General features: G+C 71.1%; 51 protein-coding genes and 2 tRNA genes (2 of these 53 cut by a window edge). 26 read left to right on the forward strand and 27 right to left on the reverse strand.

Going from position 1 to position 57,671, the window contains the following annotated elements; translation table 11 throughout:
- The 6 genes from FRCN3DRAFT_RS0206090 to rpmH all read right to left on the reverse strand — a co-directional run.
- Positions 1–688, reverse strand: the beginning of a protein-coding gene (locus FRCN3DRAFT_RS0206090) for a hypothetical protein (protein ID WP_007511675.1). It extends 1,304 nt beyond the left edge of the window; the window shows 688 of its 1,992 coding nt (coding positions 1–688); the start codon lies at positions 686–688; its stop codon lies off the left edge, out of view.
- 132 nt (positions 689–820) lie between these two features.
- Positions 821–1,357 (reverse strand): Jag family protein, encoded by a 537-nt coding sequence (locus FRCN3DRAFT_RS0206095; protein WP_007511677.1) that lies wholly within the window; start codon positions 1,355–1,357, stop codon positions 821–823.
- Positions 1,358–1,454: 97 nt separating this feature from the next.
- Positions 1,455–2,765 carry a membrane protein insertase YidC gene (gene yidC, locus FRCN3DRAFT_RS0206100; protein WP_007511679.1) on the reverse strand — a complete coding sequence of 437 codons (1,311 nt, stop codon included), beginning with the start codon at positions 2,763–2,765 and terminating at the stop codon, positions 1,455–1,457.
- Between the two features lie 4 nt (positions 2,766–2,769).
- On the reverse strand, positions 2,770–3,141 hold the full coding sequence (gene yidD / locus FRCN3DRAFT_RS0206105; RefSeq protein WP_007511680.1) for a membrane protein insertion efficiency factor YidD: 372 nt from the start codon (positions 3,139–3,141) through the stop codon (positions 2,770–2,772).
- On the reverse strand, positions 3,138–3,683 hold the full coding sequence (rnpA, locus tag FRCN3DRAFT_RS57320; RefSeq protein ID WP_007511682.1) for a ribonuclease P protein component: 546 nt from the start codon (positions 3,681–3,683) through the stop codon (positions 3,138–3,140). The genes yidD and rnpA overlap by 4 nt, the downstream gene beginning before the upstream one ends.
- Before the next feature lie 34 nt (positions 3,684–3,717).
- A complete protein-coding gene (gene rpmH / locus FRCN3DRAFT_RS0206115; protein WP_007511684.1) occupies positions 3,718–3,855 on the reverse strand; it encodes a 50S ribosomal protein L34 in 138 nt (45 codons plus the stop codon).
- Between the two features lie 508 nt (positions 3,856–4,363).
- Between rpmH and dnaA the strand changes: the two genes are divergently transcribed.
- The 11 genes from dnaA to FRCN3DRAFT_RS42930 all read left to right on the forward strand — a co-directional run bounded on the left by dnaA (position 4,364) and on the right by FRCN3DRAFT_RS42930 (position 20,850).
- Complete coding sequence (gene dnaA, locus FRCN3DRAFT_RS0206120) at positions 4,364–5,908, forward strand: chromosomal replication initiator protein DnaA (RefSeq protein ID WP_007511686.1); 1,545 nt, start codon at positions 4,364–4,366, stop codon at positions 5,906–5,908.
- A 994-nt stretch (positions 5,909–6,902) separates the two neighbouring features.
- Entirely contained in the window at positions 6,903–8,069 is a 1,167-nt protein-coding gene (gene dnaN / locus FRCN3DRAFT_RS0206130; protein WP_007511690.1) for a DNA polymerase III subunit beta, read from the forward strand.
- Positions 8,070–8,078: 9 nt separating this feature from the next.
- A complete protein-coding gene (gene recF / locus FRCN3DRAFT_RS0206135) occupies positions 8,079–9,182 on the forward strand; it encodes a DNA replication/repair protein RecF (protein ID WP_007511692.1) in 1,104 nt (367 codons plus the stop codon).
- Positions 9,172–9,855 (forward strand): DciA family protein, encoded by a 684-nt coding sequence (locus FRCN3DRAFT_RS0206140; RefSeq protein WP_007511694.1) that lies wholly within the window; start codon positions 9,172–9,174, stop codon positions 9,853–9,855. The genes recF and FRCN3DRAFT_RS0206140 overlap by 11 nt, the downstream gene beginning before the upstream one ends.
- 336 nt (positions 9,856–10,191) lie before the next feature.
- A complete protein-coding gene (gene gyrB, locus FRCN3DRAFT_RS0206145; protein WP_007511696.1) occupies positions 10,192–12,132 on the forward strand; it encodes a DNA topoisomerase (ATP-hydrolyzing) subunit B in 1,941 nt (646 codons plus the stop codon).
- 304 nt (positions 12,133–12,436) lie between these two features.
- Positions 12,437–14,929: a DNA gyrase subunit A gene (gyrA, locus tag FRCN3DRAFT_RS0206155; RefSeq protein ID WP_007511698.1), complete on the forward strand. Its 2,493-nt coding sequence runs from the start codon at positions 12,437–12,439 to the stop codon at positions 14,927–14,929.
- 33 nt (positions 14,930–14,962) lie between these two features.
- A complete protein-coding gene (locus tag FRCN3DRAFT_RS57045; protein ID WP_007511700.1) occupies positions 14,963–16,372 on the forward strand; it encodes a DUF3566 domain-containing protein in 1,410 nt (469 codons plus the stop codon).
- Positions 16,373–16,491: 119 nt separating this feature from the next.
- Positions 16,492–16,565, forward strand: a tRNA-Ile gene (locus tag FRCN3DRAFT_RS0206165).
- A gap of 858 nt (positions 16,566–17,423) precedes the next feature.
- Positions 17,424–18,683 carry a glycosyltransferase family 4 protein gene (locus tag FRCN3DRAFT_RS0206170; RefSeq protein ID WP_007511702.1) on the forward strand — a complete coding sequence of 420 codons (1,260 nt, stop codon included), beginning with the start codon at positions 17,424–17,426 and terminating at the stop codon, positions 18,681–18,683.
- Between the two features lie 3 nt (positions 18,684–18,686).
- The gene (locus FRCN3DRAFT_RS0206175; RefSeq protein WP_007511704.1) at positions 18,687–19,490 is read left to right on the forward strand and encodes a class I SAM-dependent methyltransferase; all 804 of its coding nucleotides are present in this window, start codon (positions 18,687–18,689) and stop codon (positions 19,488–19,490) included.
- Positions 19,477–20,850, forward strand: a complete 1,374-nt coding sequence (locus FRCN3DRAFT_RS42930) for a prenyltransferase/squalene oxidase repeat-containing protein (RefSeq protein WP_007511705.1) — start codon at positions 19,477–19,479, stop codon at positions 20,848–20,850. Before FRCN3DRAFT_RS0206175 ends, FRCN3DRAFT_RS42930 begins: the two co-directional genes overlap by 14 nt.
- A gap of 43 nt (positions 20,851–20,893) precedes the next feature.
- Here the strand turns inward: FRCN3DRAFT_RS42930 and FRCN3DRAFT_RS0206185 are convergent, their stop codons facing one another.
- Positions 20,894–21,511, reverse strand: a complete 618-nt coding sequence (locus FRCN3DRAFT_RS0206185) for a class I SAM-dependent methyltransferase (protein WP_007511707.1) — start codon at positions 21,509–21,511, stop codon at positions 20,894–20,896.
- Between the two features lie 55 nt (positions 21,512–21,566).
- The gene (locus FRCN3DRAFT_RS0206190) at positions 21,567–22,112 is read right to left on the reverse strand and encodes a PadR family transcriptional regulator (RefSeq protein ID WP_007511709.1); all 546 of its coding nucleotides are present in this window, start codon (positions 22,110–22,112) and stop codon (positions 21,567–21,569) included.
- A 111-nt stretch (positions 22,113–22,223) separates the two neighbouring features.
- Here FRCN3DRAFT_RS0206190 and FRCN3DRAFT_RS0206195 point away from each other — a divergent pair, with 111 nt between their 5' ends.
- Positions 22,224–23,087, forward strand: coding sequence for an SDR family NAD(P)-dependent oxidoreductase (locus tag FRCN3DRAFT_RS0206195; RefSeq protein WP_007511711.1), 864 nt, complete (start codon positions 22,224–22,226; stop codon positions 23,085–23,087).
- A 91-nt stretch (positions 23,088–23,178) separates the two neighbouring features.
- Positions 23,179–23,862: a class I SAM-dependent methyltransferase family protein gene (locus FRCN3DRAFT_RS0206200; protein ID WP_027140308.1), complete on the forward strand. Its 684-nt coding sequence runs from the start codon at positions 23,179–23,181 to the stop codon at positions 23,860–23,862.
- A gap of 14 nt (positions 23,863–23,876) precedes the next feature.
- Here the strand turns inward: FRCN3DRAFT_RS0206200 and FRCN3DRAFT_RS0206205 are convergent, their stop codons facing one another.
- From FRCN3DRAFT_RS0206205 to FRCN3DRAFT_RS0206220, 4 genes are all read right to left on the reverse strand, one after another.
- The gene (locus FRCN3DRAFT_RS0206205; RefSeq protein ID WP_007511716.1) at positions 23,877–24,623 is read right to left on the reverse strand and encodes a metallophosphoesterase family protein; all 747 of its coding nucleotides are present in this window, start codon (positions 24,621–24,623) and stop codon (positions 23,877–23,879) included.
- A 140-nt stretch (positions 24,624–24,763) separates the two neighbouring features.
- Positions 24,764–26,209, reverse strand: coding sequence for an NAD(P)/FAD-dependent oxidoreductase (locus FRCN3DRAFT_RS0206210; RefSeq protein ID WP_007511717.1), 1,446 nt, complete (start codon positions 26,207–26,209; stop codon positions 24,764–24,766).
- 29 nt (positions 26,210–26,238) lie between these two features.
- On the reverse strand, positions 26,239–27,018 hold the full coding sequence (locus FRCN3DRAFT_RS0206215) for a class I SAM-dependent methyltransferase (protein ID WP_007511719.1): 780 nt from the start codon (positions 27,016–27,018) through the stop codon (positions 26,239–26,241).
- Between the two features lie 545 nt (positions 27,019–27,563).
- Positions 27,564–28,046 carry a hypothetical protein gene (locus FRCN3DRAFT_RS0206220; RefSeq protein WP_157845177.1) on the reverse strand — a complete coding sequence of 161 codons (483 nt, stop codon included), beginning with the start codon at positions 28,044–28,046 and terminating at the stop codon, positions 27,564–27,566.
- 178 nt (positions 28,047–28,224) lie between these two features.
- On the opposite strand from FRCN3DRAFT_RS0206220, the gene FRCN3DRAFT_RS49220 reads away from it, so the two are divergent.
- The 3 genes from FRCN3DRAFT_RS49220 to FRCN3DRAFT_RS0206235 are packed head-to-tail and all read left to right on the forward strand — an operon-like array spanning position 28,225 to position 30,792.
- The gene (locus tag FRCN3DRAFT_RS49220; RefSeq protein WP_198535942.1) at positions 28,225–29,541 is read left to right on the forward strand and encodes a hypothetical protein; all 1,317 of its coding nucleotides are present in this window, start codon (positions 28,225–28,227) and stop codon (positions 29,539–29,541) included.
- Positions 29,471–30,145, forward strand: coding sequence for a sensor histidine kinase (locus tag FRCN3DRAFT_RS0206230; protein ID WP_027140310.1), 675 nt, complete (start codon positions 29,471–29,473; stop codon positions 30,143–30,145). Before FRCN3DRAFT_RS49220 ends, FRCN3DRAFT_RS0206230 begins: the two co-directional genes overlap by 71 nt.
- A complete protein-coding gene (locus FRCN3DRAFT_RS0206235) occupies positions 30,142–30,792 on the forward strand; it encodes a response regulator transcription factor (protein ID WP_007511727.1) in 651 nt (216 codons plus the stop codon). Before FRCN3DRAFT_RS0206230 ends, FRCN3DRAFT_RS0206235 begins: the two co-directional genes overlap by 4 nt.
- A gap of 260 nt (positions 30,793–31,052) precedes the next feature.
- Here FRCN3DRAFT_RS0206235 and FRCN3DRAFT_RS0206240 read toward each other — a convergent pair.
- From FRCN3DRAFT_RS0206240 to FRCN3DRAFT_RS55945, 4 genes are all read right to left on the reverse strand, one after another.
- Positions 31,053–31,125 (reverse strand) — tRNA-Ala (locus FRCN3DRAFT_RS0206240).
- 134 nt (positions 31,126–31,259) lie between these two features.
- Positions 31,260–32,597 (reverse strand): hypothetical protein, encoded by a 1,338-nt coding sequence (locus FRCN3DRAFT_RS0206245; RefSeq protein WP_157845178.1) that lies wholly within the window; start codon positions 32,595–32,597, stop codon positions 31,260–31,262.
- Positions 32,598–32,944: 347 nt separating this feature from the next.
- Positions 32,945–34,072 (reverse strand): AAA family ATPase, encoded by a 1,128-nt coding sequence (locus FRCN3DRAFT_RS0206250; protein ID WP_027140311.1) that lies wholly within the window; start codon positions 34,070–34,072, stop codon positions 32,945–32,947.
- Between the two features lie 359 nt (positions 34,073–34,431).
- The gene (locus tag FRCN3DRAFT_RS55945) at positions 34,432–35,250 is read right to left on the reverse strand and encodes a maleylpyruvate isomerase N-terminal domain-containing protein (RefSeq protein WP_035926567.1); all 819 of its coding nucleotides are present in this window, start codon (positions 35,248–35,250) and stop codon (positions 34,432–34,434) included.
- Between the two features lie 748 nt (positions 35,251–35,998).
- On the opposite strand from FRCN3DRAFT_RS55945, the gene FRCN3DRAFT_RS0206260 reads away from it, so the two are divergent.
- The 4 genes from FRCN3DRAFT_RS0206260 (at position 35,999) to FRCN3DRAFT_RS42935 (ending at position 40,491) form a co-directional block, all read left to right on the forward strand.
- On the forward strand, positions 35,999–37,249 hold the full coding sequence (locus tag FRCN3DRAFT_RS0206260) for an ABC transporter ATP-binding protein (RefSeq protein ID WP_007511738.1): 1,251 nt from the start codon (positions 35,999–36,001) through the stop codon (positions 37,247–37,249).
- Between the two features lie 64 nt (positions 37,250–37,313).
- Complete coding sequence (locus tag FRCN3DRAFT_RS0206265) at positions 37,314–38,630, forward strand: polyamine ABC transporter substrate-binding protein (protein WP_007511740.1); 1,317 nt, start codon at positions 37,314–37,316, stop codon at positions 38,628–38,630.
- Positions 38,627–39,559, forward strand: coding sequence for an ABC transporter permease (locus FRCN3DRAFT_RS0206270; protein WP_007511743.1), 933 nt, complete (start codon positions 38,627–38,629; stop codon positions 39,557–39,559). Before FRCN3DRAFT_RS0206265 ends, FRCN3DRAFT_RS0206270 begins: the two co-directional genes overlap by 4 nt.
- On the forward strand, positions 39,556–40,491 hold the full coding sequence (locus FRCN3DRAFT_RS42935) for an ABC transporter permease (RefSeq protein ID WP_007511745.1): 936 nt from the start codon (positions 39,556–39,558) through the stop codon (positions 40,489–40,491). The genes FRCN3DRAFT_RS0206270 and FRCN3DRAFT_RS42935 overlap by 4 nt, the downstream gene beginning before the upstream one ends.
- 79 nt (positions 40,492–40,570) lie before the next feature.
- Here the strand turns inward: FRCN3DRAFT_RS42935 and FRCN3DRAFT_RS54860 are convergent, their stop codons facing one another.
- Both FRCN3DRAFT_RS54860 and FRCN3DRAFT_RS0206285 read right to left on the reverse strand, forming a co-directional pair.
- On the reverse strand, positions 40,571–40,702 hold the full coding sequence (locus FRCN3DRAFT_RS54860) for a DLW-39 family protein (protein WP_007511748.1): 132 nt from the start codon (positions 40,700–40,702) through the stop codon (positions 40,571–40,573).
- 141 nt (positions 40,703–40,843) lie between these two features.
- On the reverse strand, positions 40,844–41,386 hold the full coding sequence (locus tag FRCN3DRAFT_RS0206285; protein WP_007511750.1) for a YbhB/YbcL family Raf kinase inhibitor-like protein: 543 nt from the start codon (positions 41,384–41,386) through the stop codon (positions 40,844–40,846).
- Between the two features lie 110 nt (positions 41,387–41,496).
- Between FRCN3DRAFT_RS0206285 and FRCN3DRAFT_RS0206290 the strand changes: the two genes are divergently transcribed.
- Positions 41,497–41,835 (forward strand): P-II family nitrogen regulator, encoded by a 339-nt coding sequence (locus FRCN3DRAFT_RS0206290; RefSeq protein WP_007511752.1) that lies wholly within the window; start codon positions 41,497–41,499, stop codon positions 41,833–41,835.
- A 401-nt stretch (positions 41,836–42,236) separates the two neighbouring features.
- On the opposite strand, the gene FRCN3DRAFT_RS42940 is transcribed toward FRCN3DRAFT_RS0206290, so the two are convergent.
- Positions 42,237–43,067 carry a DedA family protein gene (locus FRCN3DRAFT_RS42940; protein WP_007511754.1) on the reverse strand — a complete coding sequence of 277 codons (831 nt, stop codon included), beginning with the start codon at positions 43,065–43,067 and terminating at the stop codon, positions 42,237–42,239.
- Between the two features lie 445 nt (positions 43,068–43,512).
- Between FRCN3DRAFT_RS42940 and FRCN3DRAFT_RS42945 the strand changes: the two genes are divergently transcribed.
- Entirely contained in the window at positions 43,513–44,697 is a 1,185-nt protein-coding gene (locus FRCN3DRAFT_RS42945; RefSeq protein ID WP_232793941.1) for a lipase family protein, read from the forward strand.
- A gap of 215 nt (positions 44,698–44,912) precedes the next feature.
- Positions 44,913–45,911 (forward strand): ROK family protein, encoded by a 999-nt coding sequence (locus tag FRCN3DRAFT_RS42950; RefSeq protein WP_007511756.1) that lies wholly within the window; start codon positions 44,913–44,915, stop codon positions 45,909–45,911.
- Positions 45,912–45,921: 10 nt separating this feature from the next.
- On the opposite strand, the gene FRCN3DRAFT_RS0206310 is transcribed toward FRCN3DRAFT_RS42950, so the two are convergent.
- The 5 genes from FRCN3DRAFT_RS0206310 to FRCN3DRAFT_RS0206330 all read right to left on the reverse strand — a co-directional run bounded on the left by FRCN3DRAFT_RS0206310 (position 45,922) and on the right by FRCN3DRAFT_RS0206330 (position 51,557).
- Positions 45,922–47,154, reverse strand: a complete 1,233-nt coding sequence (locus tag FRCN3DRAFT_RS0206310) for an RNA polymerase sigma factor (RefSeq protein WP_007511757.1) — start codon at positions 47,152–47,154, stop codon at positions 45,922–45,924.
- Positions 47,151–47,474, reverse strand: a complete 324-nt coding sequence (locus tag FRCN3DRAFT_RS0206315; RefSeq protein ID WP_007511758.1) for a YciI family protein — start codon at positions 47,472–47,474, stop codon at positions 47,151–47,153. The genes FRCN3DRAFT_RS0206310 and FRCN3DRAFT_RS0206315 overlap by 4 nt, the downstream gene beginning before the upstream one ends.
- A 578-nt stretch (positions 47,475–48,052) precedes the next feature.
- Positions 48,053–49,513 (reverse strand): alpha/beta hydrolase family protein, encoded by a 1,461-nt coding sequence (locus tag FRCN3DRAFT_RS0206320; protein WP_007511759.1) that lies wholly within the window; start codon positions 49,511–49,513, stop codon positions 48,053–48,055.
- A gap of 111 nt (positions 49,514–49,624) precedes the next feature.
- Positions 49,625–49,870 (reverse strand): TnsA endonuclease N-terminal domain-containing protein, encoded by a 246-nt coding sequence (locus FRCN3DRAFT_RS53890; RefSeq protein ID WP_157845179.1) that lies wholly within the window; start codon positions 49,868–49,870, stop codon positions 49,625–49,627.
- Between the two features lie 154 nt (positions 49,871–50,024).
- A complete protein-coding gene (locus FRCN3DRAFT_RS0206330) occupies positions 50,025–51,557 on the reverse strand; it encodes an MFS transporter (RefSeq protein ID WP_007511761.1) in 1,533 nt (510 codons plus the stop codon).
- Between the two features lie 151 nt (positions 51,558–51,708).
- On the opposite strand from FRCN3DRAFT_RS0206330, the gene FRCN3DRAFT_RS0206335 reads away from it, so the two are divergent.
- Positions 51,709–52,320: a TetR/AcrR family transcriptional regulator gene (locus FRCN3DRAFT_RS0206335; RefSeq protein ID WP_007511762.1), complete on the forward strand. Its 612-nt coding sequence runs from the start codon at positions 51,709–51,711 to the stop codon at positions 52,318–52,320.
- A 289-nt stretch (positions 52,321–52,609) separates the two neighbouring features.
- Here FRCN3DRAFT_RS0206335 and FRCN3DRAFT_RS0206340 read toward each other — a convergent pair whose 3' ends face one another.
- Positions 52,610–53,569 carry an NADP-dependent oxidoreductase gene (locus FRCN3DRAFT_RS0206340; protein ID WP_007511764.1) on the reverse strand — a complete coding sequence of 320 codons (960 nt, stop codon included), beginning with the start codon at positions 53,567–53,569 and terminating at the stop codon, positions 52,610–52,612.
- Positions 53,570–53,665: 96 nt separating this feature from the next.
- On the opposite strand from FRCN3DRAFT_RS0206340, the gene FRCN3DRAFT_RS0206345 reads away from it, so the two are divergent.
- Together FRCN3DRAFT_RS0206345 and FRCN3DRAFT_RS0206350 are read left to right on the forward strand one after the other, a co-directional pair.
- Positions 53,666–54,238, forward strand: coding sequence for a TetR/AcrR family transcriptional regulator (locus FRCN3DRAFT_RS0206345; protein ID WP_007511765.1), 573 nt, complete (start codon positions 53,666–53,668; stop codon positions 54,236–54,238).
- Positions 54,239–54,525: 287 nt separating this feature from the next.
- On the forward strand, positions 54,526–55,305 hold the full coding sequence (locus tag FRCN3DRAFT_RS0206350; protein WP_007511766.1) for a hypothetical protein: 780 nt from the start codon (positions 54,526–54,528) through the stop codon (positions 55,303–55,305).
- Positions 55,306–55,358: 53 nt separating this feature from the next.
- Here the strand turns inward: FRCN3DRAFT_RS0206350 and FRCN3DRAFT_RS0206355 are convergent, their stop codons facing one another.
- Together FRCN3DRAFT_RS0206355 and FRCN3DRAFT_RS0206360 are read right to left on the reverse strand one after the other, a co-directional pair.
- Positions 55,359–57,092, reverse strand: a complete 1,734-nt coding sequence (locus FRCN3DRAFT_RS0206355; protein WP_007511767.1) for a serine/threonine-protein kinase — start codon at positions 57,090–57,092, stop codon at positions 55,359–55,361.
- Between the two features lie 88 nt (positions 57,093–57,180).
- Positions 57,181–57,671, reverse strand: the 3' portion of a protein-coding gene (locus FRCN3DRAFT_RS0206360) for an alpha/beta fold hydrolase (RefSeq protein WP_007511768.1). 178 nt of this gene lie beyond the right edge of the window; 491 of the gene's 669 nt are visible here — the last part of the coding sequence; its start codon lies beyond the right edge, outside the window; the stop codon is at positions 57,181–57,183.

The raw sequence follows: 57,671 nt of genomic DNA on the forward strand, positions 1-57,671 counted from the left end.
CCGTACGCCGGGCCAGTCGCCCGCGGTCCAGGCCACTGTCAGGGCGCTCCGTGCCGCTGTCGGGGATGCTGTCGGGACTGGCGGCAGGGTGAGCATCGCTGGCACGGGTGTTCCCGCGCTCGTCGCCCGTCCAGAGCAGGACCGCGACGACGGCGGCGAGCGTCTCGACGGTGTACGGCTTGAGCTGGGTGCCGAGGTCGAGAAACGAGCTGTTCAGGCAGGTCCACAGCGCGGCGAACGCCGCCGGTACCGGTCCGACGAAACGGGCCGTCAGCAGCACGATCCCGACGCCAAGCAGGGGCAGGGCGACGAACCCGGGGAGGCGCAGGACCCACGTGTGCCAGCCGAGCAGGTCGCCGCCCAGCCGCTCCATGACCACCCAGCCGGCGGCGGAGGGGGTGTTCGCCCGTGCCAGCTCCGACCAGAACGAGCCAAGCGGTTCACTGACGAAATGGCCCCGCCAGATCTCGTCGTACCAGAACGGTCGCCGCAGGTAGGCCCGCAGCACGACGTCCAGCGCGACCAGCGCCAGGCCGACCCCGCCGGCCCACCAGAGGTCGCTTCCGCCGAGGCGGGCGAGGCGGGCCGGCGGGCGACGGCGCGCGCCGCCCGAGGTACGGACGGCGCGCGCGGACTCGCCGGGCTCGGCCCGCGTCCCCGCCGCGTCGGCCAGGGGAGCGGGCGCCATTTCAGTAATCCCCTAACAACGGCCGCCGGGCGCGCGAAGGAAGATCCTTATCGCGCGCCCTTGGCCCTCTGATCCCCAAACAACGGCCAAAGGGCACGCGATAAAAGATCATTATCGCGCGCCCTTGGCCTTCTAGACCGGCATGACGACGACGCAGCGGTTGGGCTCCTCGCCCTCGGACTCGCTGCGCACACCCTCGACGTCCGCGATGACGTCGTGGACGACCTTGCGCTCGAACGGGGTCATCGGCGCGAGCTTCTCCTTCTTGGAACCGCCGGCGACCCGCTTGGCCACATCGGCGGCGAGCTCGCGCAGCTCGGCGCGACGGCGGGCACGATGGCCGCCGACGTCGAGCATCAGCCGGCTGCGCTCGCCGGTCTTCTGCAGCACGGCGAGCCGGGTCAGCTCCTGCAGGGCCTCCAGCGTCTCCCCGCTCGGGCCGATCAGCTTCTCGAGGCCGTCACCGACGACCGCGACGACCGCCCGGCTGCCCTCGACGTCCAGGTCCAGGTCGCCGTCCATGTCGACGATGTCGAGCAGGCCCTCGATGTAGTCGGCGGCGATCTCGCCTTCCTGCTCCAGGGCAGTCAGCCGCTCCTGCGGGCTCGTCGACGCTTCTGCCCCCGACAAGTCCTCGTCGATGGGGGCGGCGAGGTCGGAACTGCTCATCAGCGCAACTCCATGGGTAGGTGGGCCGCCATCGGCGGCGGTCCCTCGTTCAGGGCGCACGAGGTCGGCCGGCCGCCGGGGGAGCCGTCGCGACCGCTCACCGCCGTCCGCCGGGGCGCTTCCCCTTGCCGCCACTCTTGCGCTTCGCGGCCGGGCGCGACCCGCCGACGTGCCGGGTGACGCCGGCCGGGACAGGAGCCGGGGTCGGCGCGGCCGAGCCGCTCGCCGACGGCGAAGCCTCCGAGTCGGTGATGCCCACGTCCTTCGTGCCCGAGTCCTTCGTGCCCGAGTCCTTGGCGACGCTGGGCGGCTGCGTTACCCGGTTCGACGCGCCACCGCGCGGCGACCTGGTGCCAGCCGGCGCGGAGCCGCTCTTGGCGACGGTGGAGCCGTTCGCCGACGTCGTGTTCCGCTTCGTGCCCGCGCCGTTCGCGGTAGCCGGCGGCGTCGCCTTGGTCAGCGAGGTCTGCCGGGTGCCGGCGGCGGTGCCCTTGCCCTTGGTGCGGGCACCCGGAGCGGGCTTGGCGCCCGGAGCCGGCCGCGACGGGGTCGGGCGGTCACCCGCGGCCGCGGCGGCGGTCGCGGGGCGCGCGCCGGGCAGCCGGCCGGAGGCGTCCGGCGTCATCGGCGGCATCCGCCTGATGACGTAGAACTGCTGGCCCATGCTCCACAGGTTGGTGGTGAGCCAGTAGATCAGGACGGCGATCGGGAACCGGAAACCGAAGATGGCCAGCATGACCGGCGAGCCGTAGAGCAGGACCTTCTGGACCATCGCCTGCTGCGGGTCGGTCGGCCCGGTGCGGGACATGATCTGGCGCTGGGTGAAGAACGTCGTCGCGCCCATCAGCACGATGAGCACGACAGCGACGATCTTGACGTGCGTGCCGTTCGCGTGCAGGAAGTCCAGCAGGCTCGACTTCGACGTGAACGAGGTCGCCAGCGAGATGCCGAACACCTTGGCCGAGGCGATCTGCTCGACCTGGTCGGCGCTCAGGCCCACGCGAGGCCGCCAGATGAGTGAGCCGCCCGGGCCCTCGTTCATCGGCGACAGGTGCGTGAAGACGTGGAACAGCGCCAGGAACAGCGGGATCTGCAAGAAGATCGGCAGGCAGCCGAGCAGCGGGTTACCGTGCTCCTTCTGCAGGTCCATCATCTTCTGCTGCATGACCTGCTTGTCGTGCCCGTACTTCTCCCGGATCTCCTTGATCCGGGGCTGCATCAGCTGCATCGTCCGCTGCGACTTCACCTGCCGGACGAACAGCGGGAAGATCAGGATGCGGACGCAGACGACCAGGAGGACGACAGAGAAGGCCCAGGCGAAGAAGCTGTCCTGGCCGAAGATCGGACCGAAGCCCTTGTGGAAGAAGACAATCGCGTTCGCCGCGAGATGGTAAAGCGGATCCAGCACCGGTCTAACTCCTCCAGGCCCCTCGGGCGGACTGTACAGGTACTGGGTCGTACCCACCGCGGGATAGCGGCTGGCAGCGCAGCAGGCGCCAGCAGGCAAGCAGGCCGCCTCTTACCCCACCATGCATACGAACGGCGGACAGCGCGTAGGCGCTGCACGACGGCTCAAATCGGCAGGCGCCGGCCGACCGGGGCGACCAGACGAGCTGGTAGCCGCGGATCAGGGCGGCGAGCAGCCACGCCAGCGGGCCGCGGACGGCGCCGGAACGGTCACGGGCGACCGCCGGCAGCCACCGGCCGAACGTCGCGGACGCGAGCGTGAGATCGACGAGCGCGAGCGCTCCGAGGGCGCACAGCGCCCAGACGGGGCGGCTCATCGTCGGCTCCGGCGCGGCTCGTCCGAGCTCACCGGCCGGCTCACGGCCTCGTCGTCCGGGACGCCGAAGGTCGCGTCCGGCTTGGCCACGGCGGCGCGGCCTTCGGCTGGGTTGCCTGACCGGCCCATGACCGGGCGCGGCTTCGCCGTCGTCCCGGGCGTCGTCGCGCGAGCCCGGGCCGGGCGGTCCCGGCCGGACCGCGTCCGACCGGACCGCATCGCCGCCAGCCCGCGGTCGAGCGCGTCGGCCAGTTCGGCCGAGCTGGCCTCAGCCGACGCGGGCAGCGCGCGGACGACCAGCAGGGTGCCTGGCGGCACCGAGGCGAGCCGCGAACGGGTCTGTTCCCGCAGGCGCCGACGGACCCGGTTACGGGTCACCGCCGTACCGACCTTGCGGCTCACCACGAAGCCGGCCCTGGCCGGGCCGGAGTCACGGGTGCTGAGAGCGTGAACGATCAGCGGCGAACAGCTGAACCGGCGCCCTTCCCGCCCAATCCGGGCATGCTCGTCCCGGGAGTTGACACGGGCACGGACGGGAAGCATCGGAGCCGGTAACCGAGCGCCGGCGATGTCCGCCTCAGGCGGACAGTTCGCGGCGGCCCTTGCGGCGACGGTCGGAGATGATGGCGCGGCCGGCACGGGTACGCATCCGGAGCCGGAACCCGTGGGTGCGGGCCCGCCGACGGTTGTTCGGCTGGAAGGTGCGCTTGCTCACGTGACGACTCCGGGTAACTGGCGGTCAGGGACGCGACAGGCAGACGCTGTCCGTTCTCAGGCTACGCCAGTGCGGCTCCCGGTTCGACGCACGCATCGAGAAGAGCGCACCGCACACCCGAAGGACGCTCCCGAGGGACTCCTCGAAAGATCCGGTGGGCACGAGCCGCCCCGTTAGAGACGACACCCGCTGGCGACGCTCCAGCTTACACAGCCGCGGCCGGGCTCCCCGGCGCCGGACGGGGATAGATGCCGAACGCGCCGAACGGCGCCAACGTCTCGCTTAGTTAATCGGCGGGGAAGGGGCTACCGTGCCGGCGGCACGCCGGATGCGGTGTCATGTCCGTACACAGGTTGTGGACGACGATGTGGAGAACCCGGTGCGCCGCGCCGTGGTCCCGTCCGAGTCTCACCTGAGTCCACCCGCCGTGCGTCGGCCGAGGGGACGCGACCCCGTCGCGCTCCGAACGCCGCGTCCGCCGACCTGGCCAACCCGCCGAGGAGCACCCGTGAACGACCGCGAACCGCCCTCTGCCACGGGTTCCCAGCGCCAGCTACCCCTGGGGGACGACCCTGACCTGCATGCTGTCTGGCGGCAGGCGGTGGCCGGGGTGGCGGACGGGACGCTGTCCGCGCAGCAGCGGGCCTGGCTGCGGCTGACCAGGCCGCTTGGCCTGGTGCAGGACACCGCGCTGCTCGCGGCCCCGAACGAGTTCACCAAGGACCTGCTCGACTCCCGGCTGCGCCCGTTCCTGGCCACCGCGCTGACCGCCGCGTACGGCCGGGAGATCCGGGTGGCCGTCACCGTCGAACATCAGACGGATCCCGAGCCGATGACCGGCCCGATGGTGCTGCCGTCGGCGCCGGTGGCGGTCACCCGCGAGCGCGAGGACCCGGCCCACGACGGGGCCGGCCGCGGGGGCGGGGCGCCGGAGCAGTTCCTCGACCCGTCGGCGCCGCCGATCCAGCGGGTGGCCACCGGGCTCGGCCGCGACCCGGAGCCGCGGCCGTCCGAGCCGGCCCGGCTCAACCCCCGGTACGTCTTCGAGACGTTCGTCATCGGCGACAGCAACCGGTTCCCGCACGCGGCCGCCGTGGCGGTCGCGGAGGCGCCGGCGAAGGCCTACAACCCGCTGTTCATCTACGGGGACTCGGGACTGGGCAAGACCCACCTGCTGCACGCGATCGGCCACTACACGCTGAAGCTCTACCCGGACTCCCAGGTGAAGTACGTCAGCACCGAGGAGTTCACCAACGACTTCATCAACTCGATCCGGGACGACCGGCAGCAGGCCTTCCAACGGCGCTACCGGGACACCGACGTGCTGCTGGTCGACGACATCCAGTTCCTGGAGAACAAGGAGCGGACGCAGGAGGAGTTCTTCCACACCTTCAACGTCCTGCATGACACCGAGAAGCAGCTGGTCATCTCCTCGGACCGCTCTCCCAAGCAGCTCTCCGCGCTCGAGGACCGGCTGCGCAGCAGGTTCGAGTGGGGGCTGATCACCGACGTCACGCCGCCGGACCTGGAGACCAGGATCGCGATCCTGTCGAAGAAGGCGGCCACCGAGCGGCTGCCGGTCCCGCCGGACGTCCTCGAGTACATCGCCACCCACATCCAGCGCAACATCCGCGAGCTCGAGGGCGCGCTCATCCGGGTCGCCGCGTTCGCCAGCCTGAACAAGTCCCATGTCGACCGCACGCTGGCCGAGATCGTGCTGCGCGACCTCATCCCGGACGCGACCAGCAGCGAGATCACCGCGACCTCGATCATGAACGCGACTGCGGCGTACTTCGGGGTCTCGATGGAGGACCTGTGCGGCACGTCCCGCAGCCGCGTGCTGGTGACCGCCCGCCAGATCGCGATGTACCTCTGCCGGGAGCTGACGGACCTGTCGCTGCCGAAGATCGGCCAGCAGTTCGGTGGCCGCGACCACACCACCGTCATGCACGCCGACCGCAAGATCCGCGGCCTGATGGCGGAACGCCGCGCCATCTACAACCAGGTCACCGAGCTGACCAACCGCATCCGCGCCGAGACCCGGCACCTCTAACCCCGGCCAGTGGCCAGTGGCCACTGGTTCCGCCGCTCCACGTCCCGCCGACGGGCCATAGATACCCCCAGGCTGTGGATATCGCTGGGTATGAACAGGCGTTGGCGTGAGCTTGCGCGCTCCGTGGACTCTCGTCGCCGCGTTCGCGGGCGATGGACGTTTCTTCCTGATTCTGAATGACTAGTCATCTGCTTCCGAGTGACTAGTCTGCCCAGGTCAGCTGGGCGCCGTACCCATTGCATCGGCCGGAGATCCGGCGAACGAAGCACTTCTTTCGCAACTGGCCCAGTCCGTCAGGAACAAACCACCGGGGCGCCCACAGCGGCCGCGAGACCACTTGGGTGGTATTCACCCACAGCTTGTGGACAAGCCTGTGGATGAACTGGGGGCGGGCTGCGGACAACCCTGCGGACGGGCTGTGGAGAACTGGGGACAGCCTGGGGACGACGTGGGGGCAACCGGTGGATGAACGGTGCATGGCGCCTGGGGACGGAACGGCCCTGTGGACGACGACCCGGCTCACCCACAGCTCCACCCACACGCTCTCCACCGTGCTCCTGGGCCCCTGACCTGCGCGAACGCTGGTTATCCCCAGTTTCCACAGGCCCTACTACTACGGCGATCCATTAAATTTTCCAAGAGATCAAAAGCCTGAAGTACTGGGCCCTGGGGACAACGCGCCGAGCGCCTGGTCTGGTCGGACGCCTCGCGCCCGGCCGCCGTGGTCTCCTGCGTGATCTCCTGGCCGATGCCTTCGACCGGGCTACCCGGCCGGGGTTCGCGTGGTGGCCGACAGGTCCACTCCCCGCCGAGGGGACGTGGACGTGACCGCTCCAGGCCACGCCAGAGAACCTTCGGCGCGCCGCCGCCCCGCGCCGACCTGCCCCGGTCGCTCTGCGTGGTCGCTCGCTTGCGCGGATGACTGGACCGCTCGCAGGGCTGTCGGAGGGCTCTGAGATGCTGGTTCGGTTCGTCGCCGCCAGAGGAGGCAGGCATGAGGTTCCGGGTTGAACGGGACGAGTTCACCGAGGCGGTTGCCTGGACCGCGCGCAGCCTGCCGAGTCGCACGGCTACCGCGGCCCAGCAGCAGGTGCTGACCGGGCTGCTCCTTGACGCGAGCGGGCCGGGCCTGGTGGTTGCCGCGTTCGACTACGAGGTGGCCGCCCAGGCGAAGCTGGAGGCGACGATCTCCGAGGAGGGGCGCGCGCTCGCGCCGGGCAAGATGCTCGCGGAGATCACCAAGCAGCTGCCCGCCGCGCCGGTCGAGGTGTGGACGGAGGGCAACGGCCTGGTGATCGCCTGCGGGAACGCGCGGTTCACCCTGCGGACCATGCCCGTCGAGGAGTACCCGGCACTGCCGCCGCTGCCGCCCATCACCGGCTACATCGAGGGTGGCGCGTTCGGCGCCGCGGTCTCCCAGGTGGCGGTCGCCGCCGGCAGGGACGACACCCTGCCGGTGCTCACCGGTGTTCGGCTCGAGATCGAGGGCGATGTCCTGACGCTCGCCGCCACCGACCGCTACCGGCTCGCGGTGCGCACTCTCAAGTGGCGTCCGGAAAGCCCCGACGCGGCTGGTGTCGCGCTCATTCCGGCGCGCACGCTGCTCGACACGGCCCGGTCGCTGTCCGGGGGCTCGGTCGAGGTCGCGATCGCGCTCGGCACCGGCCCTTCCGGCGAGGCGCTGGCCGGTTTCGCCGGTAACGGCCGGCAGACCACCACCCGGCTGGTGGACGGCCAGTTCCCGCCGTACCGCAAGCTGCTGCCCGACTCGTGCCCGCTGATCGCGGCGGCGGAGAAGGCTCCGTTGCTGGAGGCGGTCAAGCGGGTCGCCCTGGTGGCGCCCAAGACGGCGCCGGTGAAACTCGCGTTCACCGAGGACCATCTGGAGCTGGAGGCCGGCAGCAACGGCGGTGAGGCGCAGGCGTCCGAGACGTTGCCGTCGACCTACTCCGGCCCGGACCTGGCGGTCGCGTTCAACCCGGCCTACCTGCAGGACGCGCTGAACGCGATCGACTCCGACCAGGTCGAGTTCGGCTTCGCCAGCGCCGATGACGCCGAGGTCGCGGCGAAGAAGCCGGCGATCCTCACCGGCAAGGGCGCCGGCGAGGGCGAGGCTCCCGACTACCGCTATCTGCTCATGCCGATCCAGCTGAACGGCTGAACGGGTGACGTGCACGTCACGCATCTGCAGCTGGTCGACTTCCGGTCCTACTCGTCGCTTGAGCTGACCCTCCCGCCCGGAGTGGTCACGTTCGTGGGATCCAACGGCCAGGGCAAGACGAACCTGCTCGAGGCCGTCGGCTACCTGGCGACGCTCGGCAGCCACCGGGTGTCTGGCGACGTGCCGCTGATCCGGGAGGGCGCCGAGCGCGCCGTGATTCGTTCTCGGGTCGTGCGCGCGGAGAGGGCGGCGCTGGCCGAGATCGAGATCGTCAGCGGCCGGGCGAACCGGGTCCGGCTGAACCGCCGCCAGCTCCCTCGCCCTCGCGACCTGCTCGGCCTGCTGTCGGTCGTGCTGTTCGCGCCGGAGGACCTGGCGATGGTCAAGGGCGACCCGGCTGAGCGACGCCGCTTTCTCGACGAGCTGCTGGTGGCGCGCGCTCCCCGGCTGTCCGGGGTGATCGCCGACTACGAGCGGGTGCTGCGCCAGCGGACCACGCTGCTGCGGGCCAGGGGCGACCTGCGCACGCTGGACTCCTGGGACGAGGCGCTGGTTCGGCACGGCGCCGAGCTGCTCGCCGCCCGGCTCGCGCTCGTCGACGACCTGCGCCCCCAGATCGCCACGGCCTACGCGGCGGTGGCGGGAACCGAGACGTCGACGGCCGTCGGGGTCGACTACCGGTGCTCGGTGCCGTTGCCCGAGGGCGCCGACCGGGAGGCGATCGCGGGCGCGATGCTCGCCGAGCTGGCCGCCCTGCGGCCGCGGGAGGTCGAGCGCGGCGTGACGCTGGCCGGCCCGCACCGCGACGAGCTGGTCCTGTCGGTGGGCGGCCGGCCGGCCCGCGGCTACGCGAGCCACGGCGAGTCGTGGTCGCTCGCCCTCGCGCTGCGGCTGGCCGCCTTCGAACTGCTGGGCGCCGACGACCGCGGCCCCGTGCTGCTGCTCGACGACGTGTTCGCCGAGCTCGACACGCACCGCCGCCGCCGGCTCGCCGAGCTGGTCGCGTCGGCCGAGCAGGTGCTGATCACCGCGGCGGTCGGCGCGGACGTGCCGGAGGAGCTGGGGGGGCCACGGTTCACCGTGCGGACGGGGGAGGTCAGCCTTGCCGACTGAGCCAGGCGAACAGACGGACGGCCGGGCGGCGGTCGGCCGGCCCGGGCCGGCCGACCATCCTGGGCCGGCGGAACCGGCCGGGGCGGCCACGCCCAAGGGGGCCGACCTCGCCCGTCAGGTGCTTGCCGCCGCGAAAGCGGATGCCAGGGCCCGCGCACGCTCGGGGGGCCGAGCCGGCCGCAACCCCGACGGGAACGCCGACTCCCCGAACTCCTCGCGGCCCGACTCCCGTCCTGAGGGAACGGATGGCGACGACGACCGGGAGCCACCGCGCCGGCCGAGGCTGCCGGGAATCGCCGCGCCGGGGCGGGAGTGGCGCGAGCCCACCTCCCTCGGCACCGCCGTCGAGCGGATGCTCGCGGCGCGCGGCTGGCGCGCGAAGGCGGCCGACTCGACGGTGCTGGCGCGCTGGGATGCCATCGTCGGCCCGGACATCAGCGCGCACGCCACCCCGGTCTCGCTGCGCGACGGAGTGCTGGAGCTCGCCGCGGAGTCGACCGCCTGGGCCACCCAGCTGCGTTTCCTGGCCGGCCGGATCCTCGGCGAGCTGCGCCGGGAGCTGGGCCCCGACGTCGTCACCCGGATCAACGTGCGCGGGCCGTCGGCGCCCTCGTGGCGGCACGGGCCTGCTCAGATGCCCGGCGGCCGAGGGCCTCGCGATACCTACGGATAGCGGCCAGGCCAGCCGTCCGGGGGCTTCGCCCGCGTCGGCCTCGTCGATCCTCGCGCGCTGTGACGGGGCATTCGGGGAACGTGCCCGTTGGGCGAGCACCAGCCCGTAGCTGGCCCTCGCGAGCGGGAATCGGCGTGGATCGGCGCCACAGCGCGTCGGGCGCCCCGTGCGTAGGGGGGTTCGGTCAGGCCTCTGTCGGGTCGCTACGCGGACGTCAGGCGCCACCCTGCGTCTGTTGTGGCGGGTTGCCAGGTAGACTGATGAGGACTTCGGCCCATAACGAAGGGGCCCCACGAAGGGGCCTGGCGATGTGGCCTTGACGAGGGGACCCGGTGCGTGGCGTACGACGCTAGTTCGATCAAGGTTCTCGAGGGTCTCGACGCGGTCCGCAAGCGGCCAGGCATGTACATCGGCTCCACCGGGGAGCGTGGCCTTCACCACCTCGTCTACGAGGTCGTGGACAACTCCGTCGACGAGGCGCTCGCCGGGTACTGCGACACCATCAAGGTGACGCTGCTCGCGGACGGTGGCGTGCGCGTCGTCGACAACGGCCGCGGCATCCCGGTCGGCATGCACCCCACCGAGAAAAGGCCCACCGTCGAGGTCGTGCTCACGAAGCTGCACGCCGGCGGCAAGTTCGATGGCGAGTCCTACGCCGTCTCGGGCGGCCTGCACGGCGTCGGCATCAGCGTCGTCAACGCGCTGTCGACCAGGCTCGATGTCGAGATCAAGGTCGACGGCTTCGTCTGGGCCCAGACGTACACCGCGCAGCGTCCCGGGCGGCTGGAGAAGGGTGCGCCGCTGAAGAGGAGCGAGCGCACCGGCACCACGGTCACCTTCTGGGCCGACTCGGAGATCTTCGAGACCCTCGAGTACAAGTACGAGACCCTCTACCGGCGCCTGCAGGAGATGGCCTTCCTGAACAAGGGCATCTCGATCTCGCTGCGCGACGAGCGCGGCGAGGAGCCCGTCGAGGTCACGTTCATGTACGAGCACGGCCTCGCCGACTTCGTCACCCACCTGAACGCGACGAAGGAGCCGATCCACAAGACGATCATCGCGCTCGAGGCCAAGGGCAAGGGCATCGAGGCCGAGCTCGCGATGCAGTGGAACGGCGGTTACAACGAGTCGGTCTACACGTTCGCGAACACGATCAACACGCACGAGGGCGGCACGCACGAGGAGGGGTTCCGGGCGGCGCTGACCAGCGCGGTGAACATCTACGCCAAGGACCAGAACCTGCTCAAGCCCGTCAAGGCCGGCGCGAAGAACGCCGACGAGCGGCTCTCCGGCGACGACATCCGCGAGGGCCTGACCGCGATCATCTCCGTCAAGCTCGCCGAGCCGCAGTTCGAGGGCCAGACGAAGACGAAGCTCGGCAACACCGAGGCGAAGAAGTTCGTCCAGGAGATGGCGTACTCGGCGCTGCGGGACTGGTTCGACGCCAACCGGGTCGAGGCGCGGGCCATCGTCTCCAAGGCTCTCGACGCACAGCGCGCCCGGATCGCCGCCCGCGCCGCCCGTGACCTGACCCGGCGCAAGGGCCTGCTCGGTGGCACCGGCCTGCCCGGCAAACTGGCCGACTGCCAGTACACCGACCCGGAGCGCTGCGAGGTCTACATCGTCGAGGGCGACTCGGCCGGCGGCTCGGCCAAGGGCGGGCGTGACTCCAAGTACCAGGCGATCCTGCCGCTGCGCGGCAAGATCCTCAACGTGGAGAAGGCCCGTATCGATCGGGTGCTCAAGAACGCCGAGGTCCAGGCGCTGATCCAGGCGCTCGGCACCGGCATCCACGACGACTTCGACATCGCCAAGCTGCGCTATCACAAGATCGTGCTGATGGCCGACGCCGACGTCGACGGCCAGCACATCCGGACGCTGCTGCTCACGCTGCTGTTCCGGTTCATGCGCCCGCTGGTCGAGGCGGGCCACGTCTTCCTCGCGCAGCCTCCGCTCTACAAGATCAAATGGGGGCGGGAGGACTGGGAGTACGCGTACTCCGACCGGGAGCGCGACGGGCTCGTCGAGCGTGGCGTCGAGTCGGGGCGCAAGCTGCCCAAGGACGCGATCCAGCGGTTCAAGGGCCTCGGCGAGATGAACGCGACCGAGCTGTGGGACACCACCATGGACCCGGACAAGCGGATCCTCCTGCAGGTCACGCTCGACGACGCGGCCGTGGCCGACGAGCTGTTCAGCGTCCTGATGGGTGAGGACGTCGACGCCCGCCGCAGCTTCATCCAGCGCAACGCCAAGGACGTCCGCTTCCTCGATATCTGATCGGGACGAACCCTGTTCGCCGCCCGAGGCGGGCAGCCCTGGTCGCTGGCCTTTGGCCAGCTTCCCGGGCAGCCCGCGATGTCCGCCCAGGGGGGCGACCCCCTGGAACCCCCGATGTCGGGCTTCGTCCGACGGGGTGCCCGGCAGGGCGATCGACGGGGTCTTGGTCATGAGCGAGCGCGGCTGGCCGGTGCGCAGGCTGGCCGCGCTCGGTGGCACCAACTGCGACATAGCGCACTAACCGACTAGTTCCGTGCTGTTGGGGTAATAACCGACAGGTTCCGCACTGCCCTGGAAGGACATCGTGGTCGACGTACTACCGCCGCCTGGCGACCGGATTGAGCCGATCGGCATCGAAGTCGAGATGCAGCGGTCGTACCTCGACTACGCGATGTCGGTCATCGTCGGGCGTGCCCTGCCCGAGGTCCGCGACGGCCTCAAGCCCGTGCACCGCCGGGTGCTCTATGCGATGTACGACGGTGGCTACCGGCCGGACCGGGGGTACTTCAAGTGCTCCCGCATCGTCGGTGACGTCATGGGTAACTACCACCCCCACGGCGACACGGCGATCTACGACACCCTGGTGCGGCTCGCGCAGCCGTGGTCGCTGCGCTACCCGCTCGTCGACGGGAACGGGAACTTCGGCTCTCCGGGCAACGACCCGCCCGCCGCCATGCGGTACACCGAGGCCCGCATGGCCGCGCTGGCCATGGAGATGCTGCGCGACATCGACGCGGACACCGTCGACTTCGCGGCGAACTACGACGGGCGCTCCCAGGAGCCACTGGTTCTGCCGAGCCGGTTCCCGAACCTGCTCGTCAACGGCGCGGGCGGCATCGCCGTCGGCATGGCGACCAACATCCCGCCGCACAACCTGCGCGAGGTCGCCGCCGGCGTCCAGTGGGCCCTCGACCACCCGGACGCCACCGACGAGGAACTGCTCGAGGCGCTCATCGGTCTCGTCAAGGGCCCCGACTTCCCGACCTCCGGTCTCATCGTCGGCCGTTCCGGGATCGAGGAGGCCTACCGCACCGGCCGCGGCAGCATCCGGATGCGCGCCGTCGTCAACGTCGAGGAGAACAAGGGCCGCACCCAGCTCGTCGTCACCGAGCTGCCCTACCAGGTCAACCCGGACAACCTCGCCGAGAAGATCGCCGAGCTGGTCCGCGACAACAAGATCTCCGGCATCTCCGACGTCCGGGACGAGACCTCGGCCCGCATCGGCCAGCGCCTGGTCATCGACCTCAAGCGGGACGCCGTCGCCAAGGTCGTGCTGAACAACCTCTACAAGCACACCCAGCTGCAGGACACCTTCGGTGCCAACATGCTGGCGATCGTCGACGGTGTGCCGCGGACCCTGCGGCTCGACCAGATGATCCGTTACTACGTCGAGCACCAGGTCGACGTCGTCGTCCGACGGACCCGCTACCAGCTGCGCAAGGCCCGCGAGCGGCTGCACGTCCTCGAAGGCCTGCTGATCGCGCTCGACCACCTCGACGACGTGATCGCGCTGATCCGCAACGCGGAGTCGGCCGACGCCGCCCGGGTCCAGCTGATGGAGCGCTACTCGCTCTCCGAGATCCAGGCCACCGCGATCCTGGACATGCAGCTGCGCCGCCTCGCCGCCCTGGAACGGCAGCGGATCACCGACGAGGCCGCCGAGCTGCGCGCCCGGGCCGCCGAGCTCGAGGCCATCCTCGCCTCGCCGCAGCGGCAGCGTGAGATCATCAGCGAGGAGCTCAAGGAGGTCGTCGACAAGTTCGGCGACGAGCGGCGCACCCGGATCGTGCCGTTCGAAGGCGAGATGTCCATCGAGGACCTGATCGCCCAGGAGGACGTCGTCGTCACGGTCACCCGGGGCGGCTATGCCAAGCGGACCAAGACCGACCTGTACCGCTCGCAGAAGCGCGGCGGAAAGGGTGTGCAGGGCGCGGCGCTGCGCGAGGACGACATCGTCGAGCACTTCTTCGTCACGACCACGCACCACTGGCTGCTGTTCTTCACGAACAAGGGCCGGGTCTACCGGGCCAAGGCGCATGAGCTGCCGGAGCAGGCCCGCAGCGCCAAGGGCCAGCACGTGGCGAACATCCTCGCCTTCGGCCAGGACGAGCGCATCGCCGAGGTGATGGCGATTCACGACTATCAGGCCGCGCCCTACCTGGTGCTCGCCACCAAGCGCGGGCTGTGCAAGAAGTCCGCGCTCGCGGACTTCGACTCGAACCGCACCGGTGGCCTCGTCGCGATCAACCTGCGCGAGGACGACGAGGTGATCGGCGCCAGGCTCGTCGGCGCGGAGGACGACCTGCTGCTGGTCAGCCGCAACGCCCAGTCGATCCGTTTCCACGCCGACGACGAGCAGCTGCGCCCGATGGGCCGCGCCACCGCCGGAGTGATCGGCATGCGGTTCGACGCCGCCGACGAGCTGCTCTCGATCGCCGTCGTCAAGCCGGACCTGCGGGCCGACCTGCTGGTGGCGACCAGTGGCGGCTACGCCAAGCGGACGCCGCTGGGCGAGTACCCGGTCCAGGGCCGCGGCGGCAAGGGCGTGCTCACCGCGAAGATCGTCTCCAGTCGTGGCAACCTTGTCGGGGCGCTCGTCGTCGAGCCTGACGATCAGCTTTATGCCATCGCGTCGAACGGTGGCGTCTTGCGTACCGTAGCCAAGGACGTCCGCAGGGCGCAGCGCCAGACGATGGGCGTGAAGCTGATCGACCTTGAGCCCGGTGTGCAGGTCGTGGGCGTCGCGCGTAATGCTGATGCCGAGGACGTCGAGGGCGACGAGCCGGCGGCCGGCTGACGGCGGGGCTGACGGGCAGCTGAGGGGAGACGCGTGAGCGACAAGGACGAACGGTCGGGTAGGGCCGGCGCGCTCCCGGCGACCGCCACCGACGACGAGGGCTCAGCATCGGGCAACGGCAACCCGTTCTTCGAGCGGCCGGGGAGCAAGAACGACTCGGCCCCCACCCGGTCGCCCGCCGACAGCGCTCCCGCCAGGACGGCGACGAAGACGCCCACGTCGCCAGGAACTGGCGTGGGCGAGGCCGACGTTGAGAAGACCGCGGTCGTGCGGTCCGTGACCTCGTCGGCGGCGTCGGCCGCGGCGAAGAAGGCCCCGGCGAAGACGACCACGCTGGACGCGAAGCCGTCGCCGTCCGCGTCCGCGGCGACGGCAACGGTCCCCGCTCCGGTTGTACCCCCGCCGCCGAGCGCGGACAAGGGCGGTTCGGACCGCTCTGACCGGTCGGAGCCTTATGCCGCGGCTGGCCGCGGCGCGCCGGCCAAACCGGCCGGAGCGGACCAGCAGGCGCAACCTCCGCGCGACCCCGACACGATGGCCATCGTGCGTAACCCAGCTCGGGGCCCGGAGAAGGCGCGCGACGCCGGCCGCGATGCCCGTGCCCGCGGCGGTGCCGCCGAGCCCGCGGAGCAGCGGGACCGGCCAGAGCGCGCCGCGCCGCGGCCAGAGCGTGCCGACCGTCCGGGCGCCGCCGACACCCGCAAGGTCGCCGCCGTCGCCGCCCCCGGTCCCGACCCGGACCGGACCGTCGCGGAGCCGGTGAAGCCCGACCTGGCCAAGCCGTCTCGCGCTCCCGCCGTCCCAGCCGAACGCGTGCCGGCGCCGACGTCCGCCAGCCGTCCCGCCGGGCCGGTGGGTGCGCCGCTGGGTAGCCCGGGGCTCGACCGTGGGCGCGCCGACCAGGAATGGGCGAGGCCACCGCGCGACGGTCGCCAGGACCCCGGCGCCGCCGGTTACCCCGGGCCGACCGGTCACCAGGGCCAGCCCGGCCGGTACGACCGGCCGGAGCCGGCGCGCCAGGACCCGCGCCAGGACTACGTGGACGGCTACCAGGAGGGTGAGGACGACCTCAGCCAGGTTGGCGCCGGCCGACGCGCCAAGCTGCGGCTCACCCGGGTCAGCCCGCTGACCGTGACCAGGCTGGCGTTCGCGTTCTCGCTGTGCGTCTTCCTCGTCATCATGGTCGCCGTCGCGGTGCTCTGGTTCGTCCTGAACTCGATCGGCGTCTTCGACAGCATCGTCGAGGCGGCGGGCACGCTGACCACGGACGAGAGCCACAACGTCAGCTCCTGGCTGTCGTTCGGCCGCGCCATGCAGATCAGCCTGCTCATCGGCGCGATCAACGTCATCCTGATCACGTTGCTGTCCACGCTCGGCGCACTTCTCTACAACCTCTGCTCCGACATGATCGGCGGCATCGAGGTCACCCTCAGCGACCGCTGACGTCCCGGCGGCGCCGCCCACAGCGGCGCCGCCATCCTGTACTCTTGGCTCCGGCAGGAGCTCTTCGCCCCCTTGGGGCCCTTGGATATCCTGTAGGCTGCGACGCAGACGTGACATACGGACCTATAGCTCAGTCGGTTAGAGCGCTTCCCTGATAAGGAAGAGGCCGGTGGTTCAAGTCCACCTAGGTCCACTCGAGCTGGTTTCCGCTGCTTGTTGACCTTTGGTCAACTTCGCCGGGGGCCGTTATTTTGCTCCGGGGCCGAGCCCCGGACCCCACGCCAGGGGGCTTCGCCCCTGGACCCCTGGATCGTTTGGGCTACGTTGCGTTGCTCGTTGACCTTTGGTCAACTTCGTTGGGGCCGCTGTTTTGCTCCGAGGCCCGGGGCTCGCGCCAGGGGGCTTCGCCCCTGGGCTTCCGGGTCGTCTGGGTTATGTTGCTTTTGTTTCTTGCTTGGTTTTTGGCTTCCGGGGTGGAGGGCTGCGGGGGAGGCTTGTCCTCTGGGGTGTTTGTGGTTTTTTTTGAGGTGACCGGGGTTTTGTTTGTGGCGGAAGTTTGTTTCTCGTCTTGCGGATGATGATGGTCTTTGTTTGAGGCTGGCTTGGGTCGGGGATGCGTGGGCTCGTCGTGGTTGGCGTGATCTTGAGCCATCCATCGCCGACGCCTGGGGCTCGGATCGGGATGGTGCGCGTGTCGGTGCGTGGCCGGGCGGAGCGCGACAGTGCCCGATTTGGGGGCGCAGACATGGGGCCGATTCGAGTTCGTGCTCTGATTTTTTAGGGCGTTGCGCTACGCAACCACTTGATTGCTTACCGAAGGTAGCGGGTAACCACTTTGGGTGTCTGCCCTCTCACCGCTTCGGTGGGAACGGGGACGGTCGGACTGATCGATTCGTCCGCAATGGACCGACTCGTCACGGGGACGGCGGCGAGGTTGGGGAGCGGGTCCGATGTGCAGGAAGATCGGACCAATCTGTCCTAATGTGACAAGTCACGGCGCTGCTCTCGACAGGTTGGCGAGAGAGAGCCTGAAGCTTGGGAGGGCGCACCGTTGCGGATCGCGTTGCTGTCGTACCGCAGTCTCCCCACCTGTGGGGGCCAGGGCGTGTACATCCGCCAGATGTCCCGCGAGCTCATCGGCCTCGGCCATGAGGTGACAGTGTTCAGCGGGCCGCCGTACCCGGTCGTGGACGAAGGGGTCGAGCTTCAGCGGCTACCGAGCCTGGACCTGTGGAGCGAGCCGAACCCGCTGCGCTGGCCGTCGCCGCGTGAGCTACGGGACGCGGCCTCGATGGCCGAGTTCGTGATGATGCGGACGGGCCAGTTCTCCGAGCCGCTCGCGTTCAGCCTGCGCGCGAACAAGGCGGTGCGGCCGCGCAAGGGCACGCCGCCGCCGTTCGACATCGTGCACGACAACCAGACGCTGGGATACGGGCTGCTGTCGCTGCGCAGGGCGCTCGAGCCGCATCGCATCCCGCTCGTCGCGACGTTGCACCACCCGATCACCGTCGACCGCCGGTTGCACCTGGAGGCGACGAAGGGGCTCAAGGCCCGCTTCGGGGTCCGTCGCTGGTACTCGTTCCTTCCGATGCAGGCTCGGGTCGCCCGCCGGCTGGACGGCATCGTCCTACCGTCCGAGAGCTCGCGGACCGACGTCATCGCCGAAATGGGCATCCCGTCCGAGCGGATGCACACGGTGCCGCTCGGTACCGATCATGAGGTTTTCTCGCCCAATCCGGCCGTGGCCAAGGTTCCCGGCCGGATCGCCGTGGTCACCAGCGCGGACGTCCCCCTCAAAGGGCTGCTGGTGCTGCTCGAGTCGCTCGCGAAGATCAGGGTCGAGCGGGAGAACGCGCACGTCGTCTGCGTGGGCAAGGCCCGTCCCGGTGGCGCCGCCGCGCGCCAGGTCAGCGAGCTGGGCCTGACCGACGCGGTCACCTTCCGGTCCAACCTCGAACAGTCCGAGCTCGTCGACCTGCTGCGGTCCGCCGAGGTCGCGGTCGTGCCGTCGCTGTACGAGGGCTTCAGCCTGCCGGCCGTCGAGGAGATGTCCTGCGGGCTGCCGCTCGTCGCGACCACCGCTGGCGCGCTGCCGGAGGTGACCGGGCCGGACGGCGAGGCGGCTCTCACCGTGCCACCCGGCGACCCGGACGCGTTGGCTGTGGCCATCAGCCGGCTGCTGGGCGACCCGGAGCTGCGGGCCCGGCTTGGCGCCGGCGGGCGCCGCCGCGTCGAGGAGCGGTTCTCCTGGCGGGTGGCCACCGCCGCGACCGCCGACTGGTACGCCGAGCGAATCGCGGCGCTTCGGTAACCGATGCTGACAGTCGACTTCGACCAGTTCCCGGTCGGCCCTGGCGAGCGTGTCCTCGACCTGGGCTGCGGGGCCGGTCGGCATACGTTCGAGGCGTACCGCCGTGGCGCGGACGTCGTGGCGCTCGACTATTCGTTTGGCGACGTGCAGGCGGTGGGCGGGATGCTCGCCGCGATGGCGGCCGAGGGCCAGGTGCCGGAACGGACGCGGGCGGGCGCGGTGCGCGGCGACGCGTTCGGCCTGCCGTTCGCCGACGCGACGTTCGATCGGGTGATCGCCGCCGAGATCCTCGAGCACCTGCCGGCGGACGAGAAGGCGATGGCCGAGCTGGCCCGGGTGCTGCGACCCGGTGGGCTCGCGGCCGTGACGGTCCCGGCCTGGCTGCCGGAACGGGTGTGCTGGGGCCTGTCCACCGGCTACCACACGGTCGAGGGTGGCCACGTGCGCATCTACCGCCGCGACGAGCTGGTCGGGCGGCTGACGGCCACCGGCCTGGAGTACATCGGCGGGCACCAGGCGCATGCCCTGCACTCGCCGTACTGGTGGCTGCGTTGTCTCGTCGGTGTCCATGACGACGACCATCCGGCCACGAAGCTTTACCACCGCCTGCTGGTCTGGGACATGATGAAGCGCCCCAAGCTGACCCGGTGGGCCGAGCAGGTACTCAACCCGATATTGGGGAAGAGCGTGGTCCTCTACCTGCGCAAACCGCTCGTTGTGCCCGGCCCGGCGTCCGAGCCCAACGAGACGCAGGCAGCGGCCGCCACGCTCACGAAACTGGAGGAGACCAGCCGTGGTGTCGGCTGACCAACCCGATCCGCATCTGGTCCGGCCGGACGGACTCACGATGCCCGCCCTGCCCGACCATCCCGGTCAGCGGCCGGGCTGGCCCGAGCAGATCCGGCGGCCCGACCGCCCCGCCCGGCCCGCACCGGCACCGTGGCCCGCGCCACTGCTGACCCGGGCCGAGATCGTCGAGACGGCCGACGCGCTCGTCACCATGCAGGAGCCGGACGGCGCGATCCCCTGGTTCGCCGGCGGCCACACCGAGGCCTGGGACCATCTCGAGTGCGTGATGGCGCTCGAGGTCGGCGGTCGGCAGGACGCCGCCAGCCGGGGCTGGGACTGGCTGGTGCGCAACCAGCGTCCCGACGGCTCCTGGGCCGGCAGCACGGTCGGTGGCGTGGTCAAGCAGGACCACGCGGACAGCAACCAGTGCGCCTATGTCGCCACCGCGGTCTGGCACCACTGGCGGCGCACCGGCGACCGCGCGTTCGTCACCCGGATGTGGCCCGTGGTCAGGGCCGCGCTGGACTTCGTGGTCGACATGCAGGCCCCCAGCGGCCAGATCTGGTGGGCCCGGTCGACCGACGGCAGCGACTACCCGGCGGCGCTGGTCACCGGCTGCGCCAGCACCCTGCACAGCCTGCGCTGCGGGCTCGGCCTCGCCGACCTCGTAGGTGAGGCGCAGCCCGGCTGGGAACTGGCCACCGGCGCGCTCGCGCACGCGGTGCGGGCCCATCCCGAGTACTTCCTGCCGACCGATCGCTGGTCGATGGACTGGTACTACCCGGTGATCGGCGGCGCGCTGAAGGGTGCCGAGGGCCTGGCCCGGCTACACGCACGCTGGGACGACTTCGTCGTCGACGGCCTGGGTATCCGGTGCGTGGATGACGAGCCATGGGTCACCGGTGCCGAGACGTGCGAGCTCGCGATCGCGATGCACCTGGTCGGAGAGACGGCCGCGGCGCGCACGCTCGTCGACGACATGCAGCACCTGCGCCACGACAACGGCGCCTACTGGACCGGCTGGCAGTTCGAGACCGGCTGCCACTGGCCGGTGGAGCACAGTTCCTACACGGCGGCCGCCGTCATCCTCGCCGTCGACGTGCTCGCCGGCGGCGTCAGCGAGGCTGTCTTCCGCGGCGACGACCTGCCCGAGCCGATGACCATCCTGGAGCCCGTCGAGGGCGGGGACAGGTTCCTCTCCAGGCCCGCGGCCCCGCCGACGGGCCGGCTCACGGGCCGGGTCCCGCCGCTCCCGCGTAGCCGGGACCAGCTGGAACTTGCCTGCGACTGCGAGCCGGCCCCGCTGCTCGCCACCTGGGCCAGCGGCCCGCTCGCCGACCGCCTCACCGAGGGGCGTCGACAGCAGGTAGCGGGTTAGCCCAGGTAGCGGGTTAGCAGAGCTCCGCGGCCGGGGCTGCTCCCTAGGGCACGCGCTCCAGGACACGGAGAGAGCCGGTGCGGGAACGCTCCTTGAAACCGTCGTCCAGGGCTCGCAGGAAGATGTGGTACGGAGCCTGGCCCCCGTCCGCGGGGTCGGGGAACACGTCGTGGATGAGCAGCGTGCCGCCTGGCAGGACGTGGTGCGCCCACGCCTCGTAGTCCGCCTGGGCCTGGTACTCGGCGTGGCCACCGTCGATGAACAGCAGCGAGACGGGTGTCGTCCACCAGCCACCGACCTGCTCCGTGCGTCCGACGACGAGGGTGACGACGTCCTCCACGTCGGCGTCCTCGAGGTTGCGACGCAGGAAGGGCAGCGTGTCCATCCGGCCAGTGCGCGGGTCGACCACCGTCGTGTCGTGGTGCTCCCAGCCTGCCTGGTTCTCGTCCGAGCCGCGGTGGTGGTCGACCGTCACGACCTGGGCCCCCGCCTCCCGAGCGGCCGCCGCCAGGTAGATCGTCGACTTTCCGCAGTAGGTGCCGACCTCGAGGATCAGCCCACCCGCGGGCACCGTCCTCGCCGCGTCGTAGAGCGCGTCACCCTCGTCCTCCGGCATGAAACCCTTCGCGGCCAGCGCCGCCCGCCGCAAACGCTCGTCCACAAGGTAGGTACTACCAGAAACGGGCCTGTCGGTCCGCCGCCCCGGACCGACGCGATCAGTCCGCGGGATCGGAGTCGCTGACCGGCGGCATGGCGCGGGCCCACTCGGCCCAGTCCGCCAGTGCCTGGAAGAGCCGGATGCCGGCCTCGGCCGCGAGGCGGATCGACCGCGTCTGTGGGCTGTCACCGTAGTCGCCGCGATCCTTGGCATTGGCATGCTCGCGGTAGAGGTTCGCCTGTTCGGCGAAGTAGCGGCCTTCCCGTTCGAGGTGGGCGTCGAGGTCGCCGGGCGACATCAGCCAGAAGAACACGGAACGAAGCAGGGGCTCGACGCGCAGGGTGTGGTCGACCTCGCCCTCGGTGAGCCAGCGGCGGACCTCGTCGAGACCGGCATCCGTGATGCCGTATGCCTTTCGCCCCCTCGGTCCTCGGCTCTCCACCTCGATCAGGCCGGCTTCGGCCAGGCGGCCGAGCTCGGCATAGATCTGGGGGTGCTGGGCGGGCCAGATCGGCCCGAGGGTCTCCTGAAACCGACGGGTGAGGTCGTAGCCGCTGGCCGGTCCCTCGGCCAGCAGCCCGAGCAGCCCATGTCGCAGGGACATCCTCACCCCCTCTCGTCGGTAGGCACATGTACACCTTGACATGTCGCCGCGGCCACATGGATGCTCACACCTGTATCGACCAACATGTCATCCAATCCATGTGAGGCATCGGTGTCGCAGCCAACAGATCACCCGGCGGTCCTCGTCACCGGCGCCGCCGGCGGCATCGGAACGGCCATCACCGAGACGCTCGCCAGGCGTGGCTTCCACGTGTACGCGGCCGTACGCGGCGGCGGTGAGCACCTGAAGGGCCTTCCGAACGTCGACGTCGTAGGCCTGGACGTCACGGACCGAGACAGTGTTCGTGCCGCGGCCGAGCAGGTCACCGCCGCCCGGCGCGAACGCGGCCTGCGAGCGGTGGTGAACAACGCCGGAGTGATTGTCCACGGTCCGGTCGAGCTGGTCGCCGGCGCCGAGTTGGAGCGCCAGTTCGCCGTCAACGTCTTCGGCGCGGTCGAGGTCGCGCAGGCGTTCCTTCCGCTGTTGCGAGCGGGCCGCGGCCGCCTGGTGAACATCAGCGCCCCAAGCGCGAGTGTCGCGGTCCCGTTCGCCGGGCCGATCTCGGCGAGCAAGGCGGCACTCGACTCGTTCTCCGACGCCGCCCGGGTCGAGCTGGCGCCGTGGGGGATCCACGTCGTGACCGTCGTTCCCGGGGCCATCGAGACCCCGATCTTCGCCAAGGCCGACGCCGCCGCCCAGGCCGTGCTGCGCGAGGCGGACCCGCGCACGGTCGCCCTGTACAGCCGTCAGCTCGAGGCCGTCGCCGCCGCGCAGGTGGCGATGAGGACCTCGAAGGCCCAGACCGTCGCGGACACCGTGCTGCGCGCGATCGAGGCCTCCAAGCCCAGGGCCTACTACCTCGCCAATGCCGATGCCCGCGCCGCCGTGATGCTCTCCCGCCTGCCGACCCGGACCAAGGACCGTCTGCTGACCCGCCTGCTCGGCCTGCGCAAGGCGGTTCCAGCGGCGTCTTAGTACCCGGACGCGCGCTCGCCGTGCGGCGATCGCGGGCCTCCACGCCCGAGCCGCGCATTTCCTTTCCCGTTCCCGGCTATGGTCGGAACTCGTGGATCGTGCCGCGTCGGAGCGCCATTGGTCAGAGCGACATTGGGTTGACTGGCACCGGCAGTACGACGTCACGGGGTCACCGCTGAGCCGTCGGCTCGCCATCGTCCAGCGACGCATTCGGCAGGCGCTGGACGAGCAGCCGCCCGGGGAGATCCGGGTGCTGAGCATGTGCGCGGGCCAAGGCCGCGACATCCTCGGCGCGGTGGTTGACCATGAGCGCCGCGACGACGTCCGGGCCAGGCTCGTCGAGCTCGCCCCCGACCTTGCCGCCGACGCGGAACGCGCGGCGCGGTCCGCCGGACTGGACGGCGTGCGGGTTGTGGTCGGGGACGCGGCGGACGTCGGCATGTACGAGGACATCGCCCCGGCGCACATCGCCCTGGTCTGCGGAGTGTTCGGCAATGTCAGCGACGCTGACGTGCGACACACCGTCGAGCAACTGCCCCGGCTGTGCCAACCCGCCGCGACCGTGATCTGGACACGTCATCGCCGGGCGCCTGATCTCACTCCAGCGGTGCGTTCCTGGTTCGCCGCGGCGGGATTTGAGGAGGTGGGGTTCGACACCGAGGACGGCTTCCTGATCGGTGTGGGAACCCACCGGCTGGTCGGACCGACGTCGCCATACCGGCCGGACATCCGGCTGTTCGACTTCGTCGGTGACGGCGGAGAGGCGCACCTCTAGCCGGGCGTCGTGCCTCACCCGATGCGGATCGCCTCCGGAAGCCGGTAGACGGCGAACGGGGCGCCGATGACCGGTGCGGCGACGTTGCGTACGGGAGTCCCGGCGGGTGTCGCTCCGACCTCGGTCCCGTAGTGCGCGTGGCCGTGCAGGGCCAGCGCGACCGGGCGCCGGTCGGGCGCGGGTTCGCCGTCGATCGCCGCGCCGAGGAGGTGGCTGCCCAGGAACGGATACAGCTCAAGCGGCTCACCCACGAGGGTTTCCCGGATCGGCGCGTAGTGCGTGAGGACCACCCGGAGATCGACGTCGAGCCGCTCAAGTGCGTCTCGCAACGCTCCCCCGGCCGTTTCGGCCAGCCGAGCAAATATCTTCATTTCCTGCTCTCCGTGCGCGGCAGCCGCGCAGCCGGTGAAGCCTCCGGGGAATCCCTTCACGCCGGCGATTCCGACCTGTCCGCCGGCGGTGTCGACGACGGTGGACGACCCCTCCAGCACGGTCACGCCAGCGGCGGTCAGCATCTCGGTGAACATCGCCTCCTCGCCGCGGTCGTAGTCGTGGTTGCCGAGAATGGCGATCACTGGCAGGTCGAGGCCACCGAACAGGTCGCAGACCTCCGCGGCGGAATCGGTGTCGCCATCCTCGGTCAGGTCCCCGGCAAGAAGAAGAACGTCGGCCACGTCGGCCGCACGCTGATATAGCGGCCGAAGCCGAGCCGCTGCCCCGGTGGTGACGTGGAGATCTCCTACTGCCGCGATTCGGACCATGACCCGATCATCCCTGCTGCCCGTCCGGCGAGCGGACGGTTGAGCGATCTGGCCTGGCACCGCGGGTGCCGTCGGCGGGTACCGCTGTGCCGCGCCGCCATCCGCAGAGCTCGAGGCCATCCCGGTACAGCACGGCGACCTCATCCGGCGTAGACGTGGGTGTCCTCGATCTCGGTGATCGTCGCCTTGGGCGGTGGGCGGAAGCCGAGCTGGACGACCTGTTCGGGAACCGCCGTCGCCAGCAGCCAGTCGGTCGCGACGTGCGCCCGGTTGGTGCCCGCGCCGAGGGCCAGCAGGTGATAGGCGCGGGTGACCGCGGCGGCCGGGACGCCGGAGAGGTGAATCCCGAGCGGGTTGGCGACGGCGTCGGTGCCGCCGAGGTCGACGACGAATCCGAGGTCGCGGTGGCGGTATGGCCGGGCCTTGCCGTAGCCGATCGAGGCGGCGACGTTGCGCCCCGCGGCGGCCCCCTGGCGGACGGCGTGCTGCGCGGTCTGGCCGGCGGGCGCGCCGTCCCTGGTCACGTCAGGCACCGCCGCCGCGTCGCCGAGCCCGAAGACACCGGCCGCGCCGGGAACGTTGAAGTACTCGTCGACGACGAGACGGCCCTTGACGGTCTCGGTGCCCACCTTTTCCATCAGCGGGTTGGGAGTTATGCCCGCGCACCAGACGAGCGTGTGCGCGGGCACGACCTCGCCATCGCTCAGCGTGACCGAATCGGCGGCGACCCTCGTGACGGAGGTTTCCAGCCGGACCTCCACTCCGCGGTCGCGCAGCACCTTCATGGCGCCCGCCCCCAGGGCCTCGTCGAGCTCCGGGAGCACCCGGGGCGCCAGGTCGAGCAGGATCCAGCGAAGCTCGTCGGCTGCCAGCCGGGGGAAACGTTCCAGCACACCGGCGGTGAACCGGCGCATCTGCGCGGCGATCTCCGTTCCGGTGTAACCGGCGCCGACCACGACGAACGTGCACCGAGCTCGTCGCTCGGCGGCGTCGGTGGCCATGTCCGCGTACTCCAGCTGACGCAGCACGTGATCGCGTAGATAGATGGCCTCGGCGAGGTTCTTCATACCGAGGCCATGTTCGGCCAGGCCGGGAATGTCGAAGGTCCGGGTGAGTGATCCCGGCGCCAGGACGAGACGGTCCCAGCCGGTCTCATGCGTCGAGCCGTCGCTGCCCAGAACGGTGACCGTGCGGCCGGCGAGGTCGACGTCGACGGCATGCCCCGGACGCAGGACGGTTCGCCGCAACGCGCTCCGGACCGACACCGCCAGGTGCCGCGGCTCCACCTCGCCGGTGCACACCTGGGGAAGCAGGGAGGTGTAGAGCAGATGGTCCGTGGGGGAGACGAGCTCGAGGTCCGCCGCGCCGGCCGGTAGCCGTGCCTCGAGGTGCCGGAGAACGCCGAGACCGGCGAACCCGCCGCCGACGACGACCACCCGCGGTGACCCGCCGCGGGTGGAGGCGTCGCCGGCGGTCGCCTCACCACGCTGACTTCCGGTAGGAGCGCCCTCGCCCCTCGCGGCCACCCGACCGCGAACGCGCTCGGCCATACGTGCGGCCCGTGCCACCGCGCTGGAGTTCTTCACGGTTCGGTCCTTCCCCCTGTCGAGGGCTTTCAGAACCGCCGGACGCGCAGGACGCCGGTAAGCATCGGGAGGGTGAACTCGCCGAGGGCGGTCTCCGGTCTGCTCGCGAGGAAGGCGCGAATCCGGCCGAGCGCGGCCTCTTGTTCCTGTTCTGGCATGACCAGCATCCCCGCGTGCGTCGCGATCTTCGCGACGAGGGAGTCGGCGGTGCGGCGCTGGCCGTGCCCGAACTCGGCCTGCTCCGGCGAGCCGAACCGGGCGCCCAGGCCGTCGGCTGGCAGGTGCAGGTCCGCCGTCGCGGCACGCCAGGTGCTGAGCGTGTCGCGCGGGCCGATGGCCGCGCTCCCGCCGGCCCGCGCGAGCCCGGCAACCCAGTCGACCCGGTCGTCGGTGACGTTCCACAGGCCAGCCAGGATGCCGCCGGGCGCGAGGACCCTGGCGATCTCCGGTCCCGCGACGGCCATGTCGAACCAGTGCATGGCGTGGCCGGCCAGCACGGCATCGACGGACGCGTCCGGCAGCGGTATCGCCTCGGCACTACCCGGCAGGGCACGGACAGCAGGCAGCGTGCGGCGCAGCTCGGCCAGCATCGCCGGATCGGGCTCGACCGCGATGACTTCGGCGCCCACCGCCCTCAGCGTGGCGGTCAGCTTGCCGGTTCCGGCGCCGAGGTCGAGCACTCGCGGGCCGGGCGCGGGCTCGAGCGCCCAACGCACCGCGGCCTGCGCGTAGTCCGGGCGATGCTCGGCATACGCGGTCGCCGCCGCACCAAACGACGAGCCGAGAAGTAGCTGTTCGTGCTGTTCCACGCGATCACCCTGTCTGTGCCCGAAGTACCTCTACTGCCGCACCGGCTACTGGTCGTGTCCGTCTGGCGAGAAGTCCAAAGGTGAACCCCACCCTGATCGACTACGTACCACGCGCAGGGGGATCTCGGGGGCAAAGCCCCCTGAGAGCGGTGGCCTGCGTCGCGTCGAAACCTCGGCCGGCGCGCGGGCCGTTCATGATCTGGTGGAATCTTCGGCCCTATAGCTCCGAAGATTCCACCAGATCATGAAAGCGGATCGGCCGTGGCCTCAGGTTATGGCCATGCGGTAGGCGCGGCCGGGTAGGTCGCATCCTCCAACGGCGCTCCGGGCGCGCTGAAGCATGGACGTGATGGTTTCACGGATGAGTGGGTGGGTTCGGACAGGTTCGGGCGCGAGGTGCTCCGCTGCGCGGAGAATTTCGAGGGCTTGTGCGTGTCCGCACGGCTCGTAGCCGCCGCTGGGCATCGCGTGCGGCCCGGCGGCGAGGCCGGGTCGACGACACCATCGGTCGGGCAGTACGCGCCTGGTCGATCTTCACTCGACGCTCAGAGCTCAATGGCGGCGACGATCACGCCGCCTGCGGTGAGAACGATGTTGAGCAAGGCAATGAAGGCGCCGACGATTCCCGCGGTCCTGGCGGCTCCGCCGAGCGGCCGGCCACCGCGGGTGAGACCCGCCAGCCACGCTGCGCACCCACCGAGCAGGCCAGGAGCCCCGGACCAGAACACGACCAGAGTGAGGACTGACAAGGCGCCCAGCACGATCGCGCCCACCCGCGCCCGTTCGGGCGTGCGAATCAACCACAATGCGCTGCCGACCCCGATGACGAGGGCGGTCGTGCCCACCACGCTGACGCCGATCATCGACTCGATCGGACCTTCGCTCCGGTGGGGGTCCTTGTCGTTGAACAGGATGTCGGCGACGAAGACGGCGATGAACCCGAGAACGCACACGCCGTAGACAGTTCCGACCAGGACGCGGGCAGACGGTAGGGAGAAAGACCTGCGTACCGCGGCAGATGTTGACATGACAGCCTCGTTAGTTTCGTGCACCCGGAAGGTCCGAGTCGCCACGGAGATCGTCATCGTTGCGATGTCCCGCACGCGACGCCCTCGCGTCCCGTCCTCTCCCGACAGTTTCCCGATGCCGTCCCGACGCGAGCCCGCGGCCTACCCGTCATCAGCGCTGTGCCCCATGCTGTCGAGTGTGGCGGAGACGGCCGAATACGGTGCCAGCGGCGACGTCCGTTCAGCGGAGGTGACGGCCGAGGTTCTCGCTGCCGCCGTGTGCTTCGTCCTGGGCGTGGGCCTGACGGCTTTGTCCTTGCGCCTGGCGCCGCAACGGAGCCCCGGCCTGGCATTTCTGGCCGGCTGGCCGGTCTTCGCGGTGGCCGGCGGTGTGGTTCTCGACCAGCAACCCGCTTCCCGCATCGGGCGTGTTCTTACGCTGCTCTCGCTCGCCCCCGCTCTCGACCTCGGATGGGCCGGGGCACGCTTCGGTAGCGTGTCGTCGGCGCACTACATCGCGAATGCGGTCTCCGAACTGGCCGCTGTACAGGTCGCAGCCGTCGCCCTCGCGATTCCGGTGGCAGTTCGACCTCCGAAACACCGTGGCTGCGCGATTGGCCTCGTGGTCCTCGCGGCTGCCGGAGCACTGACGGTCCTGCTCGCTCAGGCACGGGTCGTTCACATGTCCGCGCGGGGCGCAGGCTGGGCTCTGGTCGTTCTGGGATGTGCTGGGCTCTGGACGCTCGTCGCGCGAGCGGCCTGGACGGACGGTCGTACCAGCCGACGGCGGGTGGTCTGGCTCCTGGTCGGCCTCGCCTTGGCCGGCGCTCTCGTCACGGTCGCCTGGTCGCTCATGTCAGCCGAACTCGCGTACTACGTCACAGGTTCGGTCGTTGCCGTGACCGCGATGACGGTGGCACGGCTGTGGTTGCGTGATTCCTTCCGACCCCTCGACGAAGCCGCGTTCGACGTCGTCCTCGTCGTCGCCGCTGTCGGCACCGCCGTGCTGGCAGCCGCGCTCGTCCGAATCGGCGCCGGCCTCGTGCGGGTGCCGTCACCCGGCACCTCGGCCGTGTTCACCGCGCTGGTCACCGTCGTCATGGCTGCCCCCGCTGCACTGTGGGTCCGACGCGCGGCGACGACACACCGCTACGGCAGCGGCGTCCTGTCCCCCACCGACGTCGCGGTCATCACGGCCGACCTGCACGCCAAGATCGAACCACGTAGCCTCCTCGACAAAGCCGCACGCATGGTCGCGGCCGCGAGCGGCAGCGCCGGGGCACGCATCGTTCTCGGCGAGGACGCTCCCGTCCTCTCCGGGCACTGGATCCTCCATCCACTTGACGTCGGGGGGGGACAGAGTCGGCGCACTGCTCGTCGCGTCTCGCCAGCGAGAGGGGCCCGAGCCGCGCCAGCAGAAGATTGTCGCCCAGTTACTGCCCACCGTGGCCCTCGTCGCGCGCGCCGTCGGGCTTGCGGTCGAAGCCGAGCACGCCAGGCGGGACGTCGCCCGTGAACGGGATGCCGAGCGCAAGCGGGTCATGGGCGACCTGCACGACGGACTAGGCCCGGTACTAGCTGGAATGAGCATGCGGGTGCAGGCGACACTGCGCTCCGCTCCGCCGTCGGAACACACCGAACTGTTGACCGATCTTGCTCGCGACCTGGCCGTTTGCCGCACCGACCTGCGGCGCATCGTCGCCGGCATCGCGCCGTCCACCCTCGACGACGGCGACCTCGCGGCGGCCCTGGACCGGCTGGTCGAGTCGTTCCAACGCGTAGCAGGAGCTCCCCAGCTCACGCACGAGATCGCGCTGGACGAACAGATGCCCTCGGCCATGCAAGTAGCCGTCTACCGCTGCGTCGCGGAGGGCGTGACCAATGCGCTTCGTCATGCGGCGGCCTCGACGATCGACGTGAAGGTCGCGACTTGCCGTGGCGATGTCCTTGTCGAGGTCAGCGACGACGGAGTCGGCAGCCAGGCGGTCCCCGGTGTAGGCCTCTCGTCCCTGGCGCAACGCGCCAGCAGCCTGGGTGGCGCGTTGACGATCACCGCCATCACCCCGAGGGGAATGCGCATGCGAATGATCCTGCCCACCACCGAACCGGCCGGAACATGATCAACGTACTCGTCGTCGATGACCATCCCGTCGTCCTCACCGGCCTCACCGCGCTCATCGGATCCGATCCCCAGCTGTCCGTGTTCGGGACGGCCCGATCCGCCGCGGCCGCTCGGGAGCTGCCCGGTGATCACGGACCGACTGTCGCCGTGGTGGACCTGCAGCTGCCGGACGGCGACGGTATCTCCCTCGGCGTCGAACTCAGGCGACGATGGCCGGCGCTGCGTGTACTCGTCCTCACCATGCACGCCGACGACGCCACCGTGATCCAGAGTCTCGCGAGCGGCCTGAACGGCTATCTCCTCAAGGACGCCGACCCCGAGGACGTCCTCGCCGCGATCCACTCCGCCGCCGGCGGCTCTTTGGTCGTCGGGCGAGGCGTCAGCGCCGTCGTGGTCGCCGCAGCCGCATCGGCCCCGCGGACCGATGCCCTCGCGGCATTGCACGCGCGAGACCTGGAGCTCCTGGACCTCATGGTCGAGGGCATGCCTGTCTCCCACATCGCCGCGCGTCTCTACCTGGCTCCCAAAACCGTCCGAAATCGGATCTCGGAACTGCTGAGAAAGCTGGCAGTCACCTCACGCGAGGAGGCCGTCTCGCTAGGACGAGCGGCAGGCCGCGGCAGCAACAGCCACTACCGGTACTGATCACTTTCAAGGCCTGGACGCCATCCCCAAATGGGGTCCACAACGACGAAAAACAGAAAAGGCCGCCCACCACGCGAGGCGACCTTTAACCATCAATAAAATCTTGATTGTCGATACAATAAAAGTTTCCGACCGAAATCGGACTCAAGTCGGGCGAAGCCCGGCATCGGGGGTTCCAGGGGGCCGCCCCCCTGGGCAGACATAACGCGGGAACCCGGGAAGGTGGCCAAAGGCCACCGAACAGGGCAGTCCCGATCGCGTGGAGACGAGGGGACTCGAACCCCTAACCCCTGCCTTGCAAAGGCAGTGCTCTGCCAGTTGAGCTACGCCCCCGTGCGGTGCGACCGGCGGGTGGCACCGGCCCGGCGGCCGTACCGCAGCGCGCCCCGCCAAGCGTACGACATGCGGGCAGGGGGTGAGGAGCCCCGAAGCGCCGACGGTATCGGGACTGGCGCTCCGATCGTTGATCAGCAGCGGCCCATCTGGTCCAGCCAGGACGCGAGCAGCGGTGGCAGCTGGTCGTAGCAGGCGGGACGGGTCGACGGCGGGGCGGCGGGCGACGTCGGGGCCTGCGCCGGCGGCGGGGTGGAGGTGGGCTGTGGCGCTGGGGCGGCCGTGGCGGGCCGCCGCGGTGGGACTGGCCGGGTTGTCGAGTTCGCGGAGGCCTCGGCGTGGAGCGACGGGGTGGCCAGGGGAGCGCCCGGGAACGAGAACGACGTCGGGTCGGCGGCCGGGGTGCTCGGCGTGGCCGCGGAAGTTCCGTCGGTGCCGGTCGCGGCGGGGAATCCGGCGTCGGAGGATGAGGCCTGCCCAGCGCCGGGACCGACGCTGAACAGCACGGCGCCGCCGGCGATCATGACGATGACTGCGGCGACGAGGGCGATCGCCGTCCGGCCGGTCGGACTGTTGGCGAAGGTGCCCGTGCGCAGCATGTTCAGCCACTCCTGGGGGCCTCTTCCCGCAGGTGCGTGCGCCTGTTCGATGGGGATGAGGAGCCGGGAGGTCCGGTACTTGATCTCATCCTCATCGAGTTCCTCGGGGCCGCCGCTGGCTCCCTCGGCTCCCTCGGTCTTCCCGGCTGCCTCGACCGGGCGAGCGTCTTTCGTCTCGCCGCCGCCGGTGCCGACCTGGTCGCTGTCGGCGGCGGCGGTGCCAGCGGCGGTGGTGTTGGCGGCGGTCGCCTCGGGACCGCCGGCCGTGGGCGGCCCGGCAGATGACGGGGCTTCCAAGCCCCCACCGTCGCCACCGCCGGCCTCGGACCCGGGGCTCACGGCGGACCCGGGGCTCCCGGCGGACCCGGGTGCCGAGACCTCAGGGGCGGGCGGGTCCACGGGCGGGTCCACGGGCGCGAGCGGAGAGAGGAGAAGGCCGCCCTTCACCGTGGCTTCGGGGTCGGCGCCGTCGTCTCCTGGCGAGTACGAGGATGGGACGGCTCCGCTGGCCGCGGCGTCGCCGAGGACCGGGAAGGAGGCCTCGGACGGGTGCGGGGCCGGCGGTGGGACGGCTGACCGTCGGGACCGGAGGAACGCGGCGATGCCCATGGATCTGCGCCGCGCAGTGGACGCGAGCCGGTTTCCGTTGTCCGTTTCCGGGGCTTTTGTCGCCCACAGATCGGTGGTCTGTCGAGGTTCGCCGCGGCTGTTGTCGTCGCGGTCCTGGACATCGGCGGTGTTCACCGGCGGTTCCGGGGCGGGTGACACCGGGCCGGCCGCGTTGCCGGACGTGGCGCCGTCCGCCGGGACCGTGCCGGCCTGGAGCGCGTCGTCTCGGAGCGCGACCTCGTCCTGGGGCGAGGATCGGACCATCTCGGGGCGCACCGTTGGGGCGTCCTGGGCCGAATCCGTTACGTCTCCTACGCCGCTGTCCCAGCCCCCTGTGACCGGTTCGCTCATCGTGACGTGCCCCTGTCGCCTACATCTCGCGCTTCTCGCGCGGGTCCGCGCGCCATGCGGCGGCGCAGCGCGGCGCCTGGGCGCTGACTACCGATTCTCACGGTTCCACATCGCGGTAGATGACCGCCGACCAGCCGGGCAAACCACGCGCGTACCAACAACGGACTATCAAGGTCCCGTTGGCCGAGCGGCGGAGCTTGGGCATGGGTGCGCGGCGTCCTTGTCGGTGAGGCCGGTGTCCGGTGAGGCTGGCTGGTGGGCTACTGCCTGGTACCGGTGGCGGAGACAGGGAGACGGGGCAGGGTCGGGTCGAGGTAACGCAGCCGCTCGCGCACGTTCACCGCCAGATCGCGGAACTCCTGGTAGCACTTGCGGACCTGGGTCTGCGCCGCGGCAAGGGCGCCGTCGCCCGCCCGCAGTTCGAACATCGGCTTGCGGGCGTCCTGCGCCAGCGGCATCAGCGCCTGGTAGTGCGGCAGGTTCGCGATCTCGAACGACTTGTCGAACGGGTCGGCGCGCTGGGTGCCGAGCACCGACGTCGCGAACACCTCGGGGATCCTGTCGAGCCAACGGTCGTACGCCCGCACCGGCCGGTCTCTCCCCGAGGCCGGCTGCATGATGACGTAGCCGATCGGCATCATGAGGGCGCGCGGCGCGGCGATGCGGTCGGGCACCTTCGGCAGCACCATGCCCTGCCAGGTCGAGCGCCAGTCCCGCAGCGTCGGGCCCAGGTTGCGCAGGCCGCGCAGCGAGAACAGGTCGGCGCCGATCGGCATCAGCACGGTGTCCGCGGACAGCAGCGCGGCCCGGTTGATCGCGCCGAGGTTCGGTCCGACGTCGATGAGCACGATCTCGGCGCGAATCGCGCGCCCGCCGTGGTCGACGACCCGGTGCAGCGCGGTGGTCGTACGCAGCGCTGCGACGTCCTTGCCGAGGAAGCTGTTCGGCCAGGCCGCCGACAGCTTGTCCTCGAAGACGGAAAGGTCGACGTCGCCGGGCAGCAGCCAGACGTTGTCGTCGACGGATACCGGGTCGAACAGCGCTACGTCCCCGACACCTTCCATGATCGGCGCGATCGCCGTCGCGATGGTCCCCGTGCCGGCGGCGATCCGCGGGCGTCGCCCGCCGCCGAGGATGTCGAGGCGCCGCGGGGCCGAGGACGCCGTCGAGCCGATCCCGCCGTTCGCCGGAGCGCCGGCGGCGGGCTGCTCCTGCCACAGCGTCGCGAGCTCGTCCTCGTCGAGGAACTGCGCGGTCAGGTTCGCCTGGGGGTCGAGGTCGACGGCGAGCACACGGTGCCCCTGGCGCGCCAGCATGTGCGCGAGATGGAAGGTCAGCGTGGTCTTGCCCACGCCACCCTTGTTGTTGAACAGCGCCATCGTGATCAACGCCGGCCCCCTCGCGCCGCCCACCGGGCCCGTGTCAGCGCGAAGCCGCCAGGTTTCCGCCGGCGGCGCGAGGACCCGCCATTCTGGTGCCCCCTTGGACCGGGGCCGGCGAAGCCGCGCAGCTGAGCAGCAGCGCGCGTCCGGCGGCTCTGACGGCCAGGAAAGCCGGCCATACCGGCATGTTGCGCGCGCACCCGACCATTGTCCCTCTGCCTCCCCAGCGCGACGCATTGCCAGGGTGGTAGGCCGCCAACAGCGTGGCTCGGTTCGACACGGTGACCATTCGAGACGGTGACCACCGGAGAGCACCGTGCCTGGTGGGCGTCGTGCCGCGAACCGGGGAGGGCCCTTTCGGTCAGTCAGCTCGAGGGAGCGAGCGGCGGCCAGTCCGCCGGGATGGCCGCCGTGGGCAGGCGACCGAGCAGCCAGCGCAACGTCTCCTGGGTCGAGGCCCGCACGGTGACCACCCGTGGACCGGCTCCGCAGGCGCGTGACGGCCGGTCGCCCGGCGCCAGCAGCACGGTGACCTCCGGTGGCAACCGTCCCGGCAGGCGCGCCGCGCTCCACGCCCACTCGGCGTCGACGTAGGTCGCCGGCAGGTCGGCCCAGCCAGGACCGCCCTTGTCGACGAGCCCGAGGTCGACGAGATGTACCTCGACCTCACGCCAGCGCGCGAAGACCAGGTCGGCCAGGCTCGTCGGTGCCCCTCGGTGGTAAGCGAGCCCGGTCCGCCAGACATCGACGTGGGTGCGGTCCCAGGCGCGTTCGAGCGCCACGATGGCCCTTGCCAGGTCATCGCGGATCACCGCCGCCGGTCGGAGGGCGGCCGCGTCCAGGTCCGTGGCCGGCCTCGTCTCGGCCTGGACTGCCCGCCTCGCGACCGTCGCGGCCTCGGACGCCCCCTCGAACAGCCCGGCGTGGGTGTCGGCGTCGTGAGCCAGGTGGCTCAGCACGTGCCCGACGGTCCGGCCGGAAAGCAGCGACGGGCGGGCGACGACGTGGTCATCGACGGCCGAGGCGAGGGCGAGCAGCCGCCGATGCCCGGTGGCCACGCCCGCGAGCAGGTCGTGCGGGACCGGCGAGGGGACGTAGCCGGAGCCGGCGGGCGTGACGTGCGTCTCCCGGGCGGACGGTGGGATGCCCGGCTCCCGGGTGCCGGACCGAGTCTCGGTGGCCACCAGCTCACGATGGGCCACCCCGGCCCGCCCGTCCAACCGAGCCTCCGCGGGCCACGCCGCCTGTCGGACGGCCCGAGGCCATGCCGCGACGTCGCCCACCCATGGACCGCGTCCCCAGGACCGCGTCCTGGACGCTGCCCATCCACAGCCGACGTCGACGTGGTCGAACGTCGTTTGGGCTGGCCGTGGCCCGCACGATGCCCGTGGGTGGTCGACGTCGCCGGCGAGACGTAGCCGGCCAGCTGGCGGGCGTCCCACGACGCTGCCCGTCCCGGCGGAGGCGCTGACCCACCCGAGGAGTCGTTCGGAGTAGGTCACGGTCCGTGGCTTGGACCTCACTGGTGCCCCTGGGGCTTCCCGGACACGCTCCGCCCGCACGCTGACCACCTGAAGGGCAGTGCCACGTCGAGACCACGTCGGCTGGTATCCATCCGTGTGCGGACACTTTCCCTGGGGGAGCAGCGTCACCCGAACGCCCCGGGACCGCGCTCGGCGTCCTCGGCCGGTCCACGCAGGTGGCGGGTCCGCGGGGTTTCCGGCTGGCCGACGCGCCGGCGAACGCCCGGGAGCGGAATCCCTGGCGCGAGGCGTCGATGGGCCCCGATTCAGCCGGGAAATCGAACCTTTACGTCGGATCCCTTGTCGAGGTCTTGTTCCGCTGTCAGTCTGGCTCGGCGTCAGTGCGTAACTTCTACGGGTTGCCGTAGATCTGTCACGGAAAGTGAGAAGGGCGGGTGCGAGCTTGGCGGTGACCGCGGACGAGGGGCCGGTGTCCGCCGTGGACGCGGTGGATGATGCGACGTCGCTGTCCACCCAGGTGTCCACGACGGTGCCCACGGGTGGAACGGGTGACACCTCGCCCGCGATCGAGCTGGTCGGCGTCGCGAAGGAGTACATGTCGCGCCGCGGCGCGGTGAGTGCCGTCGAGACCATCGACCTGCGCATCACCGAGGGCGAGTTCTTCTCCCTGCTCGGCCCGTCCGGTTGCGGCAAGACGACCACGCTGCGCATGATCGGCGGGTTCGAGGAGCCCAGCCGTGGCCAGATCCTGCTGCACGGCCTGGACGTGACGTCCGTCCCGCCGAACAAGCGCGACGTCAACCTGGTCTTCCAGAGCTACGCGCTCTTCCCGCACCTCGACGTCGCGGGCAACGTCGCGTTCGGCCTCAAGCGCAAGGGCGTCGCCCGCGGCGAGGTACGCCGCCGGGTTGGCGAGATCCTCGACCTGGTCGAGCTCGGCGCGCTCGCCGACCGCCGGCCCCGGGAGCTGTCGGGCGGCCAGCAGCAGCGAGTCGCGCTCGCCCGCGCGCTGGTCAACCGGCCGCGGGCCCTGCTGCTCGACGAGCCGCTCGGCGCGCTGGACCTCAAGCTGCGCCAGACCATGCAGATCGAGCTGAAGCGGATCCAGCGCGAGGTCGGGATCACGTTCGTCTACGTGACGCACGACCAGAGCGAGGCGCTGACCATGTCGGACCGCATCGCCGTCATGAACAAGGGCCGGATCGAGCAGCTGGCCGCGCCGCGTGAGCTCTACGAGCGGCCGCGCACCCGGTTCGTCGCCGGCTTCATCGGCGTCTCGAACGTCATGCGCCGCACCGTGCGCACGGTGACCACCGAGGGGACCGGTCGGGTCGCGACGCTCGACACCGGCGTGGACGAGCGAATGATGATCGACGTGGTTCCCGAGCTGGGCGAGGTGTCCACCGGCTCGGTGGTCGAGCTCTCCGTCCGCCCCGAGAAGATCGAGATGACCGCCGAGCGACCGGACGGGGACGTCTGCATCCTGCGCGGGCGGGTCACCGAGGTCGTCTACCTGGGCACCAACACCACCTACACGGTGTTCACGCCGGGGGGTGACGAGCTCACGGTCTTCTGGCAGAACAGCGCGGACGCGAGCGACCTCGCGAGCCGTGGCGACGAGGTGTGGCTGTCCTGGCGGTCGGACCACTTCTGCGCGCTGGCGCCGGGGGGCGCCGACCAGGTGCCCACCACCGGCTGACCCTCCGGGCCACCCACGTAAGCCAAGAACCACAGTTCGACTGCACCCGTGGAGGACCCCCATCGTGACGACTCACGACAGCTCGGACCGTCCCGGCGCGCACCAGGCGCCCGCCCCCGCGACCCTCGGGACAGCGGCCGCCGGAGGTGCGAAAGAAGATCATTCTCGCACCTCCTTTGGCTCAGCCGTCGACCCGGCGCTCCTGCGCGGGCTGACCCAGCCCAGGCTGGGCCGTCGCGACGTCTTCCGGCTGGGTGGCCTCGCCGGCGCGGCCGCGTTGCTGGCCGCCTGCGGGGTCAAGGGCGAGAAGAAGGACGACTCGGCCAGCGTCGCGCCCAGCGACTTCTGGGCCGGCAAGACCAAGACCAACACGCTCGACTTCTCGAACTGGCCGCTCTACATCGACGTGTCGGACGACGGGAAGTCCAACCCGTCGCTGGACAAGTTCAAGGCCGACACGGGGATCAAGGTCAACTACCGCGAGGACATCCAGGACAACGAGTCGTACTTCGGCAAGGTCCGGCCGAGCCTCGCCGCCGGGAAGTCGATCGGTGCCGACCTGATCGTCATCACCAACGGCATCTTCCTCGACAAGTTCATCCAGCTCGGCTATCTCGCGCCGCTCGACCAGGCGAAGCTGCCGACGTTCGCGGCGAACGCGGACGCCAGCGTGAAGAACCCGTCGTACGACCCGGGGAACAAGTACACGGTCGCCTGGCAGTCCGGCCTCACCGGCATCGCGTACGACCCGGACAAGACCGGCCGGGAGATCACCAGCTACGAGGACCTGTTCGACCCGAAGTTCGCGGGCCACGTCGGCATGTTCGGTGACAACCTCGACCTGCCGAACCTGGCGCTCGTCGGCATCGGGGTGAACCCGGAGAAGTCCACCCCGGACGACTGGAAGAAGGCCGCCGAGAAGCTGAACAAGCAGCGCACCGACGGCATCGTCCGCAAGTACTACACGCAGGACTACATCGACGCACTGGCGTCCGGTGACCTGTGGATCTCGATGGCGTGGTCCGGGGACGTGTACCAGCAGGTCGCGGAAGGCAAGAACCTGCGGTTCGTCGTGCCCAAGGAGGGCGGGATCCTCTGGACCGACAACCTGTGTATCCCGATCACCGCCCAGCACCCGGTCGACGCGATCACCTACATGGACTACGTGTACAAGCCGGAGATCGCCGCGATGCTGGCCGAGTACATCAACTACATCACCCCGGTGCCGTCGGCCAAGCAGGACGTCTCCCCGGCGCTCGCCGACTCGCCGCTGATCTTCCCGAGCGAGAGTGACCTCGCGAAGACCCACCGTTTCCGCGTCCTCACCACCGACGAGGAAACCGAGTGGAACAAGATCTTCCAGCCGGTCTACCAGTCGTGACCGCCGAGTCCGCGGCCCCCGTCGCCCCTGCCCCGGGGGCCCCTGGCCCCCGGGGCAGGCGGCGGGGCGGGCGGTGGCGCTCGCCGCTGGCCCCGTACCTGCTGGCGCTGCCGGGCGGGCTGTGGCTCGCCATCTTCTTCGTCGTCCCGATGCTGGTCATGCTCTCGGTCTCCCTGCAGACCGGGAACGTCGTGGACGGCTTCGCGCAGACCTTCCACTTCGCGGTCTACCCCGACGCGATCAGGCAGTACTCCGACCAGTTCATCCGGTCCTTCGTCTACGGCGGGATCTGCACCGTCCTGTGCGTCGTGCTCGCCTACCCGATGGCGTACTGGATCGCCTTCCACGGCGGACGGCGCCGCTCGACCTACCTGTTCCTGGTCCTGCTGCCGTTCTTCGTCTCGTTCGTGATCAGGACGGTCTCCTGGAAGTTCCTGCTGGCCGACGACGGCGTGCTGCTGGGCAACCTGAAGGACCTTGGCCTGTTGCCGGGTGACTTCCGGGTGCTCGCCACCTCGACGGCGGTCATCGGGGGCCTGACCTACAACTCGTTCCCGTTCATGCTGCTGCCGATCTACGTCGCCCTGGAGCGGATGGACCCGAAGCTGCTCGAGGCCGCCGACGACCTCTACGCGGGCCGGGCGGCGGTGTTCGGCCGGGTGGTGCTGCCGCTGTCGATGCCCGGCGTGTTCGCCGGGGTGCTGCTCACCTTCGTGCCCGCGACCTCGGACTACGTCAACGCCTCGATCCTCGGCGGCACGGGCGACACGATGATCGGCAACATCATCCAGACCACGTTCCTGACGAACGCGGACTATCCGCTGGCGTCCGCGATCTCGTTCATCCTGATGGTGATCCTGCTCATCGGGATCTTCGTCTACGCGCGCGTGCTGGGCACCCGCGACGTCTTCGAGATGGGCACCCGATGAGCACGGCCGCGCCCGGTGCCTCGGCTGCGGCCGCGGCCGCCACTGCCACGGCCACGGCAGAAGCCACGGCCACGTCCACGACGCCGAAGGGCCGGCCCAGGGCCAGGCGTCCGCGCGGCCGGCTCGGCGAGCACCTGCTGCGGTTCTACACCTGGGTGATCCTGCTGTGGCTGGTCGCGCCGATCATCTCGATGATCGTCTTCAGCTTCAACGACACGCACAGCAAGCAGAACAACACGTGGCAGGGATTCACCCTCACCTGGTGGAAGCGCATCGGCGCCATTCCCGACCTGACCACCGCGCTGGAGAACTCGCTCACGATCGCGCTGCTGTCGACCCTCATCGCGACCGTGCTCGGCACGATGATCGGCATGGCGATCGGCAAGCACGCGTTCCGCGGCAAGGGCGCCGTGAACCTGCTGCTGTTCGCCAACATCGCCGCGCCCGAGGTGGTGCTCGGCGCGTCACTGCTGTCGCTGTTCATCACGCTTGGCATCCCGCGCGGATACCTGACGATCCTCATCGCGCACGCGATGTTCAACATCGCGTATGTCGCGGTGGTGGTCAGTACGCGGCTGGCCAGCTACGACCTGAGCCTCGAGGAGGCGGCCCGCGACCTGGGCGCCGGTCCGTTCGCGACGTTCCGGCTGGTCACGCTGCCCATCATCTTCCCGGGCGTCATGTCGGGTGCGCTGCTCGCGTTCTCGCTGTCGATCGACGAGTACATCATGACGCAGTTCAACGCGGGCGGGACGCTCACGTTCCCGCTGTGGGTCTTCGGGGCGACCAGGGTCGGCGTCCCGCCGCAGGTGAACGTGATGGCCACGATCATCTTCATGGGCGGTGTGCTGCTCGCCGTCCTGGGCGCGACCATCGGCCGAGGCCGGCGCCCTCGACCACCGGCCGAGGACACAGCCAGCGTTCCGGCCTGACTCGGCGATGTCAGCCGGCCGGGCCTGCGCGCGAACAGCCCGAACAGCCCGAACCGAACAGCCCGAACAGTTCCGCGGGTCAGTCCTGGCCGGTGCTGGCGGAGGTCGCCTCCCGCCACAGATCGATCTGCTCGCCCTTGTCCCGGCGCCAGCGGGCGGCCAGCGCGGCGGCACTGGCCACCGCGGCGATCAACGCAAGCTTGCGCATCATCGGACGCTCTCCTTGTCCTGGTTGCTGGGCTCCCGCCCCCGCGTCGTCACGGTATCCCGGGGGCCTCGCGGCCGCGATCGGGCGCTGAGCCCGACCTGCCCGGGTTGGCCGCCGGCCCGGCGCTCAGTGCTGGTAGATGACTCAGTGCTGGTAGGTCGCTCGCAGGACGCCGCGGGCCAGCGTGTGGAACGCGAGATTGAAGCCCACGACGGCGGGCGAGACCGCGTCGTTGATCTCCAGCTTCGGCACGTCCACCGCGTGGACGACGAACACGTACCGGTGCGGGCGGTCGCCCGCCGGCGGTGCCGCGCCGCCGTAGTTCTTCGTCCCCCAGTCGCACGCCACGTGGTAGGCGCCCGCGGGCAGACCGGTGAGGTCGCCCGAGGCCGCGCCGGTCGCGAGCTCGGTGACCGAGGCCGGGACGTCGACGAGCACCCAGTGCCAGAACCCGGAGCCCGTCGGCGCGTCCGGGTCGTAGCAGCTGATGACGAAGCTGGCCGTCTCGGCCGGGAACCCGGACCAGGACAGCTGCGGAGAGAGGTCCTCCCCACCGGCGCTGCTGTGCACCTGGGCCAGGGGCAGCGGCTCGCCGTCGGTCAGGTCCGTGCTCGCCACGGCGAAGCCGGGAGCGGGCGGCAGCAGGTCGAGCGGGTCCGGCGCCAGTGCGCGGTCGGCCAGCGACATACGGCGTTCCTCCAGAAGAGCAAGGGTGGGCAGCGCGGCCCGGCACGCGTCGGCTCTACGCTTTGGCGGAACGAAAACCCGCAGTCCGAGCGCATGAGTGGGGCCTGGTCGTGAAGCTTGTCACCGCAATTCTCCGCCCGCACCGGGTGGCCGACGTGCGCGCCGCGCTGACCACTTTCGGTATTCATGGCATGACTACTAGCCAGGTAACCGGTTACGGTATGGAACTTTGGCGTACCAGTTCGTATAGGGGGCAGGCCTTCCACGACGAGACCGTCAGTAACGTTCGGCTGGAGATCGTCACCGACGATGCCGACGCGGAGGACGTCGTCAACGTCATCCTGCGCTCGGCCGCGAGTACCGCGAGCGGTGCCGGGAAGGTCTGGATCACCCCGGTCCACACGCTGGCCAGGGTGCGTACCGGCGAGCGTGGTACCGACGCGCTCTGAGTTCCACCCGCGGCGAGCTCACGTGCCGCGAGTTCCAGACGATGCGTATTCAGATGTCGTCTGTTGTGCCGTGCCGGCCCGAGATGGCGTAAGCTAACCTCGTCTCGGTCGTCCTGCTCGTCGAATCCCCCCGTATCGACGAGCAGGCGATCGGGATTTTTCGTGTCCGCCGTGCCTCAGGCGGCTTCACCCAGGTTCTGCTGCCGCGTCGCGGTGGGCACCGAGCGTGCTCGGCCATCGCTGTCGGAGTTCCAGAAACCCGGGATCCCGTTGGGACGGCGGCCCGCGGCGGACGGTCCGCGCCCGCGACACCGTGACGGGTCGGCCTGCGGCTGCGGCTCGCGGCCGTGCGGCTCGCGTAGGTCGGGCAGATCGGGCAGATCGGGGCGGGGGCCCAGCCCTCAACGCCGGTGGCGGCCGCCACCGGCGGCCCGGCGGGGCGGCGCGGTCGACGGCTGGACGGACGGGCGAAGACGCGAGCGGACGAGGACCTGGGTCGTGTCGTGGCCCATGGGAAGTACCTCGTCGTCCCCCAGCGTCTCGTAGAGCGCGTCGTCGCCTCTCTCAGAGCGGGCGGCGGCGCCAGCGCCAGCGCGGCGCTTGGCCGAGCGGCGGGCGCGCAGGACCTCGAAGCCGATCGGGACCACCGAGATCAGGACGATGAGGACGAGAATCGCCTCGATGTTGTTCCGGATGAAGCCGATCTGGCCGAGGAAGTACCCGAGGGCGGTGACGCCGCAGCCCCAGAGCACGGCACCGACCAGGTTGTACATGACGAACGTGCGGTAGTTCATCCGGCTCACGCCGGCGATGATCGGCGTGAAGGTGCGGATCACCGGCACGAAGCGGGCCAGCACGATCGACTGGGGGCCGTGCCGCTCGAAGAAGGCGTGCGCCTTCTCGACGTTCTCCTGCTTGAACAGCCGAGAGCTCGGGCGGCGGAACAGCGTGGGGCCGACCTTGCGGCCGAACAGGTAGCCGGTCTGGTCACCGGCCGCGGCCGCCAGGCCGATCAACAGGCAGGCGACCCAGATGGGGGTGGAGACCTCGCCGCGCGCGATCAGCATGCCGAACGTGAACAACACCGAGTCGCCCGGCAGGAAGAAGCCGATGAGCAGTCCCGACTCGGCGAACACGAGGATCAGGATCGCCACGAGGCCGGCCTTGGCCAGGGTGTCGGCGTTCAGGAAGGCGGGCAGGGCAAGCGTGTTCGCCGCGATCGAGGTGGTCACAGTGCGGGCCTCCGGGAGCGGACGCGGACGCGAGGATGGCCAGCCGCCCGCGGGAACGGCATGCCCGCCCGTCGATGGCCCAGTCCGTGGGTCCAGATCAGGGTAACCAGCGCCTCCGCTCGCCCGGCCGGCGGCTGCCGGGCGAGCGACCCGACCCGGCCGCTGTGTCTTGGTTCATACCCGTCGCCGGTGGGGCCTCGCGGTTCCGGTCCAGGACGCGTGATCCCGACGCCGAGTTGGACCTGGGGCCACTGGTTTTGGCGCAGATCAGTGATCGGTTGTGTCTCCGGCCAAATCGGCCGTCATGGACTCACGTGAAACATTCGCGAACACAGGGGGTGATTAACCTCTATGTGTGCGGGCGCGGCGATCCCCGGGCGGACCGGGCGGACGAGGGGCACGGCGACGGCTGACGGGCGTCGCCGCGGCTCTGGCTGTCGCGTGCGTGACCGCGTCGCTGGCCGCCTGCGGCTCCGGCGGTGACGGTGGTGCCCGCCCGGCGCCCGCCACGTCGGCGGCGACCGTGCCGACGCAGGCGGGCACCGAGCTACCAGCGGATATCAGCCCGGGCGCGCCGGGCGAGCTGATCTCGGCGACGGCGCTCGCCGCGTCGGACGGGCTGGCGGCCTGGCGGGTCGTCTACCACACGCGCGACCAGAACGGCGCGGACGTCGCGGCGTCGGGGCTGGTCGTCACGCCGGCGGCCGGGCAGGGCGGCGCCGTCCCGGCCGGGGGCCGGCCGGTGGTCGCCTTCGGGCACGGCACGACCGGCGTCGGCGACAGCTGCGCGCCATCCAGGGCCAACCCGCCGCTGTCCGCCATCGGCGGCGCGCTCGGGCTGGTGACGCAGGGGTACGTGCTCGCCGCCGCCGACTACATCGGGCTCGGCACTCCCGGCGAGCACGCGATCTACGTCGCCCGTCCGGAGGGCCAGGCGCTGCTCGACGTGGTCCGGGCCGCTCGGGAGCTCCCGGCGGCGCACGCCGGCGCGAGCGTGGTCATCTGGGGCTACTCGCAGGGTGGCCAGGCCGCTCTGGCCGCCGGAGCGCTCGCCGCCCGCTACGCGCCCGAACTCCGCCTCCGCGGGGTGGTGGCGACCGCGCCCCTGGCCGACCTGCCGAACTCGCTGCGCAGCCTGCTCGCCGAGCCCAACGGGGTCGCCTACCTGCTGCTGGCGGCGCTAGGTGTCTCCGTGATCGATCCCGGCGTACGGCTTTCCGACGACCTCACCCCGCAGGGGAAGCGGCTGTTGTCGATCGCCCGGAACAAGTGCGCGCTGGACCTGCTCGTGGCAAGCGCCGGGCAGACCGGTACGACGGTGTTCGTCCACGACCCGCTGACCACCGAGCCCTACGCCTCGGTGTTCGCCGCCCAGCACGCCTCGGTCATAGCGCCGATGCCGCCTGTGCTGGTCCTGCAGGGCGACATCGACGACGTCATCCGTCAGCCCATCACGGACGGTGTGGTGCGCGACCTGTGCGCCGCCGGTACGGCGGTCGAATACCACCGCTACGCGATCGCGGATCACAGCACGGTCGTCGGCGCGTCCTCTCCCGAGATGTACAGCTGGATCGCGGACCGGTTCGCCGCCGTCGCACCGCCGGTCCACAACATCTGCGCTGGCCTCTAGCGACCTTCCCGCCGGCCAGTCGGAGCCGCCCGGTCGACCCGGCGGCGGCTGCGCGACGATAGCGCGGCCCTGGGTGGCGCACTGGGCACCAAAGTCGGGGCGCTACTGGCTGATATGGGCCGCGGCTCGCGTCGACTGGGTGACACTCGCGTCGACTGGGTGGCAACTGGGCCGAAGGTGGTTCGGCCTCGCTGGGAGAGACGGAGAATGGCGCGGTGACTCAGGACGGCGTACCACGCGCGGGCGGCGCGGGCACGGACCCGGTTCTTGGCCTCGACCTCGGCGGCACGTCGATCAAGTGGGTGACCATGGTCGATGGCACGGTGACCAACAAGGGTCAGGTGCCCACGCCGCGGACGGGCGTCGACGACGTGCTGCGCGCGCTCGCCGGTCTCGCCGCCGAGGTCCCGGAGGCTCGGGCGATCGGCATCGCGGTGGCGGGCGCGCTCGACCCGGTCGCCGGCAAGCTGCTCGTCGTCCCGAACATCCCCGGGGACTGGCCCACCCGAGCGATCGGCCCCGAGCTCGCGGACGCCATCGGGCGGCCGGTCAACCTCGCCAACGACGCGCGTGCCTTCGCCTATGGCCAGCTGCGCCACGGCGCCGCCGCGGCGGCCAACGACGCGATCTTCGTGACGCTCGGCACCGGCATCGGCGGCGCGATCGCCTCCGACGGCCAGCTGCGACTCGGCTACCACCGCCGTGGCGGCGAGATCGGGCACGTGCCGGTCGAGCCCGAGGACGGCCGCAAGTGCGGTTGCGGGGCGATCGGCTGCCTGGAGACCATCGCGGGTGGTCGGGCGCTGGCCGAGATGGGCGCCGACCTGGTCCGGACCGGCTCCGCGCCGGCGCTCGCCGCGGCGGTCGAGGGCCGGCCCGAGCTGGTCACGCCCGGGCACGTGGTCAAGCTCGCCTCCGTCGAGCCGGCGTGCGCGCGCCTCGTCGCCCGAGCCGGCAGGGCGCTGGGCATCGTGCTGGCCTGCCTGGCGAACGCGCTGGCACCCGAGATCATCGTGTTCGGCGGCGGGGTGTCGGCCGGTCTGTCGGCCTTCCGCCCGCACCTCGACGACATCATGTCCCGCTACACCGTGCTCGTGGAGAACCCGCGGATCGCCACCGCCATCGACGGTTTCGCCGGTGCGGTCGGCGCCGGCGCCTGGGCGGCCGAACCGCCGGTCGGCTACCCGCCCGCGATCGCCCCCGGCGTCCGCTGACGTCGACTCGTTACCCCAGTTGGTCGCGGCGGCGCCTCAGGTAGGCGGTCTCGGCGGTGTTGCCCGCCAGCTCGATGGCTCTGTCGTAGGCGCCGCGGGACTCCTGGCTGTTGCCGAGGCGGCGTAGGAGGTCGGCGCGGGTCACGTGGTAGGCGTGATATCCGGCCAGCCTGCCCTCGAGGCGGTCGACGGCCGCCAATGCCACCTCCGGGCCGTCGAGCTCGGCGATCGCGATGGCCCGGTTGAGGGCGACGATCGGCGAGGGGTCGAGACGGGCGAGCTGGTCGTACAGCGCGACGACCTGCGACCAGTCGGTGTCGCGCATGTCGCGGGCGGAGGTGTGCACGGCGTTGATCGCCGCGAGGATCTGGTAGCGGCCAGGGGCCACCGCGGCGGCCAGGCGCTCGCGCACCAGCCGATGACCCTCGGCGATCAGCGCCGCGTCCCAGGCGCCGCGGTCCTGCTCGCCAAGGGCGACCAGCTCGCCGCTCGCCGATACCCGGGCGGTGCGGCGGGCCTCGGTCAGGAGCATCAGCGCCAGCAGCCCGGCCACCTCACCGTCCCGCGGCATGAGGGCACGGATCAGGCGAGCGAGCCGGATCGCCTCGGCGGTCAGGTCATGACGTACGGGATCGGTGTCGGGACCGGTCGCCAGGTAGCCCTCGTTGAAGACGAAGTAGAGGACGGCCAGCACGCCGCGGACGCGTGCCGGGAGATCCTCCGCGGACGGCGCCCGATAGGGGATGCGGGCCGCCTTGATCTTGGCCTTCGCGCGGGTGATCCGCTGCCCCATGGCCGTCTCCTGGACCAGGAAGGCGCGGGCGATCTCGGGCACGGTCAGACCGGCGACCATGCGCAGCGTCAGCGCCACGCGGGCCTCCATCGCGAGCGCCGGGTGGCAGCAGGTGAAGATCAGCCGAAGCCGCTCGTCGTCGATGGCGCCGAGAGGCTCGGGCGGGTCGTCGTCGTACAACAGCTGAGCCTCCTTCTGCCTGATATCGCGCTTGCTCTCGCGCCGGATCCGGTCGATGGCCCTGCGGCCCGCGGTGGTGGTCAGCCAGGCGCCGGGGTTGGGCGGCACGCCGTCGGCCGGCCAGTGCTCCACCGCGGCCGCGAACGCCTCGGCCGCGGCCTCCTCGGCGATGTCGAGATCACCGAAACGCCTGGTCAGGGAGGCGACCACCCGCGCCCACTCCTCGCGGTGGGCCCGTGCGATCGCCTCCCGGACGTCGGCTCGGTTCACAGGAACGGCCGGACCTCGACCTTCCGGTTGCAGGCCTTCGACCCCTCGGCCGCCAGCTTGAGCGCCACGTCGAGGTCCGCGGCCTCGATGATCCAGAAGCCGGCGAGGAACTCCTTCGACTCCACGAAGGGCCCGTCGGTGACCATCGCCTCCTGGCCTCGGTTGTCGATCACCGTGGCCGTGTCGGGCACCCCGAGGCCGCCGGCGAAGACCCAGTGGCCCTTGGCCACGAGCCCCTCGTTGAACACGTCGATCGCGGCCTCCTCGTCCGGAGTGGCGAGGCCGGGCCCGTCAAAGATCACGGAAACCAGGTACTGCATCTCTGATCATCTCCTGCGTTTCGGGGTGCCCCTCGTGGGCGGCCCTCACCCCTACTACGAACACCTCCACCCCGATCCGACACAGCTCCCGGACTTTTTCGAGGAACCCCTGTAGGTCCCCGGTTGATCTTCCAAGCAGTTCTGCGGCGAGGTCGACGGCCGGGTTACTCGGGCGCCCACTCGGTGTCGACGTCGCCGGACCTGGCCGATTCTCCGTCCGTCTGGCTGGCGGGTGGTCGCTATGCCTGGCATGACGCGCGCTTGCGATAGTTCGGCGTCCCGGGCAAGCTGACACCTTCTCATTGGATCGCGGTTTCGGGCGGCCGGACGCCGGTCGCACCTACGGACAGCGTCGGGCAGCGGTCGCCTGGTCGACCAAGGACGATCAGCGGCGTGCCGACTGATCTTGGGCCACGGACTCGCCGGATGCGGGTGCGGTACCGCGCCCACGACGGAGAGCATGGCCCCGAGCCGCTGGGGTCAGGGAGACCGGTCAGCGAGCCGATCAGCGTCTGCAGTATGGCGAACGACAAGTCCCATCAATAATTGATCTTGGCGGGGCTTGAAGCCAAGCTGGCTTAGCGCCGGCTGTCCGGCTGGACGACGCTGAGGTCGCCGTAGCTGGACAGCGCGTCGGCCGTGTCGCCGGGCCTGCCCAGGAGCACGTGGTCCAGGAAGGCGAGACAGGCGCCGGCGGTGACCCGCAGACCCCCGGTGCGGCCCGGCGAGCCGACGATCGAAGGCACGGGCGGTAGGTAGAGGGGCGCGTCCGTGAAGGTGAGATGCGCGGCGCCGGGGACGGTGAGCAGGTAGCTGGGCCCGGCGCTGAGGCTGAGGACCTTGGTGAGGCGGGGGAGGTAGTCCGGGCTGGGTGTGCCGATGGTGCTGGTGAGGGCGAGCGCCGGTTGGTGGTAGGGGCGCGGGGTGGGGTCGTGGGAATAGCCGTCCAGGTCGATGACGGCCGCGAACCGGGGGTCCTGGTGGGCTGCCTGCAGTGCGGCGCTGCCGCCGAAGGAGTGGCCGGTCACCGCGACCCGCGCGGTGTCGAGACGTCCGGACAGGGGGCCAGGGATCTGCCCGTGCTCCACGCGGTCGAGCTGGGTGAGGACGAAGCTGAGATCGGCGGCGCGGATCGCGGTCGCGGAGGCCGCTTGATTTTCGCCCTCTGCCCGGTCGCTGGTGGCGCCGAGCCTGGTACGGATCACGCGGCCGTCGGTGAGCACGACGGCCGCGGAGTCGTAGGGGTGGTCGAGGGCCGCGACGACATAGCCGTGGCTGGCCAGCTCCTCCGCCCACGCCGTGTTCTGCGTTCGCACTCCTCCCGCCCCGGGGGAGAACAGCACGATGGGGAACCGTTCGCCTCCGGGGGCCGGCGGGGCGTCGGGCACCGCGTGCGTGCGCGCCCGCGGAAGGCCGTCGAGCAGGAAGCCGGGGACGCCGACATAGTGCGCCAGCGCGTCGGAGACGGTGCGCGCCTCGGCCTGCGTGCGTCCCAGGTACGGGGCGCGCTGCGCGCCTGCGGGGCTCTGCCGCGCGGGGTACCAGAGTTGGACCACGACCGTGCGTCGGTCGTGGGGGTCGGCCGTGGCGGTCTCGGCGCGCGCCGGGTCCGTCCACTGCACCACGCTGGTGCCAACGGCGGAGCTCCCCGACGGCTTGGGGAACACCGGCCTGGGCAGTGCCCAGGCTGTCGCGGGGCCCGAGGCGATCAGACCGAGGCACAGCGCCGATCCTGGCAGCGCGAGCCACCATGGGGCCCGGCGCGGCGAGCGGTCATCGCGTAGGGGCAGTAGCGGAGCGAGGGCGAACGGGGCGGCCGCAGCCGCGCCGACGAGTACCGGCACCACCTGCCAGCGCAGCCCCACCACGCCCAGCACCAGTCCGGAGAGCGCGACGGTTGCCACCGAGCCGAACGTCAGTGGCCGACGGGCAGCCGCGGGGAGCCAGCGCGCCACCACCAGGGCGACCGCGCCGAGCACCAGCAGGACTTCCAGGGGGGACATCCGCAGTCCCTCGACGATCTGGGTCACGTGCACCATGCTGGATCCACATGCACGCCGCCACATCGGCCGCAAGATCGAAATCGTGTGCTACCTGGGGCTTACCGAAGGTGTGCTCGGCATCCGCCTCAGTGCGTACTGTCGAGGGGATCAAGCCAAGACACGGCGAGGGGCGTGGCCGTCCGGCTCGCTGAAGACCTCGAACGCCCAGCCGTGAGCGGTCGCGACCTGCCCGGTCCACGCGAAAGTGAACGCCACCTTCTCGTCGGCCAGCCGCCGACGAGGCTTCACGTCCACCACCGTGACCAGGCCATCTTCGCGGACCGCGACGAAGTCCGGCACATGACGACGCGCCGCGCCCTCGACCCTCGCCACGAGCTGGAACGGCTGCGACACGATCCTCCGCAACCGGCTGTCCCGGTCCGCCAGCAGCAGCCAGGCCAGTCGCCGGCGCGGACCGGCCCGGGGCGGCTCGGCGGTGCCGGCCCGGATGCCACGCCCGCCGCGCCGGCGGCCGTGGATACCGAGCCGGCCTGAGCCGGCGGCGTCCTCACACCCGGGCCGCTGCCTCCGGTTCGCTGGCGTCGGCGGCACTCGTTCCGGCCGGTGGGAGGTCGGGTCGGGACGGCGGCGTGGCTCGTGAGTCCAGGCCGAACGAGGCGAGGGCCGCTGCCACGAGCGCTCCGGCCGACACGTACCAGGCGTGCTGGAAGACCGCGTGGCTCGCCGCGCCGGAGGCGCGGCCCAGGATCGCGACCAGGACGCTGATCCCGATGACCGAGCCGAGCTGGGTGGCCATCGTCACGATCGCGCTGCCGGTCGCGGAGTCCTTTGGTGGCAGGCCGACCGTGGCCCGGGTGATCGCGGTCGGCACCGCCAGGCCGTAACCCAGGCCGAGGACCACCCAGGTCGGCAGGAACGCGGCCACGAACCGGGGCTCGTCGGTGACCAGGCGGGTCAGCATGATCGTACCGACGGCGGCCAGCAGCGCGCCCGCGACCGCGATCCGTCCCGCTCGCAGCCGGGTACGTGCCTGGAGGGTCTCCGCGACCGCCGAGCCGACCGCGAACATCACCGGGCCAGGCGTGGAGGCCAGCCCGGTGCGGATCACCGAGTAGTGCCAGTGACCCTGGAGCCACAGGATCGTCGAGAGCAGCTCGATCCCGAAGGCCATGAAGGCGACGGTGGCCACCAGGTTGGCGGTGGTGAACACCCGGTCCCGGAACAGGGAGAGGGTGACGACCGGCGCCGGGTGGCGGGCGGAGCTGGCCAGGAACGACGCCAGCGCGACCGCCGCGAGGACGAACGCGACGACCACCTGGACGCTCGACCAGCCCCAGTCCGGCGCCTTGACCAGCCCCAGGGCCAGCGCGCCGATCGCGACGATGAGCAGCCCGCCGCCGCGCAGGTCGGGCAGGTGGTCGCCGGCGTCCCGGCTGCTGGGCAGGTAGCGGGCGCCCAGCACGATCGCGGCCACCGCGACCGGGATGTTCACCAGGAACAGCCACCGCCAGGACGCCTCCACGAGCAGGCCACCCAGCACCGGGCCGGAGGCGGCCGACAGCGCGCCGGTGGTGAACCAGATCTTCACGTAGGTGCCGATCTTCGCCGCCGGCGCGGTCAGCAGCACCAGGCCGAGGCTGGCCGGGGTGAGCAGGGCCGCGCCGGCGGCCTGCAGGACCCGGAACCCGACCAGCACCCAGATGTCGCCGGACAGGCCGGCGCCGATGCTGGCGACGGCGAACACGGTCAGGCCGAGCAGGAAGCCACCCTTGCGGCCGAACCGGTCCACGAGGCGGCCGGCCGGCACCAGCAGCGCGGCGTAGACGATCGCGTAGCCGTTGAGCACCCAGCTCAGGTCGGCCAGGGAACCGGCGTGGGTGCCGCGCCCAATGTCGGGCAGGCCGACGTTGGTGACCCACACGTCGAGCTGGGCCAGGAAGCTCGCGATCGACAGGATCGCCAGCAGCAGGGCCGGGGAGACGGGCCGGGCGCCGGCGCCCGCACGGCGCTGGCTCGGGATGGGCGGGACGGCGCCGAGATTGGGACCGGCCCGGTCGGGCTGGGCTTCCTGCTGAGTCATGAGGTGGCTCGCATCTCGCGGTCGGGGGCCCGGCGTGTGCGGCGCGGCGCCCGGTCGGCATGGAGGCCCAACGATCTGGACTGTTCAGTAAAGAACTCCGAGGGTTCTGGACTATTCCGCCAACAATCAGATCCGTGGATACGATCGCCCGATGGGGCGCCCACCTGGCTTTGACCGGCGGGAGGTGCTGGCGGCCGTCGAGCGCGAGTTCCGCAAGAACGGCTACGACGGGACGAGCCTCGATGACATCTCGGCCGCGACGGGGCTCGGCCGCGGCAGCCTCTACGCCGCCTTCGGCGACAAGCGCACGCTGTTCCTGACCGCGTTGGGGGACTACTGCGACCAGGACGAGGCGTCCGGCGCAGCCGCGTTGGCCGGCCCGGACGAGACCGCGATGGAGCGCCTGCGGGCCTACTTCATCGACTCCGTCGACCGGCAGCTGAACGACCCCGAGCAGCTGGCCTGCATGACCAGCCGCTTCACCGTCGAGCTGGCCGGCCGCGACCGGGACGCCACGGCACGGCTACGCCAGGGCTTCGAAGCGCAGCGGGCGGCCCTGGCCGACTGCCTGCGGGCGGCGCAGCGCAACGGCGACCTCGATCCAGCGGCCGAGCCGGTCACGCTGGCGACGTTGCTGGTCGTCGACTTCCGGGGCATCGGCTCCCTGATCGGGATTGGGCTGGACCGGGCTGAACTCGTCGCCGTCGTCGACGCGACCCTGGCCGGCCTGCCCGTGCCGCCCTCGTCGGCCGCCGCGGCCTGACTGGCGCCGGCGCGTCCACCAGGCCACGCCCTGGACCAACCCTCGGAATCTAAAGCTGATCTTGTGATCGGACCGATCTCGGCCCGTTGATCGACAATTGCGACCTGGGTGCGACAGCGAGGCTATTGCGAGAACACCCGGGCACCGAGGTCATCTGCGGCCGCCCCTGATCAGTGGTGCACCACGGCCCCATCTGTTGCGACCCCAGTGCCGCCACCGAGCAGCAGCCACGTGAACAACCGATGCGCGCGAGACCTCCCAAGATCACAATTGCCTCGACAGGCGAAGGCTAGAGGTCGATGACGACCTTGCCGTGCACATGCCGGCTGGCCTGAAGCTCGACTGCCGCGCGGATCTGCTCCACCGGGAAACTCGCCGCTATGGGCACACGGAGCTGGCCCGCCGCGACCAGGTGAGCGATCTCCTCGATGGCGCCGGGGGCGGCGTTGGCGCCGTTCGCTGGTGTGATCCCGTCGACCTGTGCGGCGATGGTGGTGATGCGCTCGTCAGGCACGCCAAGTTCTCGTGCCACTTGCATTGTCTCTGTCCCGTACAGGTCGATCGCCGCGGTGACGCCGGCGGGAGCCATGGCGCGGACTCGGTCGAGCAGGCCGTCGCCGTAGGCGACCGGCTCGGCCCCGAGGGCGCGCAGGGCGTCGGCTGATGTCGCCGATCCCGTCCCGATCACTCGTGCGCCCGCGAGGCGGGCGAGCTGGACGGCGAACACGCCGACGCCACCTCCCGCGCCGCCGATGAGCAGCGTGTCGCCCGGTCCCGGGTTGACGACGGCAAGGGCGGCCGCGGCCGTGCACCCCGCAATGGCGAGGGTGGCGGCGGTGCGGTCGTCGACTCCGTCGGGGGTCCTGTGCGCGTCGCCGCCCACCGCGATGGCCCCTGCCACGTCGATGACGACATGGTCGGCGACCGCGCGGGAAAGGGCGCCACCGAACACCCGGTCGCCGACCGCGAACGCGGTCACGCCGTCACCGACCTGGTCCACGACCCCGGCGTAGTCGGTTCCGAACCCGGACGGCAGGGTCAGGCCGAATCGTGTGGCGGTGTCCGCGTCGGAGGTGATGATCCAGTCCATCGGGTTCAGTCCAGCCGCGGTGACCCGCACGCGGATCTGCCCGGAGGCGGCCCGCGGCGCGGGTACCTCGCGGAGGCTCAGGACCTCGGGTCCGCCGAAGGACTCGAGCCGGATCGCTCGGCTGGTGGTCGCCGACGTGTGGACGCCCGGTTCCTGCATGCTCGCGTGTCTCCCTTGGCGGCGACGGACGGCGACGAAAACGGACTATGCTCCGTTTGGAGTGGGCACCGTACCACAATCGGAGCGTGTTCCGTTTTGGCAGAGTCAGACACTCGCGCGCTGCGTGCGGACGCGACCCGCAACCGCAACCAGCTCCTCGACGTGGCGACCCGCGTGTTCGTCTCTGCCGACGGCACTGAGCCGTCCATGCGCGCGATCGCACGCGAAGCTGGGGTCGGCATCGCCACGCTCTACCGACACTTCCCCACCCGCGAGTCTCTCGTCGACGCGATCTACCGTGATCAGGTCGCGCGGCTCACCGCTGGCGCCCGCGAGCTACTCGCCCAGCTTCCCCCGCCCGCGGCGCTACGACGCTGGATGGACCTGTTCGGGGACTGGATTGCGACCAAGAACGGCATGCTCGACACACTGCTCGCGATGATCGAATCAGGCGAGATCGCCCATGCCCAGACCAGGACCGAGCTGCTCGCAGCCATCGACGCCATCCTCGCCGCCGGCCGTGCGACGGGCGAGCTCCGCTCCGATGTCACCGCCGAAGACATCGCCGCCAGCCTCATCGGCATCTTCACCGTGGCCCACCCACCCGACGACGCCAGAGCAGGTCGGCTGCTGAACATTCTGATGGACGGCCTACGGCCTACACCTTGAGCCGCTCCTCTGGCGCGAACAGCGCGGCGTTCGAGGCGAGGCGATGTCAACAACCCCGTGAGAGAGAGCGCCTAGTCGAGCCCGCGCCCGCGACCACGAGCCGAAGCGCACAGAAGATCGCCTGCCTGGATCTTGTCGTTTTCGCCAGGGAGGCGACATCCGGCCTGGGAAACGACGCGCGGCACGGGAACCTACAGATTCGTATCTATCGGCGACAGTGCGTCATCGTTTATTGTGACTTAATGGAGGTTAAGCGGCAGTACACGAGGTGAGGGGCGTCTTCACGGATGAGTCGGCGTGATGATCAGATCGACCCGGCGGTGGACGAGCTGCTGACGGGGATGATGCGGCTGTGGGCCGAGGCGCCCCCGGCGGTCCGGTGGCGGGCGCTACGCGAGCTGGCCGACAACCGGGCGAGCCTGCAGGCGATGACGATCCACCAGCTGCTTCCGGAGGACGGCTCCCGCCGAGGCCTCGGCGACCTGGCTCGCGCGCTCGGCGTGACGACCAGCTGGGTCAGCCAGCTGGCCTCGCTGCCCCGCCGCCACGCCGGCCTGTTCGCCTGGGGGCGGGCGCTGGCCGTCGCGTCCGACCTGGTGGCCCTCGCCGAGCGGGCCGGCTCCAACCGGCTGTCCGGCGAGCTGTCCGGCATCGTCCGACGCGGCCTGCACGACACCAGCCCGCTGAGCGACCTGGAGGACGCGGCCAGCCGCTGGGCGCTCGCCGCCCGCCGCCAGCGCCGCGGCCCCGAGGCGGACGCGCTCGTCGAGCGCCTCGACGCCCTGCTCACGCGGGTCACCCCCGCGCTCGACCTGGACTGGCTGGCCCGCGCGGAGATCGCCCTCGGCTACCAGACCGGCCGGGCGCCCACCGCCTCTGCTGGCGTCGCGTCCGCGGCCGGAGCCTCCGCCCCCCGGGCCGTCGCCGCCGGCGCCCGCGTCACCGGTGTCGAGCCGGCGGTTCCCGCGCCACGGCACCCGGCGACCGCCGGCACGGCCGAGCCTCCACCGCGGCGCGGCCCGAGCGACCCCCTGCCCTGGAGCCGCTACCGCCTTCGCGACCGCTAGCGAACCCGGCGAGCAGCCGGCGGGCCATCCATCGGACGGCGGCGCCGAGCCGGTCAGGGCCGGCGGACCAGGGCGCCGGTCGGCCGGCCGGCGGCGGAGGAGCCGGAGATGTAGGTCAGCCTGCCGTCGGGCTCCAGACGCAGGTGGACGGCGTCACCCTGGGTGCACGCCTGCATGCCCAGGATGGTCGGGTTCTCACCGGAGCCGGGGATGTCCACGACGATCACCTCGTCGCCACCGGGGCCGCCGAACCCGGCGAACCGCAGGTCTCCCGTGCAGCGCAGCGGGCTTACGTCCACGCCGAGGACCCTGGTCAGGATGGACTCCGCGTTGCCGAGGGTCTGCCCGCTCTCGCCTGCCCGCAAGGTGATCACCACCTTCGAGACGAGACCATCCTGGGAGGTCACGTCTCCCTCCCAGGTCCCCACGTAGCCCGCGGGCAGGACACCGGGCCGTGGCGTGCCGGTCTCGCTCGGTCGCGTGGAGCCGCCGTCGGAGCTCGAGGTGCGCGCCGCACTGGTGACGGCCGGGGAGGAGACGGCCGGGGAACCGGTGGGACTGGTCGTCTCCAGGCCCTCGAGTCCGTCGTCACCCCTCGAGCCGGGCACCACCAGCAGGACGACGACCAGCAGGGCGGCGATCGCGAGACTCAGGAAGCCCGCGGCCGCGGCCGTGATGAGCCGGCGCCGACGAGGGTCGCCCGCGGGTGGCACCGGCACCGGCCCCGGCATCGGCGTAGGTGTCCGCGTCGGCGAGGCCGGGGGCGGAGGCGGGGGGATCGAGGCGGCCTCGGGTCGAGGCGATGACGGCGTGGTGGCCGTCGCGGGGCTCCACGTGTGGCTGCCCCAGGAACCCGTCGCGCGGCCCGAAGCCTGGCCGGTGGCTGGAGCGGGCGCGTCCAGGTCGAGAAGGGCGATGGCCTGCCGGCTGATGCCGGTGACGAGGTCGGCCGGCAGCCAGCCGGCCGCGACCAGCGCGGTCGCGTCGCCGCCCGGCGCGAGCGCGGCGAGCACGGCGGGCGGGGTGGGCCGGGCCGCCGGGTCCTTGTCCAGGCAGGCCCGCACGAGGTCGCGCAGATCGGCGGGCACGGCGGCGAGGCTCGGGTCGCGGGTGACCACGCTGTGCAGCACGGCGGCGACGATGGAGCCGTCGAACGGGCCGGTGCCGGTCGCGGCGAACACCAGCACGGAGCCGAGCGAGAACACGTCGCTGGCCGGCCCCGCGTCGAGGCCGCTGACCTGCTCGGGTGACATGAACGCGGGCGAGCCGATCGGTGAGCCGGTCCTGGTGAGCACCGAGGCGTCGATCGCCCGGGAGATCCCGAAGTCGATGACCCGCGGCCCGTCCAGGCTGAGCAACACGTTCGACGGCTTGAGGTCCCGGTGGACCAGGCCGACGCCGTGGATGGCGACCAGCGCCTCGGCGAGGCCGGCGCCGAGCGCGCGCACGGTGGGCGCTGGCAGCGGGCCGTGCTCGGACACCGCCTGCGTCAGCGACGGCCCGGGGATGTACGCGGTGACGAGGTAGGGGTGCTCGGCGTCCGGGTCGGCGTCGAGCAGCGGGGCGGTCCATGGGCCGCCGACCCTCCGGGCCGCGTCGACCTCCCGCCGAAACCGGGCGCGAAACGCGGGGTCGTCGGTGTACTCGGGGCGGATCACCTTGACCGCCAGGGTTCTGCCGCCGGCGCCGCGAGCCAGGTATACCCGGCCCATGCCCCCGCCACCGAGGACACCAAGCAACTGGTAGCCGCCGACGGCGCGGGGGTCGTCTGCACGGAGCGGTCTCACGCGGCGTCATCCCTCCTCGCCCCCGCGGGCCAGTGTCGCGGGTGCTGGCCCCGGGAATGGCGGCGGGGGTGCAAGGCAGCCGGGGGTGTCAGGCGCCGAGGAAGCTCAGGACGGTGTCCATGGCGCGCATGTTGGACTGCAGGGAGAAGTGGTCGGCGCCTTCGATGGTCACGCCGGTGGCGTTCGGCAGCATCGCGGCCAGGGCCTCGGGCGAGCCGACGCTGTCGCGCTCGCCGGTGACGACGAGGACCTGGCAGGTGACGGCGGCCAGCTCCACGGCCGTGAGCGGCTCGACGGGGCGGCGGGCGAACGCGGCCAGCGCGTCCAGGTCGTTGCCCGCGCTGCGCGCGAGACCGCGGAACAGGCGCGCCCGGACGTCGGCCGGGTCGGCATTGTCGATCGCGAACGGGACGGCCTCACGGATCTCGAGAACCGCCGGGCCGATGCCCATCAGCACCAGCCGCTCGAACGAGGCGAGCCCGCGCGCGGCGCACTCGAGCAGCAGGCGGGCGCCGGCGGAGAAGCCGACGGCGTCGACCGGGCCGCGGTCGGCGAACGCGTCGGCGACGGTCGCCGCGA

This window comes from Pseudofrankia saprophytica (genome assembly GCF_000235425.2).
GTDB lineage: Bacteria > Actinomycetota > Actinomycetes > Frankiales > Frankiaceae > Pseudofrankia > Pseudofrankia saprophytica.

Coding starts and splice junctions, on each gene's coding strand:
- FRCN3DRAFT_RS0206175 (WP_007511704.1), top strand. CDS start 18,687: ATGCTGACAGTCGACTTCGACCAGTTCCCGGTCGGCCCTGGCGAGCGT.
- FRCN3DRAFT_RS0206245 (WP_157845178.1), bottom strand. CDS start 32,597: ATGGTCCGATCCTCGCCCCAGGACGAGGTCGCGCTCCGAGACGACGCG.
- FRCN3DRAFT_RS0206235 (WP_007511727.1), top strand. CDS start 30,142: ATGATCAACGTACTCGTCGTCGATGACCATCCCGTCGTCCTCACCGGC.
- FRCN3DRAFT_RS0206350 (WP_007511766.1), top strand. CDS start 54,526: ATGAGTCGGCGTGATGATCAGATCGACCCGGCGGTGGACGAGCTGCTG.
- FRCN3DRAFT_RS0206330 (WP_007511761.1), bottom strand. CDS start 51,557: ATGACTCAGCAGGAAGCCCAGCCCGACCGGGCCGGTCCCAATCTCGGC.
- FRCN3DRAFT_RS0206340 (WP_007511764.1), bottom strand. CDS start 53,569: ATGCAGGAACCGGGCGTCCACACGTCGGCGACCACCAGCCGAGCGATC.
- FRCN3DRAFT_RS0206220 (WP_157845177.1), bottom strand. CDS start 28,046: ATGTCAACATCTGCCGCGGTACGCAGGTCTTTCTCCCTACCGTCTGCC.
- FRCN3DRAFT_RS54860 (WP_007511748.1), bottom strand. CDS start 40,702: ATGATGCGCAAGCTTGCGTTGATCGCCGCGGTGGCCAGTGCCGCCGCG.
- FRCN3DRAFT_RS42935 (WP_007511745.1), top strand. CDS start 39,556: ATGAGCACGGCCGCGCCCGGTGCCTCGGCTGCGGCCGCGGCCGCCACT.
- FRCN3DRAFT_RS0206315 (WP_007511758.1), bottom strand. CDS start 47,474: ATGCAGTACCTGGTTTCCGTGATCTTTGACGGGCCCGGCCTCGCCACT.
- FRCN3DRAFT_RS0206335 (WP_007511762.1), top strand. CDS start 51,709: ATGGGGCGCCCACCTGGCTTTGACCGGCGGGAGGTGCTGGCGGCCGTC.
- yidD (WP_007511680.1), bottom strand. CDS start 3,141: ATGAGCCGCCCCGTCTGGGCGCTGTGCGCCCTCGGAGCGCTCGCGCTC.
- FRCN3DRAFT_RS0206320 (WP_007511759.1), bottom strand. CDS start 49,513: ATGGTGCACGTGACCCAGATCGTCGAGGGACTGCGGATGTCCCCCCTG.
- FRCN3DRAFT_RS0206095 (WP_007511677.1), bottom strand. CDS start 1,357: ATGAGCAGTTCCGACCTCGCCGCCCCCATCGACGAGGACTTGTCGGGG.
- FRCN3DRAFT_RS0206205 (WP_007511716.1), bottom strand. CDS start 24,623: ATGGTCCGAATCGCGGCAGTAGGAGATCTCCACGTCACCACCGGGGCA.
- FRCN3DRAFT_RS0206190 (WP_007511709.1), bottom strand. CDS start 22,112: ATGTCCCTGCGACATGGGCTGCTCGGGCTGCTGGCCGAGGGACCGGCC.
- rnpA (WP_007511682.1), bottom strand. CDS start 3,683: ATGCTTCCCGTCCGTGCCCGTGTCAACTCCCGGGACGAGCATGCCCGG.
- dnaN (WP_007511690.1), top strand. CDS start 6,903: ATGAGGTTCCGGGTTGAACGGGACGAGTTCACCGAGGCGGTTGCCTGG.
- FRCN3DRAFT_RS0206285 (WP_007511750.1), bottom strand. CDS start 41,386: ATGTCGCTGGCCGACCGCGCACTGGCGCCGGACCCGCTCGACCTGCTG.